At 47.2% G+C, this 52,343-nt stretch carries 50 protein-coding genes and 1 pseudogene (1 of these 51 only partly in view); 28 read left to right on the top strand and 23 right to left on the bottom strand.

The genetic code is table 11. From position 1 onward, the window contains the following. The 5 genes and pseudogenes from VR7878_RS01725 to VR7878_RS01705 all read left to right on the top strand — a co-directional run. Positions 1-124 (top strand): annotated as a pseudogene (locus VR7878_RS01725) (IS200/IS605 family transposase); the annotation flags it as partial. A 285-nt stretch (positions 125-409) separates the two neighbouring features. Continuing rightward, entirely contained in the window at positions 410-928 is a 519-nt protein-coding gene (locus tag VR7878_RS01720; RefSeq protein WP_077332836.1) for a pilus assembly FimT family protein, read from the top strand. Beyond that, complete coding sequence (locus VR7878_RS01715) at positions 922-1,575, top strand: PulJ/GspJ family protein (protein ID WP_077332834.1); 654 nt, start codon at positions 922-924, stop codon at positions 1,573-1,575. Before VR7878_RS01720 ends, VR7878_RS01715 begins: the two co-directional genes overlap by 7 nt. Next, complete coding sequence (locus tag VR7878_RS01710; RefSeq protein WP_077332832.1) at positions 1,572-2,870, top strand: hypothetical protein; 1,299 nt, start codon at positions 1,572-1,574, stop codon at positions 2,868-2,870. Before VR7878_RS01715 ends, VR7878_RS01710 begins: the two co-directional genes overlap by 4 nt. Beyond that, complete coding sequence (locus VR7878_RS01705) at positions 2,860-3,402, top strand: type IV pilus modification PilV family protein (protein ID WP_077332830.1); 543 nt, start codon at positions 2,860-2,862, stop codon at positions 3,400-3,402. Before VR7878_RS01710 ends, VR7878_RS01705 begins: the two co-directional genes overlap by 11 nt. Here VR7878_RS01705 and fghA read toward each other — a convergent pair. After that, positions 3,347-4,198: an S-formylglutathione hydrolase gene (gene fghA, locus VR7878_RS01700; RefSeq protein WP_077332828.1), complete on the bottom strand. Its 852-nt coding sequence runs from the start codon at positions 4,196-4,198 to the stop codon at positions 3,347-3,349. The genes VR7878_RS01705 and fghA overlap by 56 nt on opposite strands. A gap of 56 nt (positions 4,199-4,254) precedes the next feature. Beyond that, complete coding sequence (locus VR7878_RS01695; RefSeq protein WP_077332826.1) at positions 4,255-5,388, bottom strand: S-(hydroxymethyl)glutathione dehydrogenase/class III alcohol dehydrogenase; 1,134 nt, start codon at positions 5,386-5,388, stop codon at positions 4,255-4,257. Between the two features lie 133 nt (positions 5,389-5,521). Between VR7878_RS01695 and VR7878_RS01690 the strand changes: the two genes are divergently transcribed. Further along, positions 5,522-6,409, top strand: coding sequence for a LysR family transcriptional regulator (locus VR7878_RS01690; RefSeq protein ID WP_077332824.1), 888 nt, complete (start codon positions 5,522-5,524; stop codon positions 6,407-6,409). 75 nt (positions 6,410-6,484) lie between these two features. Beyond that, positions 6,485-7,006 carry a tRNA adenosine(34) deaminase TadA gene (tadA, locus tag VR7878_RS01685; RefSeq protein WP_077332822.1) on the top strand — a complete coding sequence of 174 codons (522 nt, stop codon included), beginning with the start codon at positions 6,485-6,487 and terminating at the stop codon, positions 7,004-7,006. Between the two features lie 166 nt (positions 7,007-7,172). On the opposite strand, the gene VR7878_RS21475 is transcribed toward tadA, so the two are convergent. Together VR7878_RS21475 and mltF are read right to left on the bottom strand one after the other, a co-directional pair. Beyond that, positions 7,173-7,304: a hypothetical protein gene (locus tag VR7878_RS21475; protein WP_261855938.1), complete on the bottom strand. Its 132-nt coding sequence runs from the start codon at positions 7,302-7,304 to the stop codon at positions 7,173-7,175. Between the two features lie 188 nt (positions 7,305-7,492). Next, entirely contained in the window at positions 7,493-9,061 is a 1,569-nt protein-coding gene (gene mltF / locus VR7878_RS01680) for a membrane-bound lytic murein transglycosylase MltF (protein WP_077332820.1), read from the bottom strand. Between the two features lie 297 nt (positions 9,062-9,358). Here mltF and purL point away from each other — a divergent pair, with 297 nt between their 5' ends. The 6 genes from purL (at position 9,359) to VR7878_RS01650 (ending at position 20,479) form a co-directional block, all read left to right on the top strand. Beyond that, the gene (purL, locus tag VR7878_RS01675; RefSeq protein ID WP_077332818.1) at positions 9,359-13,255 is read left to right on the top strand and encodes a phosphoribosylformylglycinamidine synthase; all 3,897 of its coding nucleotides are present in this window, start codon (positions 9,359-9,361) and stop codon (positions 13,253-13,255) included. A gap of 317 nt (positions 13,256-13,572) precedes the next feature. Then, positions 13,573-14,691 carry an alanine dehydrogenase gene (gene ald, locus VR7878_RS01670; protein ID WP_077332816.1) on the top strand — a complete coding sequence of 373 codons (1,119 nt, stop codon included), beginning with the start codon at positions 13,573-13,575 and terminating at the stop codon, positions 14,689-14,691. A gap of 289 nt (positions 14,692-14,980) precedes the next feature. After that, positions 14,981-15,160, top strand: a complete 180-nt coding sequence (locus VR7878_RS01665) for a hypothetical protein (protein ID WP_077332814.1) — start codon at positions 14,981-14,983, stop codon at positions 15,158-15,160. 164 nt (positions 15,161-15,324) lie between these two features. Further along, positions 15,325-17,532: a catalase/peroxidase HPI gene (gene katG / locus VR7878_RS01660; RefSeq protein WP_077332812.1), complete on the top strand. Its 2,208-nt coding sequence runs from the start codon at positions 15,325-15,327 to the stop codon at positions 17,530-17,532. 501 nt (positions 17,533-18,033) lie between these two features. Next, the gene (locus VR7878_RS01655; RefSeq protein ID WP_077332810.1) at positions 18,034-19,941 is read left to right on the top strand and encodes a methyl-accepting chemotaxis protein; all 1,908 of its coding nucleotides are present in this window, start codon (positions 18,034-18,036) and stop codon (positions 19,939-19,941) included. A gap of 184 nt (positions 19,942-20,125) precedes the next feature. Then, positions 20,126-20,479 carry a hypothetical protein gene (locus VR7878_RS01650; RefSeq protein WP_077332849.1) on the top strand — a complete coding sequence of 118 codons (354 nt, stop codon included), beginning with the start codon at positions 20,126-20,128 and terminating at the stop codon, positions 20,477-20,479. Positions 20,480-20,592: 113 nt separating this feature from the next. Here the strand turns inward: VR7878_RS01650 and VR7878_RS01645 are convergent, their stop codons facing one another. From VR7878_RS01645 to VR7878_RS01620, 6 genes are all read right to left on the bottom strand, one after another. Beyond that, positions 20,593-20,784 (bottom strand): DUF4250 domain-containing protein, encoded by a 192-nt coding sequence (locus tag VR7878_RS01645; RefSeq protein ID WP_077332809.1) that lies wholly within the window; start codon positions 20,782-20,784, stop codon positions 20,593-20,595. Beyond that, on the bottom strand, positions 20,781-20,990 hold the full coding sequence (locus tag VR7878_RS01640) for a YaeP family protein (RefSeq protein WP_077332807.1): 210 nt from the start codon (positions 20,988-20,990) through the stop codon (positions 20,781-20,783). Before VR7878_RS01640 ends, VR7878_RS01645 begins: the two co-directional genes overlap by 4 nt. 151 nt (positions 20,991-21,141) lie before the next feature. Next, on the bottom strand, positions 21,142-22,860 hold the full coding sequence (locus VR7878_RS01635) for a proline--tRNA ligase (RefSeq protein WP_077332805.1): 1,719 nt from the start codon (positions 22,858-22,860) through the stop codon (positions 21,142-21,144). Between the two features lie 92 nt (positions 22,861-22,952). Next, complete coding sequence (gene tsaA, locus VR7878_RS01630) at positions 22,953-23,660, bottom strand: tRNA (N6-threonylcarbamoyladenosine(37)-N6)-methyltransferase TrmO (protein WP_077332803.1); 708 nt, start codon at positions 23,658-23,660, stop codon at positions 22,953-22,955. Continuing rightward, positions 23,657-24,127, bottom strand: coding sequence for a YaiI/YqxD family protein (locus tag VR7878_RS01625; RefSeq protein WP_077332801.1), 471 nt, complete (start codon positions 24,125-24,127; stop codon positions 23,657-23,659). Before VR7878_RS01625 ends, tsaA begins: the two co-directional genes overlap by 4 nt. Next, positions 24,124-24,420 (bottom strand): hypothetical protein, encoded by a 297-nt coding sequence (locus tag VR7878_RS01620; protein WP_077332799.1) that lies wholly within the window; start codon positions 24,418-24,420, stop codon positions 24,124-24,126. Before VR7878_RS01620 ends, VR7878_RS01625 begins: the two co-directional genes overlap by 4 nt. Positions 24,421-25,018: 598 nt before the next feature. Here VR7878_RS01620 and VR7878_RS21470 point away from each other — a divergent pair. Continuing rightward, positions 25,019-25,144 carry a hypothetical protein gene (locus VR7878_RS21470; protein ID WP_261855936.1) on the top strand — a complete coding sequence of 42 codons (126 nt, stop codon included), beginning with the start codon at positions 25,019-25,021 and terminating at the stop codon, positions 25,142-25,144. Positions 25,145-25,225: 81 nt separating this feature from the next. Continuing rightward, positions 25,226-25,735 carry a GNAT family N-acetyltransferase gene (locus VR7878_RS01615; protein ID WP_139343970.1) on the top strand — a complete coding sequence of 170 codons (510 nt, stop codon included), beginning with the start codon at positions 25,226-25,228 and terminating at the stop codon, positions 25,733-25,735. Here the strand turns inward: VR7878_RS01615 and VR7878_RS01610 are convergent. Next, positions 25,695-25,991 (bottom strand): DUF3301 domain-containing protein, encoded by a 297-nt coding sequence (locus VR7878_RS01610; RefSeq protein WP_077332795.1) that lies wholly within the window; start codon positions 25,989-25,991, stop codon positions 25,695-25,697. The two genes, VR7878_RS01615 and VR7878_RS01610, sit on opposite strands and share 41 nt — an antisense overlap. Continuing rightward, on the bottom strand, positions 25,992-27,032 hold the full coding sequence (locus VR7878_RS01605; protein ID WP_077332793.1) for a DUF3549 family protein: 1,041 nt from the start codon (positions 27,030-27,032) through the stop codon (positions 25,992-25,994). 136 nt (positions 27,033-27,168) lie between these two features. On the opposite strand from VR7878_RS01605, the gene VR7878_RS01600 reads away from it, so the two are divergent. Next, the gene (locus tag VR7878_RS01600) at positions 27,169-27,486 is read left to right on the top strand and encodes a YqcC family protein (protein ID WP_077332847.1); all 318 of its coding nucleotides are present in this window, start codon (positions 27,169-27,171) and stop codon (positions 27,484-27,486) included. Next, positions 27,479-28,219: a tRNA pseudouridine(65) synthase TruC gene (truC, locus tag VR7878_RS01595; protein ID WP_077332845.1), complete on the top strand. Its 741-nt coding sequence runs from the start codon at positions 27,479-27,481 to the stop codon at positions 28,217-28,219. Before VR7878_RS01600 ends, truC begins: the two co-directional genes overlap by 8 nt. A 106-nt stretch (positions 28,220-28,325) precedes the next feature. Here the strand turns inward: truC and dxs are convergent, their stop codons facing one another. The 3 genes from dxs to xseB are packed head-to-tail and all read right to left on the bottom strand — an operon-like array spanning position 28,326 to position 31,360. Then, positions 28,326-30,188 carry a 1-deoxy-D-xylulose-5-phosphate synthase gene (gene dxs, locus VR7878_RS01590; protein ID WP_077332791.1) on the bottom strand — a complete coding sequence of 621 codons (1,863 nt, stop codon included), beginning with the start codon at positions 30,186-30,188 and terminating at the stop codon, positions 28,326-28,328. A gap of 21 nt (positions 30,189-30,209) precedes the next feature. After that, the gene (ispA, locus tag VR7878_RS01585; RefSeq protein ID WP_077332789.1) at positions 30,210-31,094 is read right to left on the bottom strand and encodes a (2E,6E)-farnesyl diphosphate synthase; all 885 of its coding nucleotides are present in this window, start codon (positions 31,092-31,094) and stop codon (positions 30,210-30,212) included. 11 nt (positions 31,095-31,105) lie between these two features. Then, positions 31,106-31,360, bottom strand: coding sequence for an exodeoxyribonuclease VII small subunit (gene xseB / locus VR7878_RS01580; RefSeq protein WP_038182060.1), 255 nt, complete (start codon positions 31,358-31,360; stop codon positions 31,106-31,108). A 588-nt stretch (positions 31,361-31,948) separates the two neighbouring features. Here xseB and pomA point away from each other — a divergent pair. From pomA to rlmM, 8 genes are all read left to right on the top strand, one after another. After that, entirely contained in the window at positions 31,949-32,713 is a 765-nt protein-coding gene (gene pomA, locus VR7878_RS01575) for a flagellar motor protein PomA (RefSeq protein ID WP_077332787.1), read from the top strand. A gap of 17 nt (positions 32,714-32,730) precedes the next feature. Next, complete coding sequence (locus VR7878_RS01570; RefSeq protein ID WP_077332785.1) at positions 32,731-33,708, top strand: flagellar motor protein MotB; 978 nt, start codon at positions 32,731-32,733, stop codon at positions 33,706-33,708. A gap of 165 nt (positions 33,709-33,873) precedes the next feature. Continuing rightward, positions 33,874-34,782: an aldo/keto reductase gene (locus VR7878_RS01565; RefSeq protein ID WP_077332783.1), complete on the top strand. Its 909-nt coding sequence runs from the start codon at positions 33,874-33,876 to the stop codon at positions 34,780-34,782. A gap of 246 nt (positions 34,783-35,028) precedes the next feature. Beyond that, complete coding sequence (gene thiI, locus VR7878_RS01560; protein ID WP_077332781.1) at positions 35,029-36,477, top strand: tRNA uracil 4-sulfurtransferase ThiI; 1,449 nt, start codon at positions 35,029-35,031, stop codon at positions 36,475-36,477. Positions 36,478-36,978: 501 nt separating this feature from the next. After that, positions 36,979-37,902, top strand: coding sequence for a transcriptional regulator GcvA (locus VR7878_RS01555; RefSeq protein ID WP_077332779.1), 924 nt, complete (start codon positions 36,979-36,981; stop codon positions 37,900-37,902). Continuing rightward, positions 37,889-38,560 carry an alpha/beta family hydrolase gene (locus VR7878_RS01550; protein ID WP_077332844.1) on the top strand — a complete coding sequence of 224 codons (672 nt, stop codon included), beginning with the start codon at positions 37,889-37,891 and terminating at the stop codon, positions 38,558-38,560. Before VR7878_RS01555 ends, VR7878_RS01550 begins: the two co-directional genes overlap by 14 nt. Further along, the gene (locus VR7878_RS01545) at positions 38,550-38,948 is read left to right on the top strand and encodes a DUF423 domain-containing protein (RefSeq protein WP_077332777.1); all 399 of its coding nucleotides are present in this window, start codon (positions 38,550-38,552) and stop codon (positions 38,946-38,948) included. The genes VR7878_RS01550 and VR7878_RS01545 overlap by 11 nt, the downstream gene beginning before the upstream one ends. Next, positions 38,945-40,036, top strand: a complete 1,092-nt coding sequence (gene rlmM, locus VR7878_RS01540) for a 23S rRNA (cytidine(2498)-2'-O)-methyltransferase RlmM (protein WP_077332775.1) — start codon at positions 38,945-38,947, stop codon at positions 40,034-40,036. The genes VR7878_RS01545 and rlmM overlap by 4 nt, the downstream gene beginning before the upstream one ends. A 38-nt stretch (positions 40,037-40,074) precedes the next feature. Here rlmM and xni read toward each other — a convergent pair whose 3' ends face one another. From xni to queF, 5 genes are all read right to left on the bottom strand, one after another. Further along, on the bottom strand, positions 40,075-40,857 hold the full coding sequence (gene xni, locus VR7878_RS01535) for a flap endonuclease Xni (RefSeq protein ID WP_077332773.1): 783 nt from the start codon (positions 40,855-40,857) through the stop codon (positions 40,075-40,077). 84 nt (positions 40,858-40,941) lie between these two features. After that, entirely contained in the window at positions 40,942-42,306 is a 1,365-nt protein-coding gene (gene ppnN, locus VR7878_RS01530; RefSeq protein WP_077332771.1) for a nucleotide 5'-monophosphate nucleosidase PpnN, read from the bottom strand. 219 nt (positions 42,307-42,525) lie between these two features. Then, positions 42,526-43,824 carry a GGDEF domain-containing protein gene (locus VR7878_RS01525; protein WP_370737065.1) on the bottom strand — a complete coding sequence of 433 codons (1,299 nt, stop codon included), beginning with the start codon at positions 43,822-43,824 and terminating at the stop codon, positions 42,526-42,528. A 316-nt stretch (positions 43,825-44,140) separates the two neighbouring features. Next, positions 44,141-46,423: a tetratricopeptide repeat protein gene (locus tag VR7878_RS01520; RefSeq protein WP_077332767.1), complete on the bottom strand. Its 2,283-nt coding sequence runs from the start codon at positions 46,421-46,423 to the stop codon at positions 44,141-44,143. A 23-nt stretch (positions 46,424-46,446) separates the two neighbouring features. Next, positions 46,447-47,292 (bottom strand): NADPH-dependent 7-cyano-7-deazaguanine reductase QueF, encoded by an 846-nt coding sequence (queF, locus tag VR7878_RS01515; RefSeq protein WP_077332765.1) that lies wholly within the window; start codon positions 47,290-47,292, stop codon positions 46,447-46,449. 200 nt (positions 47,293-47,492) lie between these two features. Here queF and syd point away from each other — a divergent pair, with 200 nt between their 5' ends. Continuing rightward, complete coding sequence (syd, locus tag VR7878_RS01510; RefSeq protein WP_370737064.1) at positions 47,493-48,032, top strand: SecY-interacting protein; 540 nt, start codon at positions 47,493-47,495, stop codon at positions 48,030-48,032. A 3-nt stretch (positions 48,033-48,035) separates the two neighbouring features. Next, a complete protein-coding gene (locus VR7878_RS01505) occupies positions 48,036-48,812 on the top strand; it encodes a Zn-ribbon-containing protein (protein WP_077332762.1) in 777 nt (258 codons plus the stop codon). Between the two features lie 108 nt (positions 48,813-48,920). Here VR7878_RS01505 and VR7878_RS01500 read toward each other — a convergent pair whose 3' ends face one another. The 3 genes from VR7878_RS01500 to metN all read right to left on the bottom strand — a co-directional run bounded on the left by VR7878_RS01500 (position 48,921) and on the right by metN (position 51,503). After that, a complete protein-coding gene (locus VR7878_RS01500) occupies positions 48,921-49,730 on the bottom strand; it encodes a MetQ/NlpA family lipoprotein (protein WP_077332760.1) in 810 nt (269 codons plus the stop codon). Between the two features lie 71 nt (positions 49,731-49,801). Further along, complete coding sequence (locus tag VR7878_RS01495) at positions 49,802-50,479, bottom strand: methionine ABC transporter permease (RefSeq protein WP_077332757.1); 678 nt, start codon at positions 50,477-50,479, stop codon at positions 49,802-49,804. Then, on the bottom strand, positions 50,469-51,503 hold the full coding sequence (gene metN, locus VR7878_RS01490) for a methionine ABC transporter ATP-binding protein MetN (RefSeq protein ID WP_077332755.1): 1,035 nt from the start codon (positions 51,501-51,503) through the stop codon (positions 50,469-50,471). Before metN ends, VR7878_RS01495 begins: the two co-directional genes overlap by 11 nt. Positions 51,504-51,826: 323 nt before the next feature. Between metN and gmhB the strand changes: the two genes are divergently transcribed. After that, a protein-coding gene (gene gmhB, locus VR7878_RS01485) for a D-glycero-beta-D-manno-heptose 1,7-bisphosphate 7-phosphatase (protein ID WP_077332753.1) crosses the window boundary here: on the top strand, positions 51,827-52,343 show its 5' portion. It continues 32 nt past the right edge of the window; the window shows 517 of its 549 coding nt (coding positions 1-517); it begins with the start codon at positions 51,827-51,829; the stop codon falls past the right edge of the window.

The following is a 52,343-nucleotide window of genomic DNA, read 5'->3' as shown; positions in this document are numbered from 1 at the left end:
TACGGTAGGTAAAAATACGAGCAAGATACAAAATTACATTAAGCAGCAACTAGAGCAGGATAAAATGGGAGAGCAATTGTCGATCCCGTATTCAGGTAGCCCGTTTACGGGCCGCAGGAAGTAGTCATATGCAAATGTCAGATCACTACGCGCCTGCTAGGGCGCTGCTAGTAGGAGAGCCTTATAGGCGCATATGAAAAACCACCGGCTATGCCGGTGGATACTTTTTTTATGTCCGCTTACCCGACTTGTCAGCTTTGGAGAGGAATGTCTCGGAACAAATGTGTAATTGTTATGTTTATCATGTGGTTATTTATTTGATGTCACTACGAGATAGTTGCCTCATAGCCAAATGAATTGCTTTATTTTTTTATCATAGGGGGAATGAAATCAACCGATTGGAAAAAATATGCGCACAGGATTCTCTCTGCTTGAATTAGTCGTCGTGATTGCGTTACTGAGCCTTTCACTGTTGCTGGTTGTACCTCAATTCTCCCAACAAATGGAAAAGGAGCAATTAAAAACAGCAGTCAGCGATGTTCAGGCGTTTATCTTACAAGCCCGCTCACTGGCAATCACTCACCATCAAAACCTATGGTTGCACCTGATTGCTTTGTCATCATCTTTCGTTGATAAGGACACATCACCTGATTGGCTGTTACAAGTGAGTACCTCAGAAGATCGCCACAAAGGTCAACGTTTACTTACCTTATCCGGACACCACTATCCGAAAATCATTGTCCGTTCCGGGTTTTCTCACAATCGCTTATTTATTGACGGACACTCCGGTAAATTAGGGAATGGCAGTCTGACATTGCGGGGTCGCAACGCTCCGGAACGACAGATTAAAGTGATTACATCTTACGGGGCTGGGCGGGTTCGTTATTGTAGCGTTGGTACTGCTGTTTATGGTTATCCGGTATGTTAGTGAAAACAGCAACTTGCTACCATACTCAGCGCGGTTTGACCCTCCTTGAAGTCTTGCTGGCCAGTGTTATCAGTAGTGTTTTAATTCTGACGGTGAGCCGTTTGATCGTGAGTGAGTTTCGGGTGACTGAACGGTTGAGCCGCCAAATGCAGTTACATCAACAGTTACGGACATCACTAGCATTAATCAAACGAAATCTGTTGATGGCAGGGTTTAATGCTGCAGCACCGGTACCTGTTTTTTTCCGAGGGAGTCAGACGCTTACCGATGTCCGTTATAACACGCAAGTCGGATATGTTTATCAGGAGAGTGCAACTGCCCGGGACGATTTTCATCATGTTGTCTACCAGCTTGCAGAGCAACCGGAGCATTCGTCCTTACGGTTATGCGAGAAGCAGCATGATCATCGGTTCACATTTGAACAAGCGGCATCTTCCGGTGAATCGGGGCCATGTTTTTCGCTTTTCGATACCAACTGGATCCGGGTCGATACTTTTCAGGTGCGTTATCAACCGCTTCAATCCGGTTCCGGAGCACCGATAAATACAGGATGGGTAACCGTCCATCTGGGGTTATCCTTGGTGGCGGATTCGTCGATTCATGAATCCGCTGATTTTGCCTTCTCACAACGGCATTGGTCGTTATGATGTGGTGTTATCTCAGGAACCGGCAACAGGGCGCTGCGACATTGTTGCTGACGGCGCTGATGATTAGTCTCATGTTGATCGTTGTTGGCCGCGCTGCACAACTCAGCCGTTATCAATTGACTGAGCTTCAGTATGAAACGGAACGTCGTCAGTCTTTCTGGCAGGCAGAAGGTGAACTTGAATGTCTGTGGACACAGATCCGTTCCGTTCATGCAGAGTCTGCGTTACCTTCTGCATGTCAGCAGATTGCGCATCAGATCCGGTCTGTCTCTCCCCGGGAGCAGCAACTGACAGCGACTGTCGGGACGACCACATTACAAAAACGCTACCGTCTGCCTTTACCGGATTCTGCTGCAACCGTGAAGAGCAGTAGTCGGTTGATCCTGATGAAACCGGCATCGTTTGCGCCTGATCTGGCTCGTTTGCACGCTGCGGGGGATTGGCAATGTATCGCCGTACGGTATAAGTATGACTTCTATGCACCGTCGCTAACCACCTATCATCCGGATCAGTTACCTTATCCGCTATATGCCGGGTTTCCGAATGATTCAGGGCGGTGCCACGAGTCATATCACTCGGTTGCGTTGTCAGCTGAACATGCCAGATCTGACTATCAGCACACCCCCACTTTATCACCTTTCCGCGATCTGTTTGGTGTGGCGGTACAGCAATGGTTTCAAGTGATGTCAAACCCTCAGGTCGGGCGGATCCCGGCATCGCTGAATGAAGCCAGCGGTCAAATTCGCTATCAGAATGCTCTTGAGTTACCCCACAGTCAGTTGAACCCGGAATGTGCCGCTCAGATTGAAAATCTGATCAGGCAGGGGAAAATGATTATCTGGGTCTATGGGGGTTGTGTGTTGTCCGATCTCGATGTTCAACGCATTAATACTGCGATTCAGGCAAAATTTTCTCAACAGGGCATTATTGTGTTGATTCAGGACGGGTTGGTCGGGATTGAAAGTCATCATCCGTTGCAGGGGATGCTGTATCAATTTATTTCACCGCGCCATGCGAATATTGAATTTCAAAACTGGAGAGAGACAGAATTACAAACGGCACTGATTCAGTCTTTGGCGCAACAGCGACCGCAACGCAACATCTCTCCGGAACAGGTGAGTTATTTTCAACTTGGTTCTTTTTATCCGGCGGGCGGTTTAGTGTTGGACGCTGACAGACGTTTTGCCGTGGTTCAGGGGCATGTTGATTTTCATTATCGACGCGATTTGTTGATCAAACCACTCAGCTTGATTCGTCCTGCAAAGTGGCGCGGGGAAAGCTGGTATGAACCGTAGCAATGCCAAGCCAAGCGTTAATCCAAGCAATAAGCTCTCTCATCAACGCCAGTGGCGGGGGAACACCTTACTCGAAGTGATGATTGCTTTGGTGCTACTGAGTATCGGCATTCTGGGAGCCGGTCAGTTACAGCGACTGATAATATTTCAGACCCGGGATATCTTACAGCGAACCCAAGCTTTGGATCTGGCCAGTACAACGCTGGAACGTTTACGGACACATGGTGCGCAGACGAGTCATGTTATCAATCGTCATACCGCGGTCGGTTCCGTTGATTTTGCGCAGATCAAGACCAGTCAGGATTGTGAGTCCCAAGGCGATTTTTGTATCGGGATACTGGTTGGTACACCACTATTTGAAGGGGATCTGAAGCCGGTTCGTGTGGTTGTGCGTTGGTCGGGACAACAGGGGAAAACGCATCAGGTTGCGCTTTCCACCATGATTTCACGATTCAATGAATTTGAACCCCGCTTGCTTAAGCAGGCTGCCCCGACAGATATAACGCATGAAATTGCAGATGTGACTCAATGAAGCTTTGAATAAAGTAATAACTGTGATCATAACCGGGGTGAGACTGATAGGTCAGTTCACAATGTTGATGATCGGCAACTTCAAGTAAATCCCACGGTTTCAACTGCTCTTCCAGAAATGGATCCATTTCACCTTGATCAATCAAAATGGGAAGCGCACAACCCTTTTGTTTCAATAGCTCTGTTGCATCATAATCTTGCCATAGTGCCTGATCTTCGCCCAGATAAGCTTTCAGGGCTTTTTGCCCCCAGGGGCAGGCAACCGGATGGCAAATCGGGCTGAAGGCTGAAATTGAACGATAGCGCTGCGGATTTTTAATGCCAATCGTCAGGGCACCGTGTCCTCCCATGCTATGTCCTGCAATCGAGCGCTCGGACGTCACCGGGAAGTTCTTCTCGATGAGGGAGGGCAGCTCATTGACGATATAACTATACATCTGGTAATGCCGGTTCCACGGAGCTTGGGTTGCGTTGAGGTAGAATCCGGCGCCGAGTCCCAGATCATAAGCGCCTTGCGGATCATCCGGAACGCCTTCTCCTCTCGGGCTGGTATCCGGTGCCACAATTGCGATACCGAGTGCGGCTGCTTTTTGGAATGCCCCTGCTTTCTGCATGAAATTTTCATCGGTACAGGTGAGACCGGATAACCAGTAAAGTACAGGAACCGGATGGTTGTCACTGGCATCCGGCGGCAGATAAATTGCAAAACGCATCGTACAATCAAGCACATCTGAAGGGTGTGTGTACTGCTTATGCCATCCACCAAATACTTTGGACTGGCTGATTTGTTCTAACATGTCAGGCTCCTTTTCCCGTCTCCGGTTCGGATAAACCAGAGACGGGGCGCATAAAATTATGAGTTGAAGTGAACCACAGAACGAATACTTTCACCTGAATGCATCAGGTCGAATGCTTTGTTGATCTCTTCTAACGACATGGTATGCGTGATGAACTCTTGCAGACCAAATTCACCGGCAAGATATTGTTCAACGATACCGGGCAGTTGTGAACGGCCTTTCACTCCGCCAAATGCACTACCACGCCATACCCGGCCTGTCACAAGCTGGAACGGGCGGGTTGAGATTTCTTGTCCTGCACCGGCTACACCGATGATGACTGATTCTCCCCATCCTTTATGACAGCATTCCAGCGCCTGACGCATCACATTGACATTACCGATACATTCGAAGGAGAAATCCACGCCGCCGTCAGTCATCTCAACAATCACTTCCTGAATCGGTTTGTCGAATTTTTGCGGATTGATACACTCTGTTGCGCCCAGTTGCTGAGCGAGCTCAAATTTACTTTCGTTAATATCAATCCCGATAATGCGGCTGGCACCGACCATTTTGGCTCCGATAACCGCGGATAAACCGATTCCGCCCAGTCCGAAAATTGCGACGGTGTCACCTTTTTGAACTTTAGCCGTATTCATGACTGCACCCATACCGGTAGTTACGCCACATCCCAGCAGGCAAACTTCTTCCAGCGGGGCTGCTTTGTTCACTTTCGCCAGAGAGATTTCCGGTAAGACGGTATACTCGGAGAAGGTTGAGCATCCCATGTAGTGATAGATTGGCTGACCGTCTTTGTAGAAACGGGTTGTTCCATCAGGCATGAGACCTTTGCCCTGTGTTTCACGAACAGCCTGACACAGGTTTGTTTTGCCTGAAGTACAGAACTTACACTCGCCACACTCTGCGGTATAAAGCGGAATGACGTGGTCACCGACTGCAACGCTGGTTACACCTTCGCCAACCATTTCAACGATACCACCGCCTTCATGACCAAGAATCGACGGGAATATCCCCTCCGGATCTTCACCGGACAGTGTGAATGCATCGGTATGGCAGACACCGGTTGCCACGATACGGACCAGAACCTCACCGGCTTTCGGGTACATGACATCGACTTCTTCAATGCTGAGTGGTTGATTTGGTCCCCAAGCAACAGCAGCTTTGGACTTGATAAATTTCTGCTCTGACATTTTCTTCCTTTCCTGTCTATAAGGTGATCGGGATCGTGTGATAAATCACAGTGAAATTGAGTATAGTTCTTTTCTTATATTTTATAATCAAGTAAAAAAGAGAATTACTTTTACACTGTGGTAATAATGAATCATGGCAATATGGGATGGTGTCAGCGAATTTGTCGCAGTCGCTGAGACGGAAAGCTTTACCCGGGCGGCACAAAAGTTAACGACATCGGTGGCAAATGTCAGTCGTCGAGTGGCGGCTTTGGAAGAGCGTTTAGCCATTAAGCTGTTGCTGCGCACCACGCGGAAGGTGTCATTGACCGAAGCCGGGCAGGTCTATTACCAACAATGCAAACAGTTGGTGGAAGGTCTGGAACATGCTGAGCGTACCGTGACGCAGATGCAGCAGATTCCGATCGGGCGACTGAAAGTGACGGCACCGGTGACTTACGGCGAGCAGAAAATTGCCCCGTTGTTACATGACTTTTTACAACTGTATCCGAAACTGGAACTGGAGTTGGTACTGACTAACCGGCCGTTGGATTTGATTGAAAATGGTGTTGATCTGGCAATTCGGCTCGGACAATTACATGACTCCAGTTTCGTTGTCAGGAAGTTAAGCCCCAGACGGTTGCATGTGTGTGCAGCACCGACGTATCTGGCACAGTATGGAGAACCGTACACCTTATCTGAATTATCCAAACATCACTGTCTGGTCGGTACTTATGATCACTGGCGCTTCAAAGATCATCATCATGCCCGTTCTCTGGGGATTCGCGGGCGCATCCGTTGTAACAGTGGTGTGGTGTTGCTTGATGCAGCGTTAAAAGGGATGGGGATTGCTCAGTTACCGGATTACTATGTCGAACCCTATCTTGCGAGCGGCCAGCTTGTTGAAGTCTTAACTCGCTATCGGGATGATCGGGAAGGCGTCTGGGCGTTGTATCCGCAAAATCGTCATATTTCACCGAAAGTTCGCTTACTGTCTGACTATCTTTATGAGTCCCTTTCTGAAAAGGGCAAACACAGGTGATATCGGCGTACAACATCTGGCAATGATTCAGGGTATAATGCGGTGAAAGATGAGGTACTAAGAGACAGAGGATTCATGCAGGCGCAACATTTTTCTGCTGACGATGAACGGTTTATGCGCCGGGCGATACAACTGGCACATCAAGCGGAGCTGGAAGGTGAAGTTCCGGTCGGAGCGGTATTGGTTAAAGATAATCAGGTGATTGCAGAGGGCTGGAACCGGTCTATCACCACCCATGATGCGACGGCTCATGCAGAAATCCAGGTTCTGCGCAAGGCCGGACAAGTGCTGGAAAACTATCGGCTGGTGGATTCGACGCTTTATGTCACACTGGAACCTTGCCCGATGTGTGCCGGTGCTTTATTACACAGTCGGGTGAAACGGATTGTTTTCGGTGCATCGGACTTGAAAGCCGGTGCTGCAGGTACCGTTATGAACCTGTTTGAGAGCGATGCTGCTTATCATTACGCGCAGATAGAACAAGGGTTGCTCGAAACGGAATGTCGTGAACAACTGCAAGGCTTTTTCCGGCGTCGGCGTCAGGAGATTAAAGACCGGAAACGTCAGCAGCGGGAGAGTGGTCAATCCGATGAATAGCCAGTCTGACCTGCGATATACAAAGCAAGGGTTGTTGATGGATGAACAATGACGGTGGGGAAGATACTGTCTCCTTCTTTTGGTTTGGGAAGGAGACGTCGATGGTGAGTGAGTATTCCCTTAGCGGGATTCAGATTTAGCGTGAATCTCTCAAGCAATCTATTATTCAAGCAATCTGATGTGTAAATGCCCGGTGGCGAGCAAAAATTTTCTTTTTATTGTTAGCTAGCTTACGTTTACGGTGAATCGCTGCTGTTGTCCGCCATAAATGCTTGGACTTCATTTGTTTTTTCAGCATGGATTAACCTCCTTTCAAAAATACCAATGAATAGTCAGAACAATCTCTTCTTGGGGGCAGTCAAACGGCTTCAAGAATCAGACAATTGTCTTTTACAGATGTATTATGACCGGAAGATGAACCCGACGAACGTCGGGCATATCTAATATGTAAGGGTTTCCATAACAAAAATCAAGCATTGCATACCGTTATTGTGTTGCCACATCACTGGTATCGGTAGTTGTGGCGGTATTTTCCTCTGATTCGAGACTCTCTGCGGCCTGATCTTGCTCGGTGGCTTCATCCGCGTCAGGAATCATAGCCTGAATGACCGTTAAATCATCGACGCTGGTACTGTTGTTATCTGCCGCTGTTTGCGCATTAATATGACCAATCATACTTTGATAATAGCGGCGGATATTTTCGACATAAGCCAGTGCTTCATCACCACGAGCATAGCCGTAACGGGTTTGACTGAAATAACGACGCTTTCTCAGCAGAGGAAGACGATCTTTGACTTCTCCCCATGCATTCGGATCGCCGCCTTGCTGTTTGGTCAGGTGACGAGCATCCATCATATGGCCGTAGCCCATATTGTAAGATGCCAGCGCGAACCAGATTTTCTCATGATCAGGAATGGAGTCGGGGACGCGGCTGACCATGCGACGGAGATACTTGACACCACCACGAATGGACTGTTCCGGATTGAGTCGATTGGTGATCCCAACGGATTTTGCGGTTGTTAACGTCAGCATCATCATCCCCCGCACTCCGGTTGGCGATTTGGCTCGGGGGTTCCAGTGAGATTCCTGATAGGACAATGCAGCGATGAGGCGCCAGTCAAATTCATCGGCATATTTTTGGAACAGCGGTGTCCATTTCGGCAGTCGGCTGTCCAGCGCCCGAATAAATGCTCTGGTATCGACATAATCAAATGTTCCGACATGGCCGATATATTTTTCTTCCAGTGAGGCAATTGTACCGGCTTGTTTCTGATTACCGAAGAATTCAATCATCAGTGCATAGAGGCTTTCGTCATCCGAACGACGAATAAACCAAGAAATAGGCTGGTCATCGGTAATTTCAAATGCAGTGGCCAAATCGGGATAGATCCGCTGAGCCAGAGAGATTTCAACCGAGTCTGCGATGGTGAACATCAATTTTCCCTGCGAGACTTCTTTCAATAGATCATGAACGTCTGAATTTGCTTCGATCTGAAACTGAAATTGAGGGTATTTCTTTTTGAGCCGTATCAGTGTCTGTTCAAAGTGGGAATCGTCAACCACATTTAACACATCATTCTGTTCTGGTGTGTTTAACAGCTCCTGCTGTTTCTGAATCAGTTGAGACATATTGCGAGGGTGCCATTGCCCCTGTCGGTAAACGACCTGCTGACTGACATAGTAATAAGCAGGGCCGGGACGGAATTTCCGGATCCGTTGGGTATTTTGGATCTGGCCGGCGGCAATAATATCGACTTCTCCTTTTTCCAAGGCAGGAAAAAGTGCAGCAACACGATATACCGGTTTCATTTCCAGTTTGACACCGAGGGATTTGGCAAATTCGCGCGCCAGTTCATAATCCATACCCGATGGCCCTTCCGGCCCGATAAAATAGGAGAGCTGATTGTTCAGGGTACCGACACGTAACACACCGCGCTCACGGATCTGATCGAGTTCGCTTTTCGGTTTAGAGTCGATCTGACAGCCGCTGAGTAGGGTTACCAAGAATATAAAAGCGAGGATATTACGGGCCTGACATCGGAATATTCGGATCATGTACAACTTATCTCTTCTCATCATGATGCTTTTATATCAAAGCACCGCTGAATCGCAACTTTTTGATGAGTAAAATGGTAAATTATGTCACTGGGAATGACATGAAGGCGAGAGATTTCAAAATTCATAAAAAAAATGACGCAAACGGTTGCGTTTGGTGTTACATCACAAAAATAATTCCTTTATAATGCGCCGCACAATCATAGGTAAAATTGGTATGCATTCAGTCTTTTTTAATTTAATTGTTTGAATTTATTCCAATACTACCTCAACCAACAGCAACAGAGACCTAAGCACATGAGAATTTTCCGTGGCTCCCCAGCGCTTTCTGAATTCCGAGTAAACAAACTTCTTGAACGGTGTCGCGAGCTGCGTTTACCCGTGACCGGTATTTACGCAGAATTTATGCACTTTGCTGATCTGACAGCCGATTTGGATCGTCAAGAAACTGAGAAGTTAGAAAAATTGCTGACTTATGGCCCGACCATTGAAGAGCATCAGCCAGAGGGATTATTGTTGCTGGTTACGCCGCGTCCGGGCACCATTTCTCCGTGGTCATCGAAGTCGAGTGATATTGCCCACAACTGTGGTCTCGACAAAGTGAAACGTTTGGAACGGGGAACCGCTTACTATATTGAATCCTCAACTACATTAACGGAAGCGGAGCAGAGCGCACTACAAGGGCTACTTCACGATCGCATGATGGAAGTGGTTTTTACTGATTTAGAATCAGCGGCCCGATTATTCCACAGTGCAACACCGGCAGCGGTCACCGCAGTTGATGTTCTTGGCGGCGGACGTAAAGCATTGGAACAGGCCAACCTTGAACTTGGTCTGGCGCTGGCAGAAGATGAAATTGATTATCTGGTGGAGAACTTTACCAAGCTCGGCCGCAATCCCAATGACATTGAATTGATGATGTTTGCACAGGCAAACTCAGAACATTGTCGGCACAAGATTTTTAATGCGGACTGGACGATTGACGGGGTTGAACAGGAAAAATCCCTGTTTAAGATGATTAAGAATACTTACGAAACGACACCGGATTATGTGTTGTCTGCATACAAAGATAATGCGGCAGTGATGACCGGTTCTAAAGTTGGTCGTTTCTTCCCTGATCCGCAAACACGTCAGTACAACTACCATACGGAAGATGCCCATATCCTGATGAAGGTGGAAACTCATAACCACCCGACGGCAATCTCGCCATGGCCGGGTGCTTCAACCGGAAGCGGCGGTGAAATTCGTGATGAGGGCGCCACCGGGATTGGCGGTAAACCGAAAGCCGGTCTGGTTGGTTTTACAGTCTCTAACCTGCGTATTCCGCATTTTGAACAGCCATGGGAGACCGATTTCGGTAAACCGGGTCGTATAGTCAATGCGCTGGATATCATGATTGAAGGCCCATTGGGCGGCGCGGCATTTAACAATGAATTTGGTCGTCCGAATCTGTTGGGCTATTTCCGTACCTATGAAGAGAAAGTGACGTCTCACGCCGGTGAAGAAATCCGGGGTTACCATAAGCCGATTATGATTGCCGGTGGGATGGGGAACATTCGCGAAGACCATATTCAGAAGAAAGAGATTCCGGTCGGAGCGAGCCTGATTGTATTGGGTGGCCCGGCGATGAACATCGGTTTGGGCGGCGGCGCTGCCTCTTCGATGGCTTCCGGTCAGTCGGCTGAAGATCTCGACTTTGCGTCGGTGCAACGGGAAAACCCTGAAATGGAACGCCGTTGTCAGGAAGTGATTGACCGTTGTTGGCAGTTGGGCGAAAACAATCCGATTGCCTTTATTCATGATGTCGGTGCCGGCGGGATTTCGAATGCATTACCAGAGTTGGTCAATGACGGCGAACGCGGTGGTAAATTCCAGTTGCGCGATGTGCCGAATGATGAACCGGGCATGAGCCCGCTGGAAATCTGGTGTAATGAATCTCAGGAGCGTTATGTGCTGGCGGTTGCGCCTGAGCAGATGGAAACCTTTGATGCAATTTGTCGTCGTGAACGTGCTCCTTATGCGGTGGTCGGTATTGCGACGGAAGAACGTCATCTGACACTGGAAGATTCGCACTTTAACAACACACCAATCGATATGCCGATGGATATTCTGTTGGGTAAACCACCGAAAATGCATCGTGAAGCCACAACCCTGAAGGTGCAGGGGGCAGCGATAGACCGTAGTGGTATCGAACTAAATGAAGCCGTTGAGCGCGTCCTGCGTTTACCTGCTGTGGCTGAAAAAACCTTCCTGATTACGATTGGCGATCGTTCTGTGACAGGAATGGTGGCACGCGATCAAATGGTTGGTCCGTGGCAAGTGCCGGTTGCCAACTGTGCGGTCACCACGGCCAGTTTTGATACCTATTGCGGTGAAGCAATGTCGATGGGTGAGCGTACACCTGTAGCGCTGCTCGATTTTGCTGCATCTGCTCGTCTGGCTGTTGCTGAGTCGTTGACCAATATTGCTGCAACTGCGATTGGCGATTTGAAACACATTAAATTATCGGCTAACTGGATGTCTCCGGCGGGTCACCCCGGTGAAGATGCCGGCTTGTATGAAGCAGTGAAAGCGGTCGGTGAAGAGTTATGTCCGGCCCTCGGTCTGACGATTCCGGTCGGTAAAGACTCGATGTCGATGAAAACCAAATGGCATGAAGAGAATGGTGAGCAGAAAGAAGTGACGTCACCATTATCACTGATTATTACTGCTTTTGCCCGGGTCGAGGATGTCCGTAAGACCGTTACGCCTCAACTGCGTACGGATTTAGGTGATACACGACTGATTGCGATTGATCTGGGGAACGGTAAAAATCGCCTTGGTGCCACGGCATTGGCGCAGGTTTACAAACAGTTAGGCGATCAACCGGCTGACGTTGATGATGCGATGCAACTGAAAGGCTTTTTTGATGCGATTCAGGTACTCGTTCGCACGAATAAGCTGTTGGCATACCATGATAAAGGCGATGGCGGTCTGTTGGTCACATTGGCTGAAATGGCATTTGCAGGTCACTGTGGGGTCAATGTTGACATTGCTGGGTTAGGTGATGATGTACTCTCGGTTCTGTTTAACGAAGAGCTGGGCGCAGTTATCCAAGTGCATGAACAAGATGTTGATGCTGTTGTGGATGTATTGGCACAACAAGGGCTCAAAGACTGTACTCATGTGATCGGCACTGCCGAAGCCTCTGACCGTTTTGTGGTGACGCAACAGGGGAACGTCGTTTATGAACGTTCCAGAACGGAACTCAGAACCATTTGGGCAGAGACGACTTATCAGATGCAGGCACTGCGTGATAACCCGGATTGTGCTCAGCAAGAGTTTGCAGCGAAGCAAGATAATGCCGATCCGGGGCTGAATGTTCATTTGAGTTACGATATTCATGAAGATGTGGCCGCACCGTTCGTCAATACTGGTGTCAGACCGAAAATGGCTGTGCTGCGTGAGCAGGGCGTCAATTCTCATGTTGAGATGGCCGCAGCGTTTGAACGGGCTGGTTTTGATGCGATTGATGTCCATATGAGTGATGTGTTGTCTGGTCGGATTACATTCGAACAGTATCAGGGATTAGTCGCTTGTGGTGGTTTCTCTTATGGGGATGTCTTGGGTGCCGGTGAAGGCTGGGCAAAATCAATCCTGTTTAACGCTCAGGCAAGAGAGATGTTTGAAGGGTTCTTTAACCGTCAGGATACTTTTGTTCTTGGGGTTTGTAACGGATGTCAGATGTTGTCGAACCTCAGAGAGTTGATCCCGGGGGCTGATTTATGGCCGCGGTTTGTTCGTAACGAGTCTGAGCGTTTTGAAGCCCGCTTTAGTTTGGTTGAGGTTCAGCCATCTGATTCAGTTTTCTTTAGTGGTATGGCGGGATCCCGGATGCCGATTGCGGTTTCTCACGGTGAAGGCCGGGTTGAAGTGCGTGATAATGCTCATTTGGCTGCAATTGAGCAATCCGGTACAGTTGCTATTCGTTATGTTGATAACTATGGGCAACCGACTCAGCAGTATCCCAATAACCCGAATGGTTCACCGAACGCGATTACCGGTCTGACAACCACAGATGGCCGTGTCACCATCATGATGCCTCACCCGGAACGTGTTTTCCGCACCGTCGTGAACTCATGGCATCCTGATTCGTGGGGTGAAAATGGTGCTTGGATGCGGATGTTCCAGAATGCCCGGAAAAATCTTGGCTAACGGCTGAGTCAGCACATCACAAATACGAGAGAAATCCCTTGTCAGTCGGCGAGGGATTTTTTTTGCTCATTTTATGTTGTTAATTTGTTTCAGAAGTAAATAGCTTGCTCACTTTTTTTTACATATTTTCTGGCGGCATCTGCTAAAAAAATTATTAAAATTAATATTATTATCTGTATCATTTCAATTATTAGATATTTAAATCTAAAATTGAGCGAGATCATTGGTTTTTAATGCTTGTTCTTGTTGGTTTATTGGTTGAAAACACTGTATTGTCTGCATAAATAACAACGTTAATTTTTGCAGAGGATAAGGATATGTTGATCGGTGTACCCAAAGAAATTAAGAACCATGAATACCGCGTCGGGATGACGCCTGCGAGTGTGAAGGAATTAACGAAAAGAGGACATCACATTTTGGTTGAGACCTTAGCGGGAGATGGCATCGGCTTCTCTGATCAGGATTATATCGATGCCGGTGCCTCGATTAGCCCCAATGCCGAGAAGGTTTTCGCTGAAAGCGACATGATTGTAAAGGTGAAAGAACCTCAGGCGGGCGAGCGTGCGATGTTGCGGGAAGATCAAATCCTGTTTACTTATCTCCACCTCGCCCCCGATGCCCCTCAGACCCACGATTTAATACAAAGTAAAGCGGTCTGCATTGCTTATGAAACCGTCACCAGTGCGAACCGAACCTTACCGCTGTTGGCGCCGATGTCCGAAGTCGCCGGGCGAATGTCGATTCAGGCGGCAATGACTTCATTAGAAAAATCACACGCAGGGCGTGGCTTATTACTCGGTGGTGTTCCGGGCGTTGAACCGGCCAAAGTGACTGTCATCGGTGCCGGTGTTGTTGGCCGTAATGCTGCACAAATGGCTGCTGGTCTGGGCGCTGAAGTGGTAATTATCGATAAAAATATTGATGCTTTGCGCGATATTGATGCAATTTATCAAGGAAAAATCACTACGGTTTATTCCACGGCTGATGCGATTGAGAAGCATGTTTTATCTGCCGATGTCGTAATCGGTTCTGTGCTGCTTCCCGGTGCTGAAGCCCCGAAACTGATTACCGCAGACATGGTAAAAAGAATGAAATCAGGCGCTGTTCTGGTTGATGTTGCGATTGATCAGGGCGGATGTGCCGAGACATCGAAGGCCACAACTCATCAGGAGCCGACCTATATTGTCGATGATGTGGTGCATTACTGTGTCGCGAACATGCCCGGTGGCGTAGCCCGGACATCAACCGTTGCGTTAAACAATGCCACTTTACCTTACATTATCGCGCTGGCTGAAAAAGGTTATCGTGCAGCATTGCTTGCTGATGAGCATTTCCTGAATGGGTTGAATGTTTATCACGGTCAGTTAACCAATCGCTTTGTTGCACAGAGCCATGGTTTAGATTATGTCGATGCAAAAGTTGCTTTAGCCGGTTAACCGCTGGTAGTGTGTCAGTAAGCGGTTGATGAATCTCAATCGCTTACTTTGCTTGATTCTCTCCGTTCTGAACCAAAACATTGACCTGATTTTCAAATCGTTCACTATCTTTTTCCATCTCTCGCATCCCCCGCATGGAGCAATGCTTCTCAGGCGCGCTCAAAAAATTGATAGCGGATAACAGGATAGATTTCTTCTATAGAATGGATAGGTCGAAACCATTATCACTTTCAGTGGTCTATTCCTATACTGGAATCTGGTTGAGCAGATTGCGAAAGAAGGATTCCTTATGTCTGAGCCGTTACGTGAAAAAATAGTCAGTATTGATCATCAGGTTGCGGTCGGTGCGACTTCTCACTACGAAAGTGAACCCTGTCAATCCTTCGCTTGTCATCAGTATTTATTGGTTGAATCACTTGCCAGTGAAGCGCCTCAATCTTACTCATTCTGGGATATGTTCTTTTTTTAATTTTTCGGTAAAACATGTTGGATAGAACGTTTCAGGTTATTGAGTGACGGGTTGATGAGTCGTTTTTATTCATCACATTAATGTCCTATTTTGCATAGGTGTAGACGTCATTCATTAGAGTACGAGTTCAATAAATCAAAACGCTGCGAAGCAGGAGACAGACAATGGAACAGAATAAAATGTCAGGAAAGTGCCCCGTCATGCATGGGAGTCATACCCGGGTCGGTGGGAAAGGAACCAAGAATGTTGATTGGTGGCCAAATCAGCTCAACCTCAAAATTCTTCATCAGAATGATGAGAAATCGAACCCGTTAGGTGAAGATTTCGATTATGCAGCCGCCTTTAGTACCCTTGATTTGAGTGCGGTTAAGCAGGATATAGAGACGGTATTGAAAGACTCAAAGTCATGGTGGCCGGCTGACTACGGTCATTATGGCCCTTTTATGATTCGGATGGCATGGCATGCTGCGGGGACGTACCGGACCGGTGATGGCCGCGGAGGTGCTTCAACCGGAAACCAGCGTTTTGCACCATTAAACAGTTGGCCGGATAACGCTAACTTAGATAAAGCACGACGCCTTCTCTGGCCGGTGAAACAGAAATATGGCAACAGCCTCTCTTGGGCGGATTTGTTCATTCTGACCGGTAATGTGGCTCTGGAATCGATGGGATTAAAAACCTTTGGTTTCGGGGGCGGACGCAAAGATATCTGGGAACCGGAAGAAGATATTTACTGGGGCGCAGAAGATGAATGGCTCGGTAATGACAATCGTTATACCGGAGAGCGGGATTTAGAAAATCCGCTGGCTGCGGTTCAGATGGGACTGATTTATGTCAATCCTGAAGGTCCGAATGGCAAATCTGATCCATTGGCTTCAGCGCGAGATGTGCGTGAAACATTCGCCCGGATGGCGATGGATGATTATGAAACGGTTGCTCTGACTGCCGGTGGACATACATTTGGTAAAACCCACGGTGCCGGAGATGCGGCACAGGTTGGCCCGGAACCCGAAGCCGCGCCCCTTGAAGAAATGGGACTCGGCTGGAAAAGCACCTATGGCAGCGGCAAAGGACGCGACACCATTACCAGTGGTCTGGAAGGTGCATGGACCCCGACCCCGACACAGTGGGATAACAGTTACTTTGATGTCTTGCTTGGCTATGACTGGAAACTGGTGAAAAGCCCTGCCGGTGCGACCCAGTGGGTTCCCGTTGATCTGGCTGATAAAGACAAAGCCCCGGATGCCGAAGACAGTGCGGTGAAAGTCGGAATCATGATGACCGATGCGGATATGGCCATGCGTGAAGATCCAACCTATCGGAAAATTTCAGAGCACTTCCATAAAAATCCGGATGAATTTGCCGATGCGTTTGCCCGGGCTTGGTTTAAGCTGACTCACCGCGATATGGGACCGAAAGTTCGCTATCTCGGCCCTGAAGTGCCTCAGGAAGATTTAATTTGGCAAGACCCGTTACCAGCCGTTGATCATGGTTTAGTCGATGCGCATGATGTGGCGGCATTAAAAGCAGAAATTCTTGCTGCTGATTTGACGGTTTCCGAGTTGGTTTATACCGCATGGTCTTCCGCAGTAACGTTCCGCGGTTCGGATAGTCGTGGCGGTGCAAACGGGGCGCGGATTCGTCTGGCACCGCAGAAAGACTGGGAAGTCAATCAACCAGAGCAACTGCAGAAAGTCTTACATGTGCTGGAAGGGATTCAACATAAGTTTAATGCGGCACAGAGCGGCAATAAGAAAATCTCGCTGGCCGATTTGATCGTACTCGGTGGTTCTGCTGCCATTGAGCAGGCAGCCCGTCAGGCTGGTCATGCGATTACAGTTCCGTTTGCAGCAGGACGAACCGATGCGACCGACGAGCAAACGGATGCTGAATCATTTGCGGTCCTTGAACCGATTGCTGATGGTTTCCGTAATTATCTGAAGCGTGATTATACTGTTTCAGCTGAAGAGTTGCTCCTTGACCGTGCTCAGTTGTTGACTTTAACCGCACCGGAAATGACGGTTTTGGTTGGCGGGATGCGTGCACTGAATGCGAATTTTGCTCAGTCACAGCACGGGGTGTTGACGAAAACGCCGGGCACGCTGACCAATGATTTCTTTATTCACTTGCTGGATATGGATACGGAGTGGAAACCGACTTCTGAAGCGGCCGATATTTTTGAAGGCCGGGATCGTCAAACCGGCGCTGTCAAATGGACTGCTTCCCGGGTCGATTTAGTGTTTGGTTCTAATTCTCAGTTACGTGCATTGTCTGAAGTTTATGCCGGCAATGACGCGGGCGAGAAATTCATCGGTGATTTCGTCAAAGCATGGGTGAAAGTGATGCAAGCTGATCGGTTTGATTTAAAATAATTCGCCGCAACATATGTTATGTGAGATCCCCTGTCTGTCGGCAGGGGATTTTTTATTGCAGTTAAGCATGAGAAAGCGGCGGACGCTGCTTATACCATTGTGACAAATACCGTTGTCGTTGTGACAAAGTCTGTGAACATTTGAATGGTTATGGCAGGACAAATACAAACGGGCAAGACGATTATTTTTATCGATTGATTCGATATCATGATTGGATATTTTCTATCTATTTTCTTCATTAATACTCATATTTCGCGGCTTATTTTGTATTTTTAACAACTCATCGTACCTGAAGTTTATTTTGCATATTTTAGCCACTTGCAAAAAGGATAAGTAAGTTGTTGTATGTGCAACAAAATGTGCTATGATTTCTCACTTGTGAGACACCTTTCCTATTGACTTATTGTATTTTTTGAGCTGCATGCCTTTTTGGGGCGGCCAGCTTGTGGGTCAGTAACCTTTACTTTTTTGTGTTTGAGTCGGCGTTTAGTGTGGGTATTTATGAAACAACTTGGATTAAAAAAATTGCTAATTTTATCCGTCATGTTGCTGGTCGGTATGTCGGTTTCAATTACCAGTTATGTTCTTTATTCTCAGGAGGAAAAAATCCTGACAGACAATGTTTTCCAGTCGAGTGAAAATTATGTCGCATCAAAAGCAGTGGTGATAGAAACCATTCTGCAAGAGAAAATTAATGGGATTCATCAACTGGCGCAGCTCTATCAGCATCAGGCGATTACGGGTTCTGAAGATGAATTGGTTGAATTGACCCGGTCGTTGGCAGCAGCCATGAATCTGGATAGTTTTGTGATTGGTCTGGATGATGGCAGAGCCTACTGGAGTATGGAAAATCAGGCGTGGCCAAATCACCGGCTGAAAGGGGACGGACGGGAAACATCCTGGTATCGGCAGGGGCTGCAATCTGATGGTGTGAGCGTGACGGCGCCATACCTTGGTTCGTCCAAGCAGAAATATTGGGTCAGTATTCTGGAGAAAATCAAAGGTGGTGTGATCACGACCGATATGGAACTCGACTTTTTAAGCCGAATTGTCAAAGAATCAAATAAAATCCCGGGGGCTGTGGCGCTCATTCTTGATGAGGATAGCCGGATTTTAGCGACGACGTCGTCCGCATTGAAACTCGGTGAGCGTCTTCGTGATCAAGCGTGGGGGCGTCCTTTAGCTGCACATATGGTGGAGCATGAGTCGAGTCATCTGGATTATGTGCTTGATGGGACTGATAAGCTGATGTTTTCGCACCGGATTCATTTGGGGCAGAAAGATTGGTATTACATGATCGGGCTGGATAAGTCGGTAGTCTTCGCGCAGTTAACCAAAGCAAGAAACAGTGCGATTATGTTCTCACTGCTTGCATGTATTGTGAGTGTCGTGATCACTTATTTTCTGATTCAGGTACTTTATCGTCCCATTTTATCGTTGAAAGAAACGATTCAGGGATTGGCCAGTGGGGAAGGTGATTTAACCCAGCGCCTGAAAGTCGAAACGAATGATGACTTAGGCCAGATCTCTCTGGGAGTGAATCAGTTTATTGAGAATTTGCAGCACATGATGCTGGAGATTCAAAAGTATTGCCTCGCCCTACAAGCGAATGTTGAACATATGCTGAGTCAGTCTGAGAAAAATAGCGCCATTTTGAAAAAACATGTTTCGGAAACTGAGCAGGTTGTTACGGCAATCGAAGAAATGAGCTCGACAGCCGACTCAATGGCAACGGACGCTGCAAATACAGCCAGTTTGGTTGCCCGAACCAATGAAACCAGTATGGAATCCCGTGACACCATTGATCGTTCGAAACAGACAGTTTCAGCACTGATTGATGATGTTGAACACTCAGTTAGCGATGTACATAATATGACGCTCGAAACTCAAAAAATTAACGAAATACTTAGTGTTATCGGTGAAATCGCAGAGCAAACTAATTTACTGGCTTTGAATGCTGCGATTGAGGCAGCGCGTGCCGGAGAGCAAGGACGAGGGTTTGCGGTGGTTGCTGATGAAGTACGTAGCCTTGCCAGCCGGACCAAAGACAGCACCACGGAAGTTGAGCAAGCACTGAAGAGTCTCGCTAATGGTAACCATGCCGTGGTGAATTCAATGGAAGAGACGCGGACTCGCTGTCAGGATACGGCTGAAGGTGCAGGTCAGGCCGCAGACAGTTTGGAAGCGATCTCCCGACATGTGCTGGAAATTAATGATTTGAGTTCTCAGATTGCGACTGCGGCTGAAGAGCAAAGTTGTGTGACCCAAGAGCTGAGCCGTAATATGTCGGCAATCAATGATATGGTGGTTGAGCTGGAGTCTATCGGTGTGCAGTCAGTCAAAGATATGGGTGATATTGCCGATATCAACAACAACCTGACAGCGATTGTTTCACGTTTCAAACTATAAAAGAGCGATTGCCGGGACGGAGTGACCCTTCTTAAAGGATTCATGAAGACCGAAAGATTTAGATGATAAAAACCGAAGCATTTGCTTCGGTTTTTTGGTCATAGCAAAAGAGTTTCAAGTGCATATTTTTGCACCTGCTGATATGATGCTTAAAAAGTTAACCTCACGTCAGACAAGGCTCTCAATGGATAAAGTGCAATTTTCCGTCGGTCATATCACCTTTTTCTATCAGCTAACACCCGAGCAGCAAAAGCTGGCCTCGTTGACCGAAACGACGACGCTGGATCTTAGTGAGTGGCCTCAGTTTTCAGAACAGTTTACCAGTGCGATTCAATCTGCGATTCCGGATGAATTGAAGTTGCCGACTGAAAAGCAACTCAATTATGCGCGGCGTATTGCCACCGATCTGAAAGTCGAACTTCCAGAGGGTTATCAAGATAGTGCTTTAATTTGTCTGGCATTTTTTGCGGAGCATAAACCTGCGCATGATCGGATGCTGGCAATTTATAAAGGCATTAAAGGTAATCTGCTGGGGTAAGTCGTTCTGAGCCAGAACGACTTGATTCAATGGCGTTACATCCATCGATCGATTGACGAAACTGCGTTGTCGCGGCCTCCCGTCAGTCAGAGAGCTGACATGAACTGTACCGCTTAACGAAATTGACCCACTTCAGGGAGAAATTCAAATCCGGCACTTGCCAGCCGATCGATTAAGGCTTGTTTATCGAGGCCGTAATAAGAGGCAAGCTGATCCAAATCACCGGCAAAATCATCCCGTAACTTGGTATTGACTAAACTAAACAGCAGGATTGGATCCATCGTGGCAAAGTTGGCAAGATTCATGACTGATCCTCAAAGTCTGAAATGAATAGGTTAGCAGCAGCAAAGGCCGCTTGTTCCCGGATCTCCTGTGGGAGAGATTCATCGCTGGCAATCGTGTTGAGTGCGCGCAGAGCACAACTAATCGCCTGAGGGACATAAGCCTGATCGCCACTGCCTATCTGGGCGTATCGCTCGCGGACTAAATCACAACAATCATATACTTTCATCATGGATATCCTTGTCATTGTTTGTGGGAGTATACCTATTTGGTTATACCGGCTCACCTCAAGATAACTAAGCCCGTATTTGCTGGTGTTGGGAGTCAGGGAGAGCCAATGAAAAAGGGTTGCCGGAGCAACCCTTTCAAACAGTCAGCGATTATCGAGAGAGCTGAGCCTGAAGATGGGGGATAACTTCTCCCATCGGTAGCGGCGTTTTTTCACCGGAACGACGGTTTTTGTATTCGAAGTTACCTTCATCCATACTGCGCTCACCGATAATGATCATGTGTGGAATACCGATCAGTTCCATATCAGAAAGCATCACACCGGGGCGTTCTTTACGGTCATCAAACAGAACATCGATCCCCTGAGCCTGTAAGTCAGCGTAAAGCTTTTCTGCCGCTTCCTGAACGCGCTCGGATTTATGCATATTCATCGGGACAATCACAACTTCAAACGGTGCAATGGCATCCGGCCAGATGATGCCGTACTGGTCATTATTCTGTTCGATTGACGCTGCAACAACCCGGGTACATCCAATCCCGTAGCAACCCATTTCCATGGTTACGCTTTTACCATCCGGTCCCAACACATTGGCTTTCATTGATTCGGAATAGTTGGTCCCCAACTGGAAGATGTGACCGACTTCAATGCCACGTTTCAGCAGGAGTGTGCCTTGTCCGCATGGGCTTGGATCGCCTTCAACCACATTACGCAAGTCGGCAACCTGACCGAGTTCAACATCCCGGCCCCAGTTAATCCCGAAATAGTGCTTATCATCGATGTTCGCACCTGCCGCGAAATCGCTCATCACTGCAACAGAACGGTCAACGATAAACGGCAATTTCAAACCGACAGGACCCAGAGAGCCAGGGCCGGCACCTATCAGTGCCCGAATTTCTTCTTCTGTGGCAAACGTCAGCGGTGTGGCAACTTCAGGCAGATTTTCAGCTTTGACTTCGTTCAGCTCATGATCACCGCGAATCAACAGGGCAATAAGCGGTGCCTCAACATGGTCAGACGCTTTGACATAAAGTGTTTTAATCGTTTTTTCAATCGGTAGATCAAACTGTTCAACCAACTGTGCGATTGTTTTGGCATTCGGTGTATCAACCAAAGTCATGGCTTGAGTCGGCTCAGCTCGTGTTGCTGCCGGAGCCAGCGCCTCTGCTTTTTCAATATTGGCTGCGTAATCTGATTCAGTCGAGAAGGCAATTAAATCTTCACCACTTTCAGCCAACACGTGGAACTCTTGTGAACCGCTACCACCAATCGCACCGGAATCAGCCAGTACAGGACGGTAATCGAGACCCATGCGATTGAAAATATTGCAGTAAGCGCTATGCATATCCTGATAGGTTGCTTCCAGACTCTCCCGATCAATATGGAAGGAGTAAGCGTCTTTCATAATAAATTCACGTGAACGCATTACACCGAAACGGGGACGAACTTCATCGCGGAACTTGGTTTGAATCTGATACAAGCTCAAAGGCAGTTGTTTATAGGATTTCACCTCGTTGCGAACCATATCAGTGATGACTTCTTCATGAGTCGGTCCCAGTACAAACGGTCGATCATGGCGGTCTGCAATACGCAGTAATTCAGGGCCGAATTTATCCCAGCGGCCGGTTTCCTGCCAGAGTTCGGAAGGTTGTACAACCGGCATCAGTGTTTCTACAGCACCGGCTTTATTCATTTCTTCCCGAATAATGTTCTCGACTTTACGCAGCACGCGCAGCCCGGTCGGTAACCAAGTATAAAGGCCGGAAGCAAGTTTCCGAATCATACCTGCCCGTAGCATGAGCTGATGGCTGACGATTTCTGCGTCGTTTGGTGTCTCCTTCAGTGTTGAAAGAAGATATTTACTGGTACGCATGAGGGTATCCATTCATTAAGTTATACAACAACCCCCGGATGTTTTGAGGGCGCATTCAATTAGCCGTTAATAATATCAGTCATTTTCGTTTGTCAAAAGCGTTCTATTGCGGTAACCGTGATGATTGATTGGTTGGCTCTGAATCTGACGTTGAGATCGAACAAATTTACCGCATATTCTTTGTCGTCAGGTTTATCTCTTTTATACGCCGGACGCGGATCCTGCGCTAAAACCTGAGTGATGACGGCTTCAATTTCATTCGCGCGCGGATGCGCAGCGAGTGACTGGCGTGCAGCGTCGCTAAAGCAGACCTCGGTCGATGTCGGTTCGCGGTCAGCATACCCGCCGTGAGCCTGTTCAATTCGGTCAGCATAAGGAAGATAAGGTTTAATATCGATAATCGGTGTACCATCGACCAGATCAACGCTGCCGACATCAATCCATGTTTGGTTGCCTTCCTGCCGGATACCCTGTAATTCAACGGCTGACATACCAATACCATTGGGACGAAAGGTGGAACGGGATGCAAATACGCCAATCCGTTCGTTACCACCCAGCCGGGGCGGGCGAACGGTTGGTTTCCAACCGGCACTGAGATTTTGATCGAACAGGAACAGGAGCCACACATGACTGAACTGCTCGATACCACGGACTGACTCCGGGCAGTTAGCCTCACCAATCAGTTGAATTTGACCGGTTGCCGCCGGAACCAGCCGGGGCTGTCGTGGCACCGCAAATTTCTCTTGGTAAGGACTATGAATGATACCAATCGGGTCGAGCGTATAACGGGGTGAGGTCATGATTTCGGTCCCGATGCGGCACGGGTTGCTTTGGCCAGAATCCGGTCAAGGTGATTGGCAAAATCGCGCCGTTCAGCCTGACTCATGACCGGTGGCCCGCCGGTTTGAACACCGCTGGCACGCATCGTCTCCATAAAATCGCGCATGGTCAGTCGGGCTTTAATCGTATCAAGGGTAAACAAGTCACCGCGGGGACTTAATGCCATGGCTTGTTGCTCCAAAATTTCACTGGCAAGCGGAATGTCGGATGTGATCACCAGATCATCAGCGGCAACGCGGCGGACGATTTCATTGTCGGCGATATCAAAACCGCTTTCTACCTGCAAGAAGCGGATGTTGTCGCGACGGGGCAGCGGAATCACATGATTGGCAACAAAAGTACACGTGACACCAGTCCGTTCGACAGCCCGTAGGATGACCTCCCGAATGACTTTCGGACAGGCGTCGGCATCGACCCATATCTTCATAATTTCTGACCTGATTGTTGTTCTAGTTGTGATATCCGGGATATCAAATCAGCAACCTGCTGTTCAAGCTGAGCAATTCTTTGTTCGGTTGCAGAGGCTGCGGGGGGAGCCGCGATTTCGACCTTGGGAATTTGCTGTGATGATTGCCAGCGTTTGATCGTAGTGACAATTGCAGGAATCGGGATTTTAGAACTCAGACGTGCTTTGATGAGTGCGACGGTTGGTTCCTTGCCTTCAGCGACCAGTTGTAAAATCACAGATTCAAGCTCTTGTGATATGTCTTTTGTCAGCATAATTATCCTTTTTTGAGACCTTCAATGTATGCGCTGTAATAAGGCAATTTTACGCTGGATAGGGCAGCAACAAAAGCGCTAATTGGTTTGTAAGAGATCGCTTACAAGTGCTGTGAGAGATAGCGGTATTTATGATGGTATAAATGCTCTAATTTATTATAAGGTTTTGATTTTTATTTATTTTATTTCGTTGTTGCAGGGGTGGTTATAAAGTGAGCAGACCAGTGTGTTGTCGGAAAAATGCAAACGTCGTACATTGAACGGGTCGGCAGGGAACGACATGGATAAAAGCATCAAGGAATGATGTCTTCGGGAATGAAGGTGAATGTCTGGGATGCATTCAGGCTGGAGAGCCTAGGACAGCGTAGGGAAGCGACAACAGGCATGATGTCTGTTGCAGGAAGCGTAAAACGATCACTTTGAACAACCATCACTTTCAATAACATGATGTTCAGCGTGATTGAAAACCATCAGGATGATGACGGAAACCGCTTAAGGAAGAGTGATGTGTACTGGATACAGGAAAGCCAGTGTTACGGATAACTGAGGACACCGCTCGGATGCGATGCAAGGATAGGTTGAAGGATTAGCCTTCGTTATGGATGATGCAGGGAGCTCTTATTGGTGGCCGGATCGCTACTGTAAGACTAAGCCCCGATGCCATTATGGTGTCGGGGCTTTCCGCCATTTCTATTCCGGAGACTGGCATCTGCCATACCTGTAAATTGAATCAATCTTGATTGATTTTTAACTCTGACGTTTGCAGCGAATGATTAGATTCGGGCGAATGGAACAAGGATGAATTGTGACAATAGCAACGCAAAGAATGCTTTTGCTGCCTTATACGGATGAATATGAGTTCGATTTTCTATCACTGTTATGTTCCCCGGGAAACCGGTTGTTTCATCAGCAGCCGTTCAGTGTGTCCAGTGCCCGGGCAAAGTTTCATCAGGTTTTGACGGATTCAAATGTCCACGCAATGGCGATTGTTGATAATGAACATCGTGAATATATGGGGCATCTTGCTTTAGATCTGCATGAAAAAGAGGTCGGGGAACTCCAGTTTATCCTTAGTCGTATTTATTGGGGTAAAGGTTATGGCACGGAAGCATTGGGTGCTTTTTTACAAAATATATCTTTACGTTTTTCATTGAAAAAAATTCGGATTTTCGTCAATGAACAGAATCAGCCTGCCGTCGCTTTAATGCGCAAACTAGGGTTTACCTCCCGTCCCACATTATCGCAAACCCCAGAGACGCTCTACGAGTATCAACTCACAGCCGATGAACCGGCACAAAGAATTTGGCAGGGGTGAAACGGATCATATCCAAATACCCCTCATAGCAGTCATCGCCCAAAGACGAAAACTCGAATGTGTATCTGGTGTGCCAGCGCCAGCGTCGTTGTTCATTGATGAAACGGTGTTTGAACGTAATGCTGACCACTTGCAATTCCAGTTGCTGGCATTTTCTTTCAATCGTCTGTCTGGCAATTTCGGCCTGACGCCGTTGCTGCCAGAATAAGAAGCAGCCACAGCAAACCAACACAATTGTTATTAAATCCTGCATCATTTACCGACTTCTGGTTTGTTGCTGGAGCGTTGCCAGTGCGTTAGCCAACTCTTCAGACACGGTTGTATGCAGTAACGGCAATAAAATTACCCTCAGTTCAGGAAGCATGACGAGATCGGCAAAGAGCTGATTAAATAGTGTTTGCTGACCGGTTTGAGCCAGTCGGGTCAGGAACAACTCGGCTGGCTGTGGCGCCGTGAGTGCTGACCAGCTGCGACCGGCAATGCCGATTAATATTTCGGCATGACACAGTTGTGGTTGTGCCAGTAAATTGGCAACAGCTTGCTTCAATTGTTGACCCGGGGCGCCGGACAAGGCCCGCAGTAAAGCGGATAAAAAGAACAGATCAGGAGCGCTTTGCTGAATTTCTTCATCCACCATGGCTTGCAGTTTATCGGCAATTTTTTCGGTCAGCGGTGTGTGTTCCAAAGCCCCCAGTAATGCATAGCAAGGCTCTGACGGGAGATGATTGAGCGCTCTGAGCAGGCTTGGTGCGTTTTGTTCCTGCCCCAGCCGGGCACAAATATCGGTGATACCTTGTAATCCGATCGTTTGCCAATTGTTCCAGCCAAGTTTTCCCTGAAAATAGCATTGTGCATGTTCATAGTATTGACTGGCCGGTAATTTGAGCATCGCTCTCACCTGACTATGAAATACGGCCATTTTTTCTTCCGGTGGGGTGAAGGTATAGGGATTGTTTGCCAGTTTCTGTTGCTGTTCTTCAGTCAGGTTCTGATGAATCCGGGTGCCCATTGCTTCCAGCATAAAACGGATAAACTCACTGATATCTGTGGGTTGCAGCAGTCCTCGTTCATCCAGTTGAAACTGTAAAAACCAAATCCAAGGCTGTTTGGTTTCATTCCAGTAAACAATTGCCAGCCGAGCCGTTTGCCGGAGCGGATAAGGATAGGCTTGCTGTGCCTGCTCTATTTTGGCAAAGCTTTCCGGATTGATGGACTGAATGCGGCGTCCGAGATCAACAACCTGATATTGACAACCACTTTGCTTCAGGAGCTCGGTCAGGGTATATATTGTTTTCATAAGTTCCGTTCTTGTCTGGCTAATGTTGTCGAAGAGGATTCCTGCCGGAATCACAGCATCTTAGCCGCTGGGATAAGTTTAGTTTTGTCTTCAATACATGGTACCCTATCTGCCGATTTCAAGTCGTTTTTTCTTTATGTCAAAATATTACCAATTAAATCAATCATTAAATGAACTCGAACAATGTCTCAAAATGTTGCAGCTCTGGCAGGACAGGCCGCCATCGGTGCAGGATTTATCGAGTCAGCAGCCATTTGCCGTGGATACGTTATTACCGGAACAGTGGCTCCAGTGGATTTTTATTCCGCAAATGCGACAACGAATGCTCACCGCCACCGTTCCGAGCGGGTTTGCAATGACACCGTACTTTATTGAAGCCTGGCAGGACAATCCGGGTTATCAGCCGGTGATTGCCACATTAATCAAGATTGAGGAGCACTGTCGTGGTGCTTGAAATTATTTATCAGGACGAGTTCCTGATCGCCGTCAATAAGCCTGCTGGCATGCTGGTACACCGCTCCTGGCTGGATAAACATGAAACCCGCTTTGTGATGCAGACGTTACGTGATCAGATTGGCCAGCATGTTTTTCCCGTACACCGGCTTGATCGGCCGACCTCCGGGGTATTGGTGTTTGCGTTATCCAGTGAAGTCGCTGCACAGGTGATGCCATTATTTGCCAGTCATCAGATGGAGAAAACCTATCATGCGGTGGTGCGGGGATGGATTGAACAAGCAGCAGTGCTTGATTATCCGCTCGTCGAGGAGCTGGATAAGATCGCCGATAAGCACGTCAAAACGGATAAACCTGCACAACCGGCTGTCACCGCTTATCGGCCGTTGGCTAAAGTTGAAGTGCCGTATTCCACCGGTCGTTTCCCGACCAGTCGCTATGGATTGATTGAAATGAAGCCCCGGACGGGGCGTAAACATCAGCTGCGACGCCATATGCATCATTTAAGTCATCCGATTGTCGGTGATACGACGCATGGGGATGGTAAACACAATCGTCTGTTTCGCACCCACTACGATTGTCACCGACTGTTACTTCATGCTTCGCGCCTCAGTTTCGTTCATCCAATTACCGGAGAATCCGTCACTATTCAGGCTTCATTCGACCAATCATGGCAACAATTATTCGGGCATTTCGGCTGGTCCGGTGTGATTGAACGGTGGGATAGTCAGTGACCATAACCATCAACACGAAGCCATAAAAAAACTCCCGCGGGAGTTTTTTTATGGGGGTCGCAGATTGAAATCAACGGTTAACTTAATCAACAGATGATAATGGCGCTTATTGAATGTAATCGCGTATGGCCTGCTCAATACCCGCAGCATCTAATCCGAGTTCGGCATGTAATTCGCTTTGCGTCCCCTGATGGACAAAGTGATCCGGTAATCCCAGATTTAAAGTGGGCTTCAGCAGCTTTTCTTTCATCAGAAATTCAATCACCCCGGCACCGGCACCACCGGCAATCGCATTTTCTTCCAGTGTGACGAGCACATCATGGTGCTGTGCAAGCTCTCGAATCAGTGTTTCATCCAATGGTTTAACAAAGCGCATATCCGCAACGGTGGCATCCAGTGTTTCAGCCGCCGTCAGCGCATGTGGCAGTAAAGCACCAAAATTGAGAATGGCTACTTTTTTACCTTGTCTCACGATGCGGCCTTTACCGATTTCCAGCGCAGTAAACTGATGCTGGATTTCAGCGCCTGTACCTGTGCCTCTCGGGTAGCGCACCGCACTTGGCCCTGAATGTTGATGACCGGTATAAAGCATTTGCCGGCACTCATTCTCATCACTCGGTGCCATAATGACCATATTGGGAATACAGCGCAGAAAGCTGAGATCGAATGCGCCCTGATGGGTTTGCCCGTCGGCGCCGACCAGACCTGCCCGGTCAATGGCAAACATCACCGGTAAATCCATAATGGCTACATCATGAATTAACTGGTCATAGCCCCGTTGCAGGAAGGTTGAATAGATGGCAACAATCGGATGATAGCCACTAATCGCCATTCCGGTCGCTAATGTCACCGCGTGTTGCTCAGCGATAGCGACGTCAAAATATTGTTCAGGATAGGCTTTGGAAAACTCCACCATGCCGGAGCCTTCTCGCATCGCAGGCGTGATCGCCAGCAATTTTGGATCAAGCGCAGCCATATCGCAGAGAAAATCACCGAAGACTTTTGAATAGGTTGGGAGTGCCCCGCTATTTTTAGGCAGTGATGTCCCATTGGGGTCAAACTTCGGCACTGCATGATAGCCAATCGGATCTTTTTCGGCTTGCTCGTAACCTTTGCCTTTTTTGGTCATGATATGCAGAAATTGCGGGCCTTTGAGTTCGCGCATATTCTTCAGCGTTTTCGCCAGCTCAACGACATCATGTCCGTCAACCGGGCCGATATAGTTAAAGCCGAGTTCTTCAAATAACGTGCCCGGAACCACCATGCCTTTCAGGTGTTCTTCGGTTTTCTTGGCGAATTCTTTAATCGGTGGCAGACCGGAAAGAACTTTCTTACCGCCTTCGCGGATTGAGGTATAGAAATGACCGGAGAGCAGTTGTGCCAAGTGATTATTCAGAGCACCGACATTTTCTGAAATGGACATTTCATTATCATTGAGAATCACCAACATGTCAGGATGGAGATCGCCTGCGTGATTCATCGCCTCAAAAGCCATCCCTGCGGTAATCGCTCCATCACCGATCACACTGACAACTTTTCTTGATTTTCCTTCTTTATCGGCACAAATTGCCATCCCCAGAGCAGCACTAATCGAGGTAGACGAGTGACCGACCGATAAGGTGTCATATTCGCTCTCTTCACGCCACGGGAATGGGTGCAAGCCGTCTTTTTGGCGGATTGTCGACATGGCTTCGCGTCTGCCGGTCAGGATCTTATGCGGGTAGGCCTGATGACCAACATCCCAGATCAACCGATCAAATGGTGTTTCATAGACATAGTGAAGCGCAACAGTCAGTTCGACTGTCCCTAAACCGGAGGCAAGATGTCCGCTGGACTGACTGACCGAATTGAGCAGATAAGTTCTCAGCTCTTCACACAATTTCGGGAGCATGTCTTTCGGCAGCGTTCTCAGCTCCTGAGGTGTATTTGCCAATGCCAGTGTCGGATATTTTGAAATATCAAGAGTCATTATTTTATGCTTATGATCTTATTAACTTCTCCGCTCAATCACATATCGAGCGAACTGTTCAAGTAAATCAGTATTATAAGGAATGGATGCCAGAGTCTGAATTGCTTCATTCAATAAAGACTGTGTTTTCTGCTCGGCTCCGTCGAGTCCCAGTAATGAGGGATAAGTACTTTTGTGATGCTTAGAATCGGAACCTTGCGGTTTCCCCAGTGTTTGGGTATCACTGATAATATCCAGAATGTCATCCTGAACTTGAAATGCAAGACCGATTGCATCGGCATAACGATCCAGATAGGGCAGAATCGCCTGACCTTTTTCACCGGCTGATAGCGCTCCGAGACGCACGGCACATCGGATCAATGCACCTGTTTTATGGCGATGTATTTCTTCTAATTCGTGCAAAGTCACTTGACGACGTTCGGCTTCGAGATCCAGCGCTTGTCCCATACACATTCCCATTGCACCGGACGCTTGTGCCAAAGCCTGAATCATTTTGATCCGGTAAGGCTCGGCATTCTCTGCCAGTGTCCCTTCGGCAAGAATGGAAAAAGCCAGCGTCTGTAAGGCATCTCCGGTCAGAATCGCGGTCGCTTCGTTAAAGCGGATATGGCAGGTAGGCTGCCCGCGACGCAATGAATCATCGTCCATGGCCGGTAAATCGTCATGGATCAGGGAATAGGCATGGATACATTCAATCGCCGATGCCGGTGTATCAAGCTCTTCTTGTTGACATCCTAGCATCAGGCCGGTGATGTAAACCAGATAGGGACGAATGCGCTTTCCGCCTAACAACAGCCCGTAGCGCATCGCTTCAATCAAGGATTGGTCCTGATGCGGTAATTGCTCAAGCCAGCGATTTAACTGCTGGTTATTCCGGGTTTGATAAGTGCTTAGGGTGGTTATCATATGATATGGACTTATACTTCTGATTGATCATCAGATTCGACAAAATCACTCAGGGCTGCTTCGTCACTATCACTGAGCAAGATTTTAACTCGCTGTTCAGCATCGTTGAGTTTCGCCTGACCGGCTCGTGCCAGTGCAATACCCCGTTCAAAGGTTTTCAATGCGTCATCCAAGGGCAAATCACCATTTTCAAGTTGGTTGACTAACGTATCCAACTCTTCAATTGTGGCCTCATATGACATATTTTCAGGTTTTTTGCTCGCCATAGAACTTCCAATCGGTGAGGAATGGGGGAAAGTTACCGCAGGGCGTGAAGATGGTCAAATAGAACCGGAAGAATTTACTCCTGCAACACAATTTTGCTCTCGAATTCGAAAAAATCAATCGCTAAGAAGGGTGTTGTTCAGTTTTTATTGATGATGTGTGTGGGCGATTGTCTGATATGTCCGGGCTGACATGATTTAGACAGATAGTGTGTTTACCCTAAACTACCCTTTGTTCTCTTGTTACGTGATGATGCAGCTTAATATCATAAGTTTTGCCAGAGATCATAAATATCGGGCTTTGGTGAGGATTAAGGGAAGCATCTATGATTTTTTATTGGTTTTCGGTATAAACTTATACGCAGTTTCCCACCGACGCCTGATTCTGAGCACATCAAGTGTTGATGTGACGTGACGGATTTATATTGTCATTGTATCTTGAGATGATTGTGGGAAAGAGTTGGGTAATATAAAGACTTTACTGCATTTTTTTGCAGATAGCGTCCATAATTTAGTTAAAGATTTGATACCGTTGCCGATACCCTGAGTCAGAGAACTCTCAAAATAGAATGGTTGCATGAGGAGTGTTTCGTGGATTTAGCTACACTGATTGGTTTGATAGGTGGTTTAGCCTTTATCGTAATGGCCATGGTTTTGGGTGGTGGTCTGATGATGTTCGTGGACATCACCTCGGTGTTAATCGTTGTCGGTGGTTCAACATGCGTTGTTATGATGAAGTTTACTTTCGGGCAATTTTTTGGAGCAGGGAAAATCGCAGCCAAAGCGTTTATGTTTAAGGCTGATGAACCTGAAGATTTGATTGCCAGAATCGTTGAAATGGCAGATGCGGCTCGCAAAGGTGGATTTCTTGCTCTGGAAGAGATGGAAATCAGTAACAGCTTTATGCAGAAAGGCATTGACCTGTTGGTCGATGGTCATGATGCAGACGTTGTGCGTTCTGCCCTGCAAAAAGATATTTCACTGACAGAAGAGCGTCACGAGGCCGGAACAGCGGTCTTCCGAGCCTATGGTGATGTTGCACCTGCAATGGGAATGATCGGGACACTGGTTGGTCTGGTGGCGATGCTGTCAAATATGGATGACCCGAAATCCATTGGTCCGGCAATGGCTGTGGCATTGTTGACGACACTTTACGGGGCGATCATGGCAAACATGGTGTTTTTCCCGATCGCAGATAAGCTGGCTTTACGTCGTGAGCAGGAAATGTTGAATCGACGTCTCATCATGGATGGTGTACTGGCGATTCAGGATGGGCAAAACCCTCGTGTGATTGACGGATATTTGAAAAACTATCTGAATGAAGGCAAGCGGGCGATGGATATTGACAACGAATAAGCGCGGAGAAGTTAGCGATGGATGATGAAGAGAATAAGTGTAAATGTCCTCCGCCGGGTGCTCCTGCATGGTTAGCGACATTTTCTGACCTCATGTCTCTGCTGATGTGCTTTTTCGTGTTGCTACTCTCTTTCTCCGAAATGGATGTTCTGAAGTTTAAGCAGATTGCCGGCTCGATGAAATTCGCCTTCGGGGTTCAGAACCGACTGGAGGTGAAAGATATTCCGAAAGGTACCAGTGTGATTGCTCAGGAATTCAGACCGGGGCGGCCGGAGCCGACGCCAATCGATGTCATTATGCAGCAAACCATTGATATTACCCAACAAACGCTTGAGTTTCAGGAAGGTGATGCGGATCGTGCCGGTGGGACGCAACGTGAAGAAGGCGATCTGACCGGCGGTCAGTCTCCGGAAACATCAACGCAGGATAATCAGAATGATGAATCGGTTGACCAGCAGCAACAGGCACAGTCACCAAGCACGGAAGAGATGGAAATTGTCTCCGAAAATCTGCAAAAAGCGTTAGCAACCGAGATTGAACAGGGTGCTGTCGAGGTTGAAAACCTCGGACAGGAGATTGTGATTCGTATTCGTGAAAAAGGTGCATTCCCGAAAGATTCTGCATTTTTACAACCGAAATTCCGACCACTGGTACGGCAGATCGCAGAATTGGTGAAAGATATCCCCGGTATTATCCGGATCTCAGGTCATACGGATAATCAGCCGCTCGATTCCGAGTTGTATCGTTCAAACTGGGATTTATCCGCGCAGCGGGCTGTTTCGGTCGCGCAGGAAATGGAAAAAGTCCCCGGCTTTAATCATGAAAGAATGGAAGTCCGCGGTATGGCAGATACGCAGCCGGTTGCTTCGAATGATACTGCCAGAGGACGCGCTCAAAACAGACGGGTGGATATCAGTATTTTGCAAGGCAAGCCCACCTATAGTGATGAAGTGCCGTCGGTACAGCAACCGACCTCCGCCAACCCATCACCTTAGTGTGTCATCATCGAGAGATATCTATTGAGATCAAGTGAAGGTTGTATCCGGCATGATAGAATCATGATAGAAATAAAAAGTAAGCCAGTATGGCTTACTTTTTTTATCACACTTTTTTAGCGCGCTTTCTTTATTGAAATGACCCATTGATTGGACGGAGGATATATGGTGAATCAAGTAACCATCGCAGAGCAGGGACCGGTGTTTTCAGAAATTGCTCAGGGATACTGGCGACTGGCAGAATGGCAAATGAGCCCTCAGGAGCGGTTGTCTTTCTTAAAGCAGCATATTGAACTGGGGATTACCACCGTTGATCATGCTGATATTTATGGCCAGTACACCTGTGAGTCTCTGTTTGGTGAAGCATTAGCGCTGGATCCTTCGCTGCGGCAGCAGCTTCAGGTCGTGACTAAGTGTGACATTCAACTATGCGGTGATGCTTTTCCTCACCGACAAATCAATCATTACGATACGAGTAAACCCCATATTCTCCAGTCCGTCGATAACTCACTGATGCGGCTCGGTATCGACGAAATCGATGTGCTGCTCATTCATCGCCTTGACGTGTTAATGAATGCCGATGAAGTGGCGGAGGCGTTTGCAACATTACACCAAGCCGGCAAAGTTAAACATTTCGGTGTGTCTAATTTTACCCCTTCACAATTTGATTTATTACAGTCTCGTCTGGATAAACCACTGGTCACCAATCAGGTTGAAATTAATCCGCTCAGTTTCGATGTTGCCCATGATGGCACCTTAGATCAAATGCAAATGCTCAGAACCCGGCCAATGGCTTGGTCATGTCTGGGGGGCGGTGCAATTTTCAATGGTGAGAGTGAGCAAGCAAGACGGGTTCGCCAGGTACTTACCGAGATCGGGCAAGAAGTCGGGGCACAAAGCATTGATCAGGTGATTTATGCCTGGGTCAGACGTTTGCCCGCATTCCCTATTCCTATCCTTGGTTCCGGAAAAATTGAGCGGGTCAAAGCCGCTGTCGCGGCGCTGGAAATCGAGTTGAGCCGTGAGCAATGGTATCGTATTTGGGTCGCATCCAAAGGTCATTCGGTCCCCTAAACCGACGGGGTACCCGTCCGAGCATCAAATGATATCACTCAGAGACTAACAAGCGACTTCACGCTATCTGAGTGCCCCTTTCTCATCAACATTCACCGAGAACCGCTGTCAGGCAGAATAGATGTTTTCCCTGTCAGTGCTTCTCGTGTATAATTCTGCGCCTTTCATTGCTGTTTGTTGATGCTGTTAACAGCTAAACCGTGTAAACCAGACAGTGACGTATTAATCTGAGTTGCGAATGATCCTATGAAATTTATTGTTAAGCCCCATCCGGAAATTTTTGTTAAAAGTGAATCGGTACGGAAACGTTTTACCAAAATTCTCGAATGTAATATTCGCAATATTATTAAACGACGGACAGAATCTGTTGCGGTTTTTAACCGTCGTGATCATATCGAAGTCACCTCAGAGAGCGACCAATATTACGCAGAAACACTGGAAATTCTGACCCATACACCGGGTATTCATCATGTACTTGAAGTGCAGCAGTCTGAGTTTCGCGATCTGCATGATATTTATGAACAAGTATTGGCTCACAGCCGGCATAAAATTGAAAATAAAACCTTTGTGGTGCGTGCCAAAAGACGCGGCCAGCATGACTTCACCTCAATTGAGCTGGAACGCTACGTCGGTGGCGGGTTGAATCAAGCGGTTGAAAGTGCCCGGGTAAAACTCAACAACCCGGATGTCGTGGTTCGGGTCGAAGTGTCAGGCGATAAACTGAACCAGATTATTGCCCGTCATCGCGGGTTGGGCGGCTTCCCGCTCGGGACACAAGAAGACGTGCTGAGCCTGATTTCCGGTGGGTTTGATTCTGGTGTTTCCAGTTATCTGCATATCAAACGTGGCTCTAAAGTACATTATTGCTTCTTTAATTTAGGCGGTCCGGCGCATGAAATCGGCGTGAAGCAGGTGGCTTACTATTTATGGAATAAATTTGGTTCATCGGCCAAAGTTCGCTTCATTGCGGTTGATTTCGAACCGGTTGTGGCAGAAATTCTGGAAAAAGTCGATGACGGGCAAATGGGCGTTGTGCTGAAACGGATGTTCATGCGGGCGGCCGGAATGATCGCGGAACGGTTTGATATTCAGGCACTGGTCACCGGTGAAGCGTTAGGGCAGGTGTCCAGTCAGACACTGACTAACTTGCGTCATATTGATGGTGTGACTGAGCGTTTGATTTTACGTCCGCTGATCAACTGGGATAAAGAAGACATTATCAATCTTGCCAGAGATATCGGTACTGAAGATTTTGCTAAAACCATGCCGGAATATTGCGGGGTGATTTCTCGTCGTCCGACCGTCAAAGCGGTTCAGGCAAAGCTGGAAGCTGAAGAAGCGAAGTTTGATTTTGCCATTTTAGACCAAGTGATTCACAGTGCACGTCAAATGGACATCCGCGATATTGCTCAGGAAACGGAGCAGCAGGCACCGGAAGTTGAATTGGTTGATGCGATTCAGGAACATGCCGTCGTACTGGATATCCGTAGCCCGGATGAAGAAGATGAGCATCCGCTGATTCTGGAAGGGGTAGAAGTGAAACATCTGCCGTTTTATAAGCTGGCAACTCAGTTCGGTGATTTGGATCAGTCCAAAACTTATTTACTGTATTGTGCCCGTGGTGTGATGAGCCGTTTGCAGGCTTTATACCTCAAAGAGCAGGGTTTTGAGAATGTGAAGGTATATCGTCCTTAAAATCTTTTTACCCGATAAGACCAGCCGCCGTCGGCTGGTTTTTTTATTTTTATTGATGTGAAGTTTTCTGCCTTACCGGCAATACATCGCAAGCGTGAGAGCACTGACGGTGCAGAACAATGGCTTTGATTAAATAGCTTTGATGAGAGTCTTGACTTTGACGCTGGTGGTTCTCAGCAGGCAGCGCAGCAAAGCTAGCGCAGATAAAAATACACCGCCCATCGGAAGGCGGTGTGAAATATTTGACAGACAGGTCAAAATAAATACAGGAAGTATGCTTTGTGGCTGGGAGCCACAGAACAAGTGGTGAAACACCACATACTCGAAATACGAGTTTGCAAACACAACATCGCAACACAAAGTCTATTGATCCTAAGGAGAATCAAGTCATTCAGACTTGTCTGCGGCACAAAATATAGGGTTTTTCTGGCAGGTAAACAATGGACAAATTATAATGCTTCGCATAAAAAAAACTAATCCATTTCAGTTAAGGATCATGGTGTGAACAAAAGGTTGCCTCCCCTGAATGCATTGCGGGTTTTTGAGTCCGCAGCTCGTCATTTAAGCTTTACTCAAGCAGCAGAAGAATTATATGTCACTCAGGCCGCTGTGAGCCATCAGATCAAGTCGTTAGAAGAATTTCTCGGGCTGAAGCTATTTATCCGCAGAAATCGCTCTCTTTTGTTAACAGAAGAGGGACAAAGTTATTTTTTTGAAATCAAAGATATTTTCACCGCTATTCAAGAATCGACGGATAAGCTCCTGTCCCGGAGTGAAAAGGGGACATTAACTATCAGCCTACCCCCGAGTTTTGCCATTCAGTGGCTGGTTCCCCGTCTTGCCGACTTCAATCAGCAGCAACCGGATATCGATGTTCGGATAAAAGCAGTTGATAGAGAAGAAGGCTCTTTAGTGGATGATGTTGACGTCGCGATCTATTACGGTAAAGGGCAGTGGCCGGGGTTAAGAACGGATAAACTTTATCAGGAGTTTTTAATTCCGCTCTGTTCGCCATTATTGCTGGCGCAGGGAAAACCACTTCATTCTCTGGAAGATTTATCTCATCATACATTGCTTCATGATACTTCCCGGCAGGACTGGAAAACCTTTGCCCGGGAAAATCATCTGTCAGGCATTACTGTTGATCATGGTCCGATTTTCAGCCACACGACGATGGTCTTACAGGCGGCAGCGCATGGTCAGGGGATTGCACTGGGCAATAATGTGCTGGCTCAGCCGGAAATTGAAGCCGGGAGGCTGGTGCCCTTATTTGATAAAGTGTTGATGACCGATAATGCTTTTTATCTGGTTTGTCATGAGAAACAGGCCAATACCGGACGGATTGCCACATTTCGGAATTGGATGTTGAACCGGGCCCGACGAGAACAAGAGGTCATTTTAGATGAAAATTATGACAGCGAGTAATAGTGTGGACAGCAACGTATACCAACCGGATAGTGCACATGTACAGCTGAACGGGCCGGATGATGGCCCGGTATTTATTTTTGCCCATGGTGCCGGGGCGGATATGGATCATGAGTTTATGGTGCATATTGCGTGTGGATTGGCCGACAAAGGCATTCGCGTGGTTCGTTTTAATTTTCCGTACATGGTCCGCAGAGCACTGGAAGCGAAGAAGTTTCCGCCGGATCGTGCCCCGAAGCTACTTGCAGCGTTTGAAGCGGTGATCCAACAGTATGCGACACAACCGGTAGTGATTGGTGGTAAATCAATGGGCGGGCGTATGGCGAGCTTGCTCACTCAGCATGAGTCGGTGAAAGGGATTGCTTGCCTCGGTTTTCCGTTTCATCCCCCCGGTAAACCGGAGAAACAAAAAGGCGAGCATTTAGCGACATGTGAAAAGCCATGTCTGATTTTACAGGGAGAACGGGACACGTTTGGCTGCCGAGAGGAAGTGATGGCAATGCCGCTGAGTCCGCAGGTTGAGGTGGTTTATGTGCCCGATGGCGACCATAGTTTTAAACCTCGCAAACGTTCAGGTTACACCGAACAAGACAATCTGGCCTTGGCGGTGGAACAATTAAGTGCATTTATCTGGAGCATGGATCATCATGAAAAGTAAATTATTATTTCTTTTTGCCGCGGGTTTTGGCGCGTTTGGGGTTGGGTTAGGTGCGTTTGCTTCCCATGGTTTAAAAACGATTTTATCCCCGAATTTACTGGCAGTTTTCGAAGTCGGCGTTCGTTATCAGTTTATCCATACCCTCGCTTTGTTAGGGTGTGGCGTGATGATGCTACTGTCATCGCACCAGACGGTGCAGAAATATTTTTATCGAGCCGGAATCTGTTTTATTATCGGCATCTTTTGTTTTAGCGGCAGCCTGTACGCACTAGCGCTGACCGGTGTGAAATGGTTCGGCCCGATAACACCTTTCGGCGGCGTCTGTTTTATTCTGGGATGGGTGCTGATGTTTGTCGCTGCATGGAATATGAAAGAGGTGAATCAGTGAAACAGGTCATGCTCTATTGCCGCGCCGGTTTTGAAAAAGAATGTGCCGGAGAAATTCAGGACAAGGCAAGCCGAATCGAAGTGTTTGGATTTCCTCGTCTGAAGTATCAGACAGGATATGTACTGTTTGAATGTTATCAGGACGGAGACGCTGATAAGCTGATCCGTGAACTCGATTTTCAAAGTCTGATTTTTGCGCGTCAGATGTTTGCCGTCAGTGCGACATGTGAATCTTTACCGAAAGATGATCGAATTTCCCCGATTCTCCAGTCTTTGGCTGAGATTGAAGGGGTACCTCGCTGTGGTGATCTGCGGGTCGAAACGCCGGATACCAATGAGGCCAAAGAGCTGCTGAAATTTTGCCGTAAGTTTACGGTTCCGCTGCGTCAGGCATTGCGGGGGAAAGGTATTCTGTTTGGCAAAGACGAGCCAAAAAAGCCGGTATTACATGTCTGTTTTATTGCCCCCGGCCATTGTTATATCGGCTATTCATATACCAATAATAACTCCCCGTTTTTCATGGGCATTCCCCGCTTGAAGTTTCCGGCGGATGCGCCGAGTCGTTCAACCCTGAAGCTGGAAGAAGCATTTCATGTTTTTATTCCTCGCTCGGAATGGGATGAACGTTTAGCCTCGGGGATGTGGGCGGTTGATTTGGGAGCATGCCCCGGCGGATGGACTTATCAGCTAGTGAAACGGTCAATGTTTGTTCATGCCGTCGATAACGGCATGATGGCTGATAGTCTGATGGACACCGGTCAGGTCAAACATCACATGGAAGATGGCTTTAAATTTGAGCCGCCGCGCAAGAATGTCACCTGGCTGGTCTGCGACATGGTCGAGAAGCCGGCTCGTGTGGCACAACTGATGGGCGAGTGGCTGATCCGCGGATGGGCAAAAGAAGCGCTGTTTAATCTGAAACTGCCGATGAAAGGCCGTTATGATGAAGTGTTGCAGGATATTGATAACCTGAAATATTTTCTGAAAGATAATCACGTCAACTTTCGATTACAAGCCAAGCACCTTTACCATGACCGGGAAGAAATTACCGTGCATGTCCGGAGCTTGTCCAATATTTCTCCTCATTAAGTATCGGTCTGGTTTTCAGCGGTTTGAGAGCGTGTCGATTATGACACGCTCTCCGGTGGCTGAAAGCGAATATCTTGTAAGTTAAATCCCAGCTCGATATCGGTTTTGAGGGTGGCGACGGCTTTGCACTGACGTGCCAGTTCAATATGTTCGGTAAGTTTTTTCTGATATTTCTTCGGCAGATCGGTGCCTTGAAAAGCCTGCTCGATATCAGTGAACTGATTAAGAATCTCTTTGGCAGCTTTAGGGCCAACCCCCGGAACACCGCTCACCTGACTGGAATGGATGCCGGTGAGCGCCCAGTAGTCACACAACTGTTCAGGGCGTACGCCGAACTCTTGGGTGATGAACGCTTGATCCAACCAGCGATGCTGAAAGTAATCCCGGATTCTCAGCGTCGGGGAGAGCAACTGACAGTAGCCCTTATCGGTTGAGATGATCGTCACTTGCTCCTGATGACTGGCAACTTTGGTCGCCAGCGTGGCGATCAAATCATCGGCTTCGTCACCACTGGAGAGCAGCGAGTCGATACCTATTTCCCACCATGCTTGCTGAATGGCATCCATATTTTGCCGCAAAGCATCAGGCATCGGTTGCCGTTTCTCCTTGTAGTGAGGCAGCAGTTGTGCACGCCAGCCACGATCTTCAGAGTCATGATCAAACACGGCAATGATATGCGTGGGAGACGTTTCTTGAATAATTTTGCTTAACGTTCGGCTGGTTGTCTGAATCGTTCTTTCGATATCTTCAGCATCGGGCTGTGCCGAATGGACACGGCGAATCAGGTTGAGAGCGTCGATAATAACAAGGTGTAGCGACATGGGCGTTTTTCGCTCAGGGGCATATTAAAATAAGGGCCGAAGCCCCTATTCTAGTGGATAATGATGGGCTCGGGCAACCCATGCTTAATGGCTGGCAATTTTATAGCAGGGCTCATAAGCATGTCCGCCGGGGAGTTTCATCCGGTTTTGTTTGACGAAATCTTTCAAGAGCTTATCCATTTTGTGCATGATTGACCGATCGCCATCAATAATGAACGGGCCGTGCTGTTCGATTTCCCGAATCCCTTCAGCCTTGACATTACCTGTCACAATCCCTGAAAACGCTTTACGCAGGTTTGCAGCAAGCACTTCCGGTTTCTGGTCCATGTGAAGGTCAAGGTTCGCCATGGCGTGATGTGTGGGTACAAATGGCAACTGGAACTCAGGGTCGATTTTGAGTGACCAGTTGAAACTGTATGCATCACCATGTGCTTTTCTGAACTGACGGACAACCGGCATCGACTCATTCATTTTGCGTGCGACTCTCGCAGGGTCATCAATCACAATTTGATAGTGTTTGCGGGCTGCATCTCCCAGGGTATCACTGATGAATTGATCGATTGAGTTGAAATAGTCTTCACTGCCTTTCGGGCCGGTCAGAATAATCGGGAGCGGTTGTTCAGCATTGTCCGGATGCATCATGATACCGAGAATATACAACAGCTCTTCAGCCGTGCCGGGACCACCGGGGAAAATCACAATCCCGTGAGCCATGCGGACAAATGCTTCCAGCCGTTTTTCGATGTCCGGCATAATGATCAGTTCATTGACAATCGGGTTGGGTGGCTCGGCTGCGATGATTGATGGTTCAGTCAGACCAATATATCGTGCACTCTTATAACGCTGTTTCGCATGGCCGATTGCCGCGCCTTTCATCGGACCTTCCATTGCCCCCGGGCCGCAGCCTGTACAAATATTGAGTTCACGCAAACCGAGTTCATTGCCGACTTCGCGAGTGTATTGGTATTCAACCGGATTAATAGAATGACCGCCCCAGCAAACGACCAGATTGGGCGTGGTTCCGGGGACGAGCGTCCGGGCATTACGCAAAATGTCGAAAACTAAATTGGTGTTATATACCGAATCGGTCAGATTATATCGTTTGCTGTCAGCGAGATGCATGTTGACATAAACAATGTCGCGTAACACGGAAAACAGGTGTTCTTGAATCCCTTTAATGATTTCCCCGTCAACAAAGGCATGTTCAGGTGGTTCAATCAATTCTAGTTTGATACCCCGTTCTCGTCTGAGGACGTTGACATCGAAACTCTGATATTTATCCAGTAATTCTTTTGAGCTGTCGGTATGGCTTCCGGAGTTCAAAACGGCGAGTGTACAATTTCTGTAGAGTTGGTACAGATCACCACTGGAGGCTGTTTTTTTCAGGCGTTCAACTTCAATCTGCGAGAGCAGATCCATACTTCCGGTCGGGCTGATATGAGTAATCATGAATGCCTCCTTGATAATAAGTACGGAATAATAGATTTTTTAAAAGATATTGAGGCTAATGATAAATAAATATAATAACTACATGATTTTACAGTAACAATCTAGTCTGTAGATGATCAACTAGGGAACTGAAACAGTTCAATGGTGTGATAGATGTCACTCTATTGTCTTGAATTGATTAAAAAGTGTTCATTTTCGGGATGTTTATATTCAGGCAGTTTATTTCCAACTGACTTGGTTTGGCCCGGATTTTTTGGCTTTTTGCAGAGTTTTATAAACCTGTTCAATGCATTCTTCCGGTGTATTACCTTCTTGAAACGCAGTGCTGGCGGCACTTAGTGTAATGGTGAGGTGTTTATCTTTAAATTTAAAAGGGAGTCGCGCGATTTGACGCAAAATCGTTTGTACCAGCAGATAACTTTCCTGTTCGGCACGATCCGGCATGATGATCATGAATTCTTCACCGGAGAAGCGGGCGACCGTATCGGTTTCAGACAGCTCTTTTTGAATCGTTTTGGCAATGATTTTCAGGGCTTTATCACCCGCTGAGTAACCAAAATTTTTGTTGAGTGTCTTAAAGTTATCGATATCGAGTAACACGAGTCGCAGGGGATGTTGGTTTTTGATCCAGCGGTGATATTCCAATTCCAGACGGTTATGAAAAGCAGCTCGGTTATACACTTTTGTTAATGGGTCTTGCAGCACTCTGTGTGCTTGATCTTCGAGTTGACAACGATAGTCTTGAGTTGATTCGTATAGTGACTCAGCCTGATTGTGGATGTATTCCATCCTTTCAATTAAGGCCTTTTCACGCTGCTCTGCATGAGTAAGTCGTTCTGATAAAGCCGTCAACTGAGCCAATAATGGCGTTAAACCAGATTTGAGCAAAGTATAATCCTGCTCTTCTTGAAGAATCTTGTTACTGCGAGCCATCAGGGCGTTGAATTCCTGATTCATTTCCTGACGGTGTGACAGATAATTCTGATTTTGTTGAATACTTTGTTTGGTACTTTTAAGGTGCGTGACCAAAGAACGGTTGATCTGATCAAGGAATTGTTCTGATTTCTTCCGCTCGTGGGTCGTTCCCTCAACAACCAGACGCAACACTTCCAGTGTCAGTTCCAGAAGCGTATCGGGCGTCACTCCGACCAGTAACTTAGCGCGGATATCCATCAGCACTTCACCGGATTCACCTTCAAAATCCAATTCTGTAATCAGAGTTTGCAGCTCATCGGATAATTTACTGTGTAGCGCTTGTTCTGCCGTATGACTAATGGTGTTTGAGCGATGTGGATTGGTTGCAATAATTTTGACCGAGCGTTCATAAAGACCCAGCAGCTTTACCGCCTGTTCTGACTTTGGGGACGGATGAACAGAAGATACGTTCAATAGATCCCGTAGATCCCGTTTTACCTTTGAAGGTAAACCGGGAATTCTCAACAAAGTCTCTCCGCCATGACGAATGTGGCGTTCAAGATTGGTCATTGTCTTTTCCATAGTCAACGTCTGTTGTTTCAGTATGTATCGATCACAGCAAATTCAGGGAATCTGTGTATTTTATATTTTGCGCGTTATTGCCAACATCGTTGGTCATTCGACGTTTCATTGTCACGGTAACAGATGACAGAAAAATGATACATCGTTTCAGAACACTTTCATCTTTCTCAGATTTGAACCGAAGTCGCTTTGCGTGTCAAACCGAACTTGATCGAGTTGGGATCTGAATCTGTGTCAGGCTGGATGACACTCTGTGTGCATCACGATACATAATCGAAACGATAACCCGTTCTTTTATCAATAAAAGTCATCCGTTAAAATGCGTCTGAGACTACGTTTAGGTGTCCTTCAGCAGACTTTTGATGCTTTCTTCATTTTTGTATGAAGAATGAACTTTAATCAGTCCCTGACTAATCGCTTGTCGGCAGGCCTGACGGATATCGTTCGTTGCAAAGCTGGCCGCCGGTGCGTTATCAATTGCTTTCAAATAGACCCAATGGCTACTTTTTTCTGTAATACTGAGTTCTCTTGAAGCACTGGTCGCCATCAGCAGAATATCCAACAGCTCTTTCTCGTTGATGGCGGTATACGCTTTCGGTAAAAAAGGGTAATCGGCGATACCGATGCGAATAATCCGGTTGAGCTGGCTGGATGGCTGGAATTCATTCACCCAAGTTTGAATTTTTTCAAATAAGGCCTGCGGTGAGGTGTCATAATCTTCATCAGTCTGTACTGGGGTATTTTCCACATAGACAAGGTTAGCGTCGGTAAAATGAAACAGGCGTGTGTGTTCATCTAGTTTATCTTTCAGATATTCACCGAATGCGAGCTCAAGCTGGAGACCTTCTGTGTAACCGTGTTCAAGATACATATTCCGCAGGAAAGGAATATCGATCATGGCAAACCGTAAGCGATCACTGAGCGGTTCGTGGATTAATTCACCGATATGCCATTGTTCATAAAGATGGCTGCTTTTTTGCAGCGAAGAGGAGAGATCTTCATTCAGCATCCGCAGGTTATTTAAGTGAGAGCGAGAATGCATGAACAAGTGATTATTCAGATATTCGATCTCTTCATTTTGCTGCCGGATAATGTAGCCGCGGCGTAGAATCAGCAGAAAGAAGACGAACCCGGCAGAAAAAAGGCCGTAAGCAATATTCTGTAAATACCGATAATGTTTTTCCTGTTGCTTCAGTGCCCGATCCTGACCTGCCAAATGTAATGTTTGCTCGACAAACATTTTTTGCTGTTTAAAGGCTTCTTCGCTGATGTGATTCAATTGATTTTGCTGTCTCTGAGTCAATTGATTGTACTGACGTGAATAGTTGAGAGCTTCTAAATAGTGCCCTTGCTTCTCAGATGACTCGGAGAGGAGTTTAAACGCCTGCATCAGGGTTTGATCATCTTGGGTTTTGTCCGCCAGCACAGCGGACTGACGGGCCAGTGCGATTGCCCGGGATGTATCTTTCTGATAAAAAGCGATCCCGGCTTTCAGCAGCAGGGTCTGGCCCTGAAGGCGGGGAAAATTAAACTGTTCCAGTAAGGGCTCAATCGCTGACAGATAGTCCTCTGCCAACGAGTAGTTATAAAGCTGCATATAGGTCGAGGCCAGACGAATCCGTACCGCGATAAAAAGTTGCATATCGTGCTGTGTGACAGAGTGATCCAGTACATTCAGGTAGTAGACCAGCGCGAGGTTAAACTTATTTTGCCGATAGTAGATATCGCCCATCCGTTTGAGAATATCGACCAGTACGGGGGACTCCTCATAAGCATCATAAAAATCAGCGGCCTGAGCCAGATAAAGCAGTGCTCTGTCCAGTACCTTACGTTCATAAAACAGTTGAGCCAGAAGCGAATTCGTCATCGCCAGTAATGCACCGTCATTGGATTCTAATGCACTCCAGTAAGCCGTCAGTAGCTCTGACAGGGCTTTATTGTAACGTTTGTGACTCAAATAGTGCCTACCGACCTGAATATGATATTCAATCTGTCTTTTGACGGACTGTGTTTCACTAATGTAGGCTTTGGCAGCTTCATAATAGCTTTCTGCCAGTTCATTTTCATTTGATTTAGAGGCAATTTCAGCCAGAAGCATCAAGATGTTATAGTGGATTCTTTTGCCGAGCTGTTCCGCATTTTTCAGCTGAGACAATGCTGAAGAGAGTTCTTTGAGCTGAGCCCGAGCCTGTTGCGAGTCATGATTAAGCAACCAGTTCAGACGGATTTCCAACTGACGCACTTCGATTTCCAGATAAGGCAGTTGGTATTTTTGAGTTAATGCAATGGCACTTTTCAGATAACGCAGTGCTTCATCATAATATCCTTGGAGAAAGAGCGCCTGAGCCAGAATCTCCATGGCTTCAACACTCGAATTCGGCGTGCGGATAAGATTATCTGAGCTTTCACTGGTGATCTTCGACGGAGTTTTCTCGTTCGTATCCGATAAGGTTCTTTTGGTCAGGTAAGCGGATGTGAGTGACTGTGCTTCCTTCGGGGAAATATCCAGAAGCAGGTTGGCCTCTTCCAGTGTGGGAGAGGTGTAAACACTCGCTAACGCCACATGACAGCTACTGAGAAGCAACCATAGAGATAGCGTATTCCGGATGGTTTTGATCATTTGAATGATGACTCCCAGCCGGTTTACTGACGAGCCATACGTAAAACGCTGGCCGGCTGATGATCTTCCGTCGAACGATAAGGATTAATATCCAGACCGCCTCTGCGGGTATACCGTGCATAAACGGTTAATGACTGTGGTTCACAATATTTCATCAGATCGGTGAAAATCCGTTCCACGCATTGCTCATGAAACTCATTGTGTTCGCGGAAAGAGATTAGGTAACGGAGGAGTGCTTCACGATTGATTTGTTGGCCTCGATAGCGAATTTCAACACTGCCCCAGTCCGGTTGATTGGTGATGAGACAATTGGATTTTAACAGATGGCTGTGCAGCGTTTCTTCAACAAAAGTCTCTCCGGTTGCTTGTTCCAGATAGGCTGGGTTGAATGCATACTGGTCGATTTCAATATCCTGCTCGTCAATGCATTCACCTTCCATTGTGATGATGTGCTGATGGGTAAAATCATTGACATGTCTCAGGTTCACGGTAACTGCTTCACCGGCACAGTGAGATAAGTCAGTACAGAGTCTGCTATGAACGGTTTGCCAGTCGTCAAATTTGGTCTGATTAAAACTGTTCAGATAAAGTTTAAATGATTTGGATTCAATCAGATTCGGGCTGGTGGCCGGGATTGAAACGTATCCGATGGCAACTTGTGGTAACCCTTTGTTATTGAGCCATGAGAGTTCGTAAAGTGTCCAGAGGTCACATCCCTGAAACGGCAGCGGTTCTGATAATTGCAGATCATCCCGGTTCAGGCTTCGGGGAACACCTTGCAGGAGTGAAGGATCATAATGGCTTGCATAGACAGTCTCCTGACCTAATTTAAGGTCAGCCAAGGCCTCGGTATCGGAATATTTGCTCATGCTCAGGACTAAATTCGTTTAGAATACCGGGAATTTTACGCAATCCACCTGCCAATGTCATCAGGCGCGGACTGTCTTCGTGAAATGATCGGTCAATTAGCGGAGCAAACCGGTTATCAGCAGAACACGATTGCTTTCTTGGGTATCGGCTGAACAAATCGCAGTATCACAGCAATAATTCGGAGAATAACATGAATGAAATGGTTCCATCATCATCCCTGACGCAGTTTTGTCAGCGTTATTTATTGGCGTATCAACAGGAACATGGTTGTTTGCCAATCAATACCGAATTAGCAGACTGGCCTTCGCCTTGTATTGACACCATACGCGGTGATTGCGTGTACTGGCAGCCTGTCAGCCGGAATGACTCCGCTGATTTTTCAAATGCTGAACAAGCGATTGAGCTCAGTTTACATGAGGATATCAAGGCATTTTACGGCACGCAGTTTTGTGCCGATATGGGGGCGCGTTGGCAAGGGGAGTCATTGACATTGCTGCAAGTTTGGAGTGAGGCCGACTTTGACCGGTTGCAGGAGAATATTTTAGGCCATCTGGTCACCCAGCGTCGTTTGAAACTCAAACCGACAGTGTTTATCGCGACCACGGATGCTGAACTGGATGTAATTTCGATTTGTAATCTCAGTGGTGAAGTGATTCTGGAGCGTCTCGGTACATCCAAACGGGATAGACTGGCACCGACACTTGATGCTTTTTTAGACCAATTAGAACCGATGGTGTAACGGATGTACGTTGTTGAACTCCAGTTTGAATGTTTCGATAACACCACGGTTGCTGCCGTTGAAGGTGTGATTTCCGGTTTACTGGAAGCCCTGCGGTTTAACGGGCAGATTCTGGGGCGGGAATTTCCCGTTGTGATGGGGGACGGTGAGTTTTTTGTCCGGGCGGTCTGTGCGGAGAAACAGAGTCTGCACCCGGATTATCACTCCGATTTTGTCCGCCGGTGTATCGCAAGACTGGCTGAGGCCAGTTTACTCGCCCCGAAAGTGCGCGTTCTGGGGCGGGATATCCACTCGGAGCAAACCGATCCCGGTGAGCCACGTCAATGGCAGGTGCTTTATACCACGTATGTGCATACTTGCTCACCATTACGCAATGGTGAAACGCTTCTTCCGATCCCTTTATACCGGATTCCTGCGACATTCAATGGTGATCATAAAGCTGTGATTAAGTGGCAGACAGAATGGCAGGCTTGTGATGAATTACAGATGGCCGGTGGGTGTCAGGCTGAACATTCAGCTTTAAAAGAGATGATGATGCCGGATAGTGATTTGTTTCGACGTGGCTGGGATTTGCGGGGACGGATTGAGTATTTGACGAAAATCCCTACTTACTATTACCAGTACCGCGTCGGTGGAACCAGCTTAGAAGATGAGCAGCATCGTCGTTGTCCGAAATGTGGCAGCGAATGGCGGTTAGCCGAACCTCTGCACGATATTTTCCATTTCAAATGTGATTCATGCCGGATTGTTTCGAACCTGTCGTGGGATTATCTGAAATAAGTGTTCATCAAAATGAGCAATAAAAAAGGGCATTGAATGCCCTTTTTATTGTCAAGACAAATGAGTCTTGAGACGAATGTTGTTACTGCTTTGGCCGTAAAATATTACTTACCAGCCTTTGACAACCCCGTCATTGAAGATTTTCATCGCTGCATTATAAACTTCATCAGTCTGATAAGCTTTGACAAAGTTTTGCACATTCTCGTCATTGACGTTATTTTCACGCGCGACGATCAGATTCACGTATGGTGATTCTTTGTCTTCGACAAACAGACCATCTTTTTCCGGAGAAAGGTGCAACTGGCTGGCAAAAGTTGTATTGATAATGGCAATGGCAACATCATCCAGTGAGCGAGGCAGTTGGGCGGCATCCAATTCAAGAATTTCTAGTTGTTTCGGATTGCTTGCTATGTCTTGTACCGTAGCTTTGAGGCCGACGCCATCACGCAAAGTAATCAGACCTTGCTGTTGCAGAAGGATCAGTGAACGACCCAGGTTGGTTGGATCATTTGGCACGGCAATGCGATCGCCATCTTTGAGTTCATCAACCGATTTGATGGTTTTAGAATATCCGGCAATCGGATAAACAAACGTATTGCCGGCAATCTTTAATTTGTAGCCCCGATCTGCAATTTGCTGATCCAGATAAGGTTTGTGCTGGAATGCGTTTGCGTCAACAGAACCATCATCCAGTGCTGCATTGGGCGTAACGTAATCGGTGAATGTGACCAGTTCCACATCAAGATTGTATTTCTCTTTTGCCACTTTTTTGGCAACTTCGGCCACCTGTGCTTCTGCACCGGCAATAACACCCACTTTGATCTTGTTATTATCGGCAGTTTTATCACCACAACCGGCCAGTACCAGCGCTGAAGCTGCCGTCGCAACTGTTAGCAAACCCTTTAGACTTAATTTCATAAACTTCTCCTTGGCTTAATCCTGAGTGATGATCACAATCATCGATGTTGTTATTGTTTAGCGGTCGTCAACTATCTGTGGTCCACCCGGCGTACGATGGCATCACCAATTGACTGAATAATCTGCACCAGAACAATGAGCATGACGACTGTCACTGCCATCACGGTAATATCATAGCGGTAGAAACCATAACGAATCGCTACATCACCGAGTCCGCCGCCACCGACGGTTCCTGCCATTGCCGAGTAACTGACCAGTGTCACCAGTGTAATGGTAACTGAATTGAGAATCGTTGGCATTGCTTCCGGTAGCAGCACTTTAATGATGATCTGTAACGGTTTTGCGCCCATTGCTTGTGCGGCTTCAACCAGACCGGCAGGAACTTCTAGCAGCGCCCCTTCAATCAGTCGGGCAACAAATGGAATTGCGCCGATAGTTAAAGGAACGATAGCTGCTGTTGTACCGATAAATGTGCCGATCAGGAGTTTAGTTAATGGGATAATGGCGACCATCAAGACCAAAAACGGCACTGAACGACCAATGTTGACGATTGCGCCTAAAATTCGGTTAAAACGTCGGTTTTCCATTAATCCGCCCGGTTTGGTGATATGCAGAATGACACCAAGCGGGATACCGACGAGAAAGCCAACCAGACCAGAAATGGCAACCATATAAACCGTTTGCCAGGTCGCATTCAGAATCAGGTGGTTGTTTTGACTGATCCAGTCAACGATTAGGTTAATTGACATACCCGAGAACCTCTACTTTTACATGCTGTGAACGGAGATATTCGATCGCTGCCTGATCGTTGATATCTTCTCCGATAAGCTCTGCGACTAACATGCCAAATTTAACGCCGCCGGCATAATCGAGATCAGAACTGAGAATATTCACATCGATATTAAAATCTCGTGAGATATGGGAGACCAAGGGCGCATCTACTGTTGCTCCGGTAAACTCCATCCGGACAAGAGGATAACTCTGCGGAACACGCTCAGGATGCAGACGGTTTTCATAATCTTCCGGAATCGATAAATCCAGCGTCGAACGGATAAACTGATGAGCAAGCTCGGTTTTCGGGTGGGCAAAAATATCGCTGATACTGCCTTTTTCGACCAATTCACCGTCACCGATGATAGCAACTTCATGACAGATACTTTTGACGACATCCATCTCATGGGTAATCAGCAAAATCGTAATATCCAACTGACGGTTGATCTTTTTAAGCAGCTTTAAAATGGATTGCGTTGTTGCCGGATCCAGAGCACTCGTTGCTTCATCACAGAGTAATACTTTAGGATCGCTTGCCAGCGCTCGTGCGATAGCGACACGCTGTTTTTGCCCGCCACTGAGGTTAGACGGATAGGTCTGTTTTTTGTCGGCAAGGCCGACAAGTGTCAGCAATTCATTCACTTTCTGAACAATATGCTGTTGACTCTTACCGGCAAGTTCCAGCGGTAAAGCAATATTGTCAAACACGGTTCGGGATGATAACAGATTAAAATGCTGGAATATCATGCCGATATTGCGTCTGGCCTGACATAGTTGAGCAGCGCTCAATTTGGTCAGATCAACACCGTCAACAATCACTTCGCCACTGGTGGGGGACTCCAGCATGTTGACACAACGTATCAGCGTGCTCTTCCCGGCACCGGAAGAGCCGATCACTCCAAAGATAGTCCCTTGCCGGATATGGAGATTAATGTCTTTCAGGGCGAGTATTTGATTATCACCCTGACCAAACATTTTATTGACGTGATTTATTTCAATCATTAGAAAACCTGACTAGGACTTACTTAGCTCATTCATTAAATATCACCTCAGATGACGAATGGTATGCTGAGGTATGGTGTGTTGGCAGACGAAATTGCATTCAATCAGCACAACACCTGCGATTTTGTAGTGGATGCTATGGCTTCATGATAATGAAGTCAATCACTTTCGACGTCTAGACGTCTAAAAGTGCTATTGTCGCCATTTGTCCGGTAAAAGGCAATCAAAAAAGCTGAAACAGGATACAAAAGGGATTTGGGTGTATCTCCGACAGTGAGTTTGAGTATAATAGCCGACATTAATCAGTCGGATGGGGTAAAGCTTTGGCTAAACCAGCAGTGTTTCTGGATCGCGATGGTGTGATCAATATTGATAGTGGTTATGTTCATGATGAGCATGATTTTCACTTCATTGATGGGGTTTTTGAGGCAACAAAACGTCTGAAAGATATGGGATATCTTTTAGTGGTGGTGACCAATCAAGCTGGCATTGCGCGCGGTCTGTTTACAGAAGATCGCTTTTTGAGCCTGACTCAGTGGATGGACTGGAATTTCATTGATCGCGGCGTCGAGCTGGACGGGATTTATTATTGTCCGCATCACCCTGAGCATGGTCATGATAAATATAAGCAAGACTGCGACTGTCGAAAACCCCAGCCCGGTATGTTTATTTCTGCGCGTGATTTTCTCAACATCGATATGGCCAATTCGGTGATGGTGGGTGATAAACCTTCTGACTTGGTTGCAGCTCAGGCTGCGGGGGTTGGCACTTCTATTCTGGTTCGCACCGGTAAACCGGTGACCGACGAGGGTGAATCACTGGCCGATGTTGTGCTGGATA

The organism is Vibrio ruber DSM 16370, from assembly GCF_900163965.1.
GTDB classification, from domain to species: Bacteria; Pseudomonadota; Gammaproteobacteria; order Enterobacterales; family Vibrionaceae; genus Vibrio; species Vibrio ruber.
This window is presented reverse-complemented; position numbering and strand designations above follow the sequence as displayed.

Excerpts from the sequence above, each read along its gene's own strand:
- VR7878_RS01720 (WP_077332836.1), top strand. The coding sequence starts at position 410 with ATGCGCACAGGATTCTCTCTGCTTGAATTAGTCGTCGTGATTGCGTTA.
- VR7878_RS01715 (WP_077332834.1), top strand. The coding sequence starts at position 922 with ATGTTAGTGAAAACAGCAACTTGCTACCATACTCAGCGCGGTTTGACC.
- VR7878_RS01710 (WP_077332832.1), top strand. The coding sequence starts at position 1,572 with ATGATGTGGTGTTATCTCAGGAACCGGCAACAGGGCGCTGCGACATTG.
- VR7878_RS01705 (WP_077332830.1), top strand. The coding sequence starts at position 2,860 with ATGAACCGTAGCAATGCCAAGCCAAGCGTTAATCCAAGCAATAAGCTC.
- fghA (WP_077332828.1), bottom strand. The coding sequence starts at position 4,198 with ATGTTAGAACAAATCAGCCAGTCCAAAGTATTTGGTGGATGGCATAAG.
- VR7878_RS01695 (WP_077332826.1), bottom strand. The coding sequence starts at position 5,388 with ATGTCAGAGCAGAAATTTATCAAGTCCAAAGCTGCTGTTGCTTGGGGA.
- VR7878_RS01690 (WP_077332824.1), top strand. The coding sequence starts at position 5,522 with ATGGCAATATGGGATGGTGTCAGCGAATTTGTCGCAGTCGCTGAGACG.
- tadA (WP_077332822.1), top strand. The coding sequence starts at position 6,485 with ATGCAGGCGCAACATTTTTCTGCTGACGATGAACGGTTTATGCGCCGG.
- VR7878_RS21475 (WP_261855938.1), bottom strand. The coding sequence starts at position 7,304 with ATGCTGAAAAAACAAATGAAGTCCAAGCATTTATGGCGGACAACAGCA.
- mltF (WP_077332820.1), bottom strand. The coding sequence starts at position 9,061 with ATGATCCGAATATTCCGATGTCAGGCCCGTAATATCCTCGCTTTTATA.
- purL (WP_077332818.1), top strand. The coding sequence starts at position 9,359 with ATGAGAATTTTCCGTGGCTCCCCAGCGCTTTCTGAATTCCGAGTAAAC.
- ald (WP_077332816.1), top strand. The coding sequence starts at position 13,573 with ATGTTGATCGGTGTACCCAAAGAAATTAAGAACCATGAATACCGCGTC.
- VR7878_RS01665 (WP_077332814.1), top strand. The coding sequence starts at position 14,981 with ATGTCTGAGCCGTTACGTGAAAAAATAGTCAGTATTGATCATCAGGTT.
- katG (WP_077332812.1), top strand. The coding sequence starts at position 15,325 with ATGGAACAGAATAAAATGTCAGGAAAGTGCCCCGTCATGCATGGGAGT.
- VR7878_RS01655 (WP_077332810.1), top strand. The coding sequence starts at position 18,034 with ATGAAACAACTTGGATTAAAAAAATTGCTAATTTTATCCGTCATGTTG.
- VR7878_RS01650 (WP_077332849.1), top strand. The coding sequence starts at position 20,126 with ATGGATAAAGTGCAATTTTCCGTCGGTCATATCACCTTTTTCTATCAG.
- VR7878_RS01645 (WP_077332809.1), bottom strand. The coding sequence starts at position 20,784 with ATGAATCTTGCCAACTTTGCCACGATGGATCCAATCCTGCTGTTTAGT.
- VR7878_RS01640 (WP_077332807.1), bottom strand. The coding sequence starts at position 20,990 with ATGAAAGTATATGATTGTTGTGATTTAGTCCGCGAGCGATACGCCCAG.
- VR7878_RS01635 (WP_077332805.1), bottom strand. The coding sequence starts at position 22,860 with ATGCGTACCAGTAAATATCTTCTTTCAACACTGAAGGAGACACCAAAC.
- tsaA (WP_077332803.1), bottom strand. The coding sequence starts at position 23,660 with ATGACCTCACCCCGTTATACGCTCGACCCGATTGGTATCATTCATAGT.
- VR7878_RS01625 (WP_077332801.1), bottom strand. The coding sequence starts at position 24,127 with ATGAAGATATGGGTCGATGCCGACGCCTGTCCGAAAGTCATTCGGGAG.
- VR7878_RS01620 (WP_077332799.1), bottom strand. The coding sequence starts at position 24,420 with ATGCTGACAAAAGACATATCACAAGAGCTTGAATCTGTGATTTTACAA.
- VR7878_RS21470 (WP_261855936.1), top strand. The coding sequence starts at position 25,019 with ATGGATGATGCAGGGAGCTCTTATTGGTGGCCGGATCGCTACTGTAAG.
- VR7878_RS01610 (WP_077332795.1), bottom strand. The coding sequence starts at position 25,991 with ATGATGCAGGATTTAATAACAATTGTGTTGGTTTGCTGTGGCTGCTTC.
- VR7878_RS01605 (WP_077332793.1), bottom strand. The coding sequence starts at position 27,032 with ATGAAAACAATATATACCCTGACCGAGCTCCTGAAGCAAAGTGGTTGT.
- VR7878_RS01600 (WP_077332847.1), top strand. The coding sequence starts at position 27,169 with ATGTCAAAATATTACCAATTAAATCAATCATTAAATGAACTCGAACAA.
- dxs (WP_077332791.1), bottom strand. The coding sequence starts at position 30,188 with ATGACTCTTGATATTTCAAAATATCCGACACTGGCATTGGCAAATACA.
- ispA (WP_077332789.1), bottom strand. The coding sequence starts at position 31,094 with ATGATAACCACCCTAAGCACTTATCAAACCCGGAATAACCAGCAGTTA.
- xseB (WP_038182060.1), bottom strand. The coding sequence starts at position 31,360 with ATGGCGAGCAAAAAACCTGAAAATATGTCATATGAGGCCACAATTGAA.
- VR7878_RS01570 (WP_077332785.1), top strand. The coding sequence starts at position 32,731 with ATGGATGATGAAGAGAATAAGTGTAAATGTCCTCCGCCGGGTGCTCCT.
- VR7878_RS01565 (WP_077332783.1), top strand. The coding sequence starts at position 33,874 with ATGGTGAATCAAGTAACCATCGCAGAGCAGGGACCGGTGTTTTCAGAA.
- thiI (WP_077332781.1), top strand. The coding sequence starts at position 35,029 with ATGAAATTTATTGTTAAGCCCCATCCGGAAATTTTTGTTAAAAGTGAA.
- VR7878_RS01550 (WP_077332844.1), top strand. The coding sequence starts at position 37,889 with ATGACAGCGAGTAATAGTGTGGACAGCAACGTATACCAACCGGATAGT.
- VR7878_RS01545 (WP_077332777.1), top strand. The coding sequence starts at position 38,550 with ATGAAAAGTAAATTATTATTTCTTTTTGCCGCGGGTTTTGGCGCGTTT.
- xni (WP_077332773.1), bottom strand. The coding sequence starts at position 40,857 with ATGTCGCTACACCTTGTTATTATCGACGCTCTCAACCTGATTCGCCGT.
- ppnN (WP_077332771.1), bottom strand. The coding sequence starts at position 42,306 with ATGATTACTCATATCAGCCCGACCGGAAGTATGGATCTGCTCTCGCAG.
- VR7878_RS01520 (WP_077332767.1), bottom strand. The coding sequence starts at position 46,423 with ATGATCAAAACCATCCGGAATACGCTATCTCTATGGTTGCTTCTCAGT.
- queF (WP_077332765.1), bottom strand. The coding sequence starts at position 47,292 with ATGAGCAAATATTCCGATACCGAGGCCTTGGCTGACCTTAAATTAGGT.
- syd (WP_370737064.1), top strand. The coding sequence starts at position 47,493 with ATGGTTCCATCATCATCCCTGACGCAGTTTTGTCAGCGTTATTTATTG.
- VR7878_RS01505 (WP_077332762.1), top strand. The coding sequence starts at position 48,036 with ATGTACGTTGTTGAACTCCAGTTTGAATGTTTCGATAACACCACGGTT.
- VR7878_RS01500 (WP_077332760.1), bottom strand. The coding sequence starts at position 49,730 with ATGAAATTAAGTCTAAAGGGTTTGCTAACAGTTGCGACGGCAGCTTCA.
- VR7878_RS01495 (WP_077332757.1), bottom strand. The coding sequence starts at position 50,479 with ATGTCAATTAACCTAATCGTTGACTGGATCAGTCAAAACAACCACCTG.
- metN (WP_077332755.1), bottom strand. The coding sequence starts at position 51,503 with ATGATTGAAATAAATCACGTCAATAAAATGTTTGGTCAGGGTGATAAT.